Source organism: Pseudomonas sp. BF-B-15, assembly GCF_019946675.1.
GTDB classification, from domain to species: Bacteria; Pseudomonadota; Gammaproteobacteria; order Pseudomonadales; family Pseudomonadaceae; genus Aquipseudomonas; species Aquipseudomonas migulae.
In genome coordinates, this window is sequence record NZ_JAGYFZ010000030.1 from 1 (window position 1) to 57671 (window position 57671).

At 60.5% G+C, this 57671-nt stretch carries 52 protein-coding genes and 1 riboswitch (1 of these 53 running past the window's edge); of the genes, 16 read left to right on the top strand and 36 right to left on the bottom strand.

Annotated elements, in window-relative coordinates:
* Window positions 1-340 precede the first annotated feature (340 nt).
* The 8 genes from rpsA to mtnA form a co-directional block, all read right to left on the bottom strand.
* Window positions 341-2029, bottom strand: coding sequence for a 30S ribosomal protein S1 (gene rpsA / locus KGA97_RS12170; RefSeq protein WP_008031789.1), 1689 nt, complete (start codon window positions 2027-2029; stop codon window positions 341-343).
* Between the two features lie 119 nt (window positions 2030-2148).
* Window positions 2149-2838, bottom strand: coding sequence for a (d)CMP kinase (cmk, locus tag KGA97_RS12175; protein ID WP_008031791.1), 690 nt, complete (start codon window positions 2836-2838; stop codon window positions 2149-2151).
* Window positions 2835-5042: a bifunctional prephenate dehydrogenase/3-phosphoshikimate 1-carboxyvinyltransferase gene (locus KGA97_RS12180; RefSeq protein ID WP_230427588.1), complete on the bottom strand. Its 2208-nt coding sequence runs from the start codon at window positions 5040-5042 to the stop codon at window positions 2835-2837. The genes cmk and KGA97_RS12180 overlap by 4 nt, the downstream gene beginning before the upstream one ends.
* A gap of 28 nt (window positions 5043-5070) precedes the next feature.
* Complete coding sequence (hisC, locus tag KGA97_RS12185) at window positions 5071-6183, bottom strand: histidinol-phosphate transaminase (protein WP_223480843.1); 1113 nt, start codon at window positions 6181-6183, stop codon at window positions 5071-5073.
* Window positions 6184-6193: 10 nt separating this feature from the next.
* Window positions 6194-7288: a prephenate dehydratase gene (gene pheA / locus KGA97_RS12190; RefSeq protein ID WP_007899727.1), complete on the bottom strand. Its 1095-nt coding sequence runs from the start codon at window positions 7286-7288 to the stop codon at window positions 6194-6196.
* A complete protein-coding gene (gene serC / locus KGA97_RS12195; RefSeq protein ID WP_008042110.1) occupies window positions 7288-8373 on the bottom strand; it encodes a 3-phosphoserine/phosphohydroxythreonine transaminase in 1086 nt (361 codons plus the stop codon). Before serC ends, pheA begins: the two co-directional genes overlap by 1 nt.
* 252 nt (window positions 8374-8625) lie before the next feature.
* Window positions 8626-11280, bottom strand: coding sequence for a DNA gyrase subunit A (gyrA, locus tag KGA97_RS12200; protein WP_192226146.1), 2655 nt, complete (start codon window positions 11278-11280; stop codon window positions 8626-8628).
* A gap of 427 nt (window positions 11281-11707) precedes the next feature.
* Entirely contained in the window at window positions 11708-12784 is a 1077-nt protein-coding gene (mtnA, locus tag KGA97_RS12205; protein WP_008031801.1) for an S-methyl-5-thioribose-1-phosphate isomerase, read from the bottom strand.
* A 108-nt stretch (window positions 12785-12892) separates the two neighbouring features.
* Between mtnA and KGA97_RS12210 the strand changes: the two genes are divergently transcribed.
* The 5 genes from KGA97_RS12210 to KGA97_RS12230 all read left to right on the top strand — a co-directional run bounded on the left by KGA97_RS12210 (window position 12893) and on the right by KGA97_RS12230 (window position 17880).
* Window positions 12893-14227, top strand: a complete 1335-nt coding sequence (locus KGA97_RS12210) for a TRZ/ATZ family hydrolase (protein WP_192226144.1) — start codon at window positions 12893-12895, stop codon at window positions 14225-14227.
* 56 nt (window positions 14228-14283) lie between these two features.
* Window positions 14284-14982: a bifunctional 2-polyprenyl-6-hydroxyphenol methylase/3-demethylubiquinol 3-O-methyltransferase UbiG gene (gene ubiG, locus KGA97_RS12215; RefSeq protein WP_008031806.1), complete on the top strand. Its 699-nt coding sequence runs from the start codon at window positions 14284-14286 to the stop codon at window positions 14980-14982.
* Window positions 14983-14986: 4 nt separating this feature from the next.
* The gene (gene mupP / locus KGA97_RS12220; protein WP_008031808.1) at window positions 14987-15658 is read left to right on the top strand and encodes an N-acetylmuramic acid 6-phosphate phosphatase MupP; all 672 of its coding nucleotides are present in this window, start codon (window positions 14987-14989) and stop codon (window positions 15656-15658) included.
* Between the two features lie 177 nt (window positions 15659-15835).
* Window positions 15836-16576, top strand: a complete 741-nt coding sequence (locus KGA97_RS12225; RefSeq protein WP_008031809.1) for a YciK family oxidoreductase — start codon at window positions 15836-15838, stop codon at window positions 16574-16576.
* A 377-nt stretch (window positions 16577-16953) separates the two neighbouring features.
* Window positions 16954-17880: a GGDEF domain-containing protein gene (locus KGA97_RS12230; RefSeq protein ID WP_223480844.1), complete on the top strand. Its 927-nt coding sequence runs from the start codon at window positions 16954-16956 to the stop codon at window positions 17878-17880.
* Window positions 17881-17928: 48 nt separating this feature from the next.
* On the opposite strand, the gene KGA97_RS12235 is transcribed toward KGA97_RS12230, so the two are convergent.
* From KGA97_RS12235 to KGA97_RS12250, 4 genes are all read right to left on the bottom strand, one after another.
* On the bottom strand, window positions 17929-19803 hold the full coding sequence (locus tag KGA97_RS12235) for an MFS transporter (protein WP_008042106.1): 1875 nt from the start codon (window positions 19801-19803) through the stop codon (window positions 17929-17931).
* A gap of 86 nt (window positions 19804-19889) precedes the next feature.
* The gene (locus KGA97_RS12240) at window positions 19890-21038 is read right to left on the bottom strand and encodes a TDT family transporter (protein ID WP_223480845.1); all 1149 of its coding nucleotides are present in this window, start codon (window positions 21036-21038) and stop codon (window positions 19890-19892) included.
* Window positions 21039-21143: 105 nt separating this feature from the next.
* Entirely contained in the window at window positions 21144-21455 is a 312-nt protein-coding gene (locus tag KGA97_RS12245; RefSeq protein WP_207285335.1) for a cupin, read from the bottom strand.
* A gap of 34 nt (window positions 21456-21489) precedes the next feature.
* On the bottom strand, window positions 21490-22389 hold the full coding sequence (locus KGA97_RS12250; protein WP_207285336.1) for a LysR family transcriptional regulator: 900 nt from the start codon (window positions 22387-22389) through the stop codon (window positions 21490-21492).
* Between the two features lie 160 nt (window positions 22390-22549).
* Between KGA97_RS12250 and KGA97_RS12255 the strand changes: the two genes are divergently transcribed.
* Window positions 22550-23299, top strand: coding sequence for an SDR family NAD(P)-dependent oxidoreductase (locus KGA97_RS12255; protein ID WP_008043718.1), 750 nt, complete (start codon window positions 22550-22552; stop codon window positions 23297-23299).
* 45 nt (window positions 23300-23344) lie between these two features.
* On the opposite strand, the gene KGA97_RS12260 is transcribed toward KGA97_RS12255, so the two are convergent.
* Complete coding sequence (locus KGA97_RS12260; RefSeq protein ID WP_223480846.1) at window positions 23345-24541, bottom strand: MFS transporter; 1197 nt, start codon at window positions 24539-24541, stop codon at window positions 23345-23347.
* 91 nt (window positions 24542-24632) lie between these two features.
* Between KGA97_RS12260 and KGA97_RS12265 the strand changes: the two genes are divergently transcribed.
* Window positions 24633-25172: a TetR/AcrR family transcriptional regulator gene (locus tag KGA97_RS12265; protein ID WP_008031824.1), complete on the top strand. Its 540-nt coding sequence runs from the start codon at window positions 24633-24635 to the stop codon at window positions 25170-25172.
* Window positions 25173-25323: 151 nt separating this feature from the next.
* Window positions 25324-28794 (top strand): hybrid sensor histidine kinase/response regulator, encoded by a 3471-nt coding sequence (locus tag KGA97_RS12270; RefSeq protein WP_008031826.1) that lies wholly within the window; start codon window positions 25324-25326, stop codon window positions 28792-28794.
* A gap of 116 nt (window positions 28795-28910) precedes the next feature.
* Here KGA97_RS12270 and rmuC read toward each other — a convergent pair whose 3' ends face one another.
* Window positions 28911-30275 carry a DNA recombination protein RmuC gene (gene rmuC / locus KGA97_RS12275; protein WP_207285394.1) on the bottom strand — a complete coding sequence of 455 codons (1365 nt, stop codon included), beginning with the start codon at window positions 30273-30275 and terminating at the stop codon, window positions 28911-28913.
* Between the two features lie 175 nt (window positions 30276-30450).
* Entirely contained in the window at window positions 30451-30774 is a 324-nt protein-coding gene (locus tag KGA97_RS12280; protein ID WP_032832831.1) for a sel1 repeat family protein, read from the bottom strand.
* A 997-nt stretch (window positions 30775-31771) separates the two neighbouring features.
* Between KGA97_RS12280 and KGA97_RS12285 the strand changes: the two genes are divergently transcribed.
* The 3 genes from KGA97_RS12285 to KGA97_RS12295 all read left to right on the top strand — a co-directional run bounded on the left by KGA97_RS12285 (window position 31772) and on the right by KGA97_RS12295 (window position 35186).
* Window positions 31772-31996, top strand: a complete 225-nt coding sequence (locus KGA97_RS12285) for a hypothetical protein (RefSeq protein ID WP_008031832.1) — start codon at window positions 31772-31774, stop codon at window positions 31994-31996.
* Window positions 31997-33276: 1280 nt separating this feature from the next.
* Entirely contained in the window at window positions 33277-33759 is a 483-nt protein-coding gene (locus KGA97_RS12290) for a hypothetical protein (RefSeq protein WP_008033583.1), read from the top strand.
* Window positions 33760-33905: 146 nt separating this feature from the next.
* Window positions 33906-35186, top strand: coding sequence for an OmpP1/FadL family transporter (locus tag KGA97_RS12295; RefSeq protein ID WP_008039174.1), 1281 nt, complete (start codon window positions 33906-33908; stop codon window positions 35184-35186).
* 90 nt (window positions 35187-35276) lie between these two features.
* On the opposite strand, the gene KGA97_RS12300 is transcribed toward KGA97_RS12295, so the two are convergent.
* The 14 genes from KGA97_RS12300 to cobO form a co-directional block, all read right to left on the bottom strand.
* Window positions 35277-35825 carry a glutathione peroxidase gene (locus tag KGA97_RS12300; protein WP_404943247.1) on the bottom strand — a complete coding sequence of 183 codons (549 nt, stop codon included), beginning with the start codon at window positions 35823-35825 and terminating at the stop codon, window positions 35277-35279.
* 61 nt (window positions 35826-35886) lie between these two features.
* Window positions 35887-36009 carry a hypothetical protein gene (locus KGA97_RS29455; protein WP_008033574.1) on the bottom strand — a complete coding sequence of 41 codons (123 nt, stop codon included), beginning with the start codon at window positions 36007-36009 and terminating at the stop codon, window positions 35887-35889.
* Window positions 36006-37214: an MFS transporter gene (locus KGA97_RS12305; protein ID WP_223480847.1), complete on the bottom strand. Its 1209-nt coding sequence runs from the start codon at window positions 37212-37214 to the stop codon at window positions 36006-36008. Before KGA97_RS12305 ends, KGA97_RS29455 begins: the two co-directional genes overlap by 4 nt.
* Before the next feature lie 52 nt (window positions 37215-37266).
* Window positions 37267-37671, bottom strand: a complete 405-nt coding sequence (locus tag KGA97_RS12310) for a MarR family winged helix-turn-helix transcriptional regulator (RefSeq protein ID WP_008033571.1) — start codon at window positions 37669-37671, stop codon at window positions 37267-37269.
* Window positions 37672-37824: 153 nt separating this feature from the next.
* A complete protein-coding gene (locus KGA97_RS12315; protein WP_223480848.1) occupies window positions 37825-38559 on the bottom strand; it encodes an adenosylcobinamide-GDP ribazoletransferase in 735 nt (244 codons plus the stop codon).
* Window positions 38560-38561: 2 nt separating this feature from the next.
* Window positions 38562-39137 carry an alpha-ribazole phosphatase family protein gene (gene cobC, locus KGA97_RS12320; RefSeq protein WP_008039189.1) on the bottom strand — a complete coding sequence of 192 codons (576 nt, stop codon included), beginning with the start codon at window positions 39135-39137 and terminating at the stop codon, window positions 38562-38564.
* Entirely contained in the window at window positions 39134-40189 is a 1056-nt protein-coding gene (gene cobT / locus KGA97_RS12325; RefSeq protein ID WP_223480849.1) for a nicotinate-nucleotide--dimethylbenzimidazole phosphoribosyltransferase, read from the bottom strand. Before cobT ends, cobC begins: the two co-directional genes overlap by 4 nt.
* Complete coding sequence (gene cobU / locus KGA97_RS12330) at window positions 40186-40707, bottom strand: bifunctional adenosylcobinamide kinase/adenosylcobinamide-phosphate guanylyltransferase (protein ID WP_008033566.1); 522 nt, start codon at window positions 40705-40707, stop codon at window positions 40186-40188. Before cobU ends, cobT begins: the two co-directional genes overlap by 4 nt.
* 128 nt (window positions 40708-40835) lie before the next feature.
* Window positions 40836-42287, bottom strand: coding sequence for a cobyric acid synthase (locus KGA97_RS12335; protein ID WP_223480850.1), 1452 nt, complete (start codon window positions 42285-42287; stop codon window positions 40836-40838).
* The gene (cobD, locus tag KGA97_RS12340; RefSeq protein WP_008039193.1) at window positions 42284-43276 is read right to left on the bottom strand and encodes a threonine-phosphate decarboxylase CobD; all 993 of its coding nucleotides are present in this window, start codon (window positions 43274-43276) and stop codon (window positions 42284-42286) included. Before cobD ends, KGA97_RS12335 begins: the two co-directional genes overlap by 4 nt.
* Complete coding sequence (gene cbiB / locus KGA97_RS12345; RefSeq protein ID WP_223480851.1) at window positions 43269-44177, bottom strand: adenosylcobinamide-phosphate synthase CbiB; 909 nt, start codon at window positions 44175-44177, stop codon at window positions 43269-43271. The genes cobD and cbiB overlap by 8 nt, the downstream gene beginning before the upstream one ends.
* Window positions 44174-44824, bottom strand: a complete 651-nt coding sequence (gene bluB, locus KGA97_RS12350; protein WP_223436656.1) for a 5,6-dimethylbenzimidazole synthase — start codon at window positions 44822-44824, stop codon at window positions 44174-44176. Before bluB ends, cbiB begins: the two co-directional genes overlap by 4 nt.
* Window positions 44821-46203, bottom strand: coding sequence for a cobyrinate a,c-diamide synthase (locus KGA97_RS12355; protein ID WP_223480852.1), 1383 nt, complete (start codon window positions 46201-46203; stop codon window positions 44821-44823). Before KGA97_RS12355 ends, bluB begins: the two co-directional genes overlap by 4 nt.
* Entirely contained in the window at window positions 46200-46811 is a 612-nt protein-coding gene (cobO, locus tag KGA97_RS12360) for a cob(I)yrinic acid a,c-diamide adenosyltransferase (RefSeq protein WP_008033559.1), read from the bottom strand. The genes KGA97_RS12355 and cobO overlap by 4 nt, the downstream gene beginning before the upstream one ends.
* Window positions 46812-46891: 80 nt before the next feature.
* Window positions 46892-47127, bottom strand: a riboswitch (cobalamin riboswitch).
* Window positions 47128-47281: 154 nt separating this feature from the next.
* Between cobO and KGA97_RS12365 the strand changes: the two genes are divergently transcribed.
* Window positions 47282-47866, top strand: a complete 585-nt coding sequence (locus KGA97_RS12365) for a hypothetical protein (protein WP_008033558.1) — start codon at window positions 47282-47284, stop codon at window positions 47864-47866.
* A gap of 68 nt (window positions 47867-47934) precedes the next feature.
* On the top strand, window positions 47935-49248 hold the full coding sequence (locus KGA97_RS12370) for a PQQ-dependent sugar dehydrogenase (RefSeq protein ID WP_223480853.1): 1314 nt from the start codon (window positions 47935-47937) through the stop codon (window positions 49246-49248).
* Window positions 49249-49368: 120 nt separating this feature from the next.
* Here the strand turns inward: KGA97_RS12370 and KGA97_RS12375 are convergent, their stop codons facing one another.
* From KGA97_RS12375 to KGA97_RS12400, 6 genes are all read right to left on the bottom strand, one after another.
* Window positions 49369-50022 (bottom strand): O-methyltransferase, encoded by a 654-nt coding sequence (locus KGA97_RS12375; protein WP_223480854.1) that lies wholly within the window; start codon window positions 50020-50022, stop codon window positions 49369-49371.
* A gap of 15 nt (window positions 50023-50037) precedes the next feature.
* The gene (locus KGA97_RS12380; protein WP_008033547.1) at window positions 50038-50574 is read right to left on the bottom strand and encodes a C40 family peptidase; all 537 of its coding nucleotides are present in this window, start codon (window positions 50572-50574) and stop codon (window positions 50038-50040) included.
* 220 nt (window positions 50575-50794) lie between these two features.
* Window positions 50795-51421 (bottom strand): C40 family peptidase, encoded by a 627-nt coding sequence (locus tag KGA97_RS12385; RefSeq protein WP_008033546.1) that lies wholly within the window; start codon window positions 51419-51421, stop codon window positions 50795-50797.
* Between the two features lie 213 nt (window positions 51422-51634).
* Window positions 51635-52339, bottom strand: coding sequence for a DnaA regulatory inactivator Hda (gene hda / locus KGA97_RS12390; RefSeq protein ID WP_008033543.1), 705 nt, complete (start codon window positions 52337-52339; stop codon window positions 51635-51637).
* A 230-nt stretch (window positions 52340-52569) separates the two neighbouring features.
* Window positions 52570-53643 carry an AI-2E family transporter gene (locus KGA97_RS12395; RefSeq protein WP_008033540.1) on the bottom strand — a complete coding sequence of 358 codons (1074 nt, stop codon included), beginning with the start codon at window positions 53641-53643 and terminating at the stop codon, window positions 52570-52572.
* A 38-nt stretch (window positions 53644-53681) separates the two neighbouring features.
* Window positions 53682-54740: a DUF2066 domain-containing protein gene (locus KGA97_RS12400; RefSeq protein WP_223480855.1), complete on the bottom strand. Its 1059-nt coding sequence runs from the start codon at window positions 54738-54740 to the stop codon at window positions 53682-53684.
* A gap of 385 nt (window positions 54741-55125) precedes the next feature.
* Here KGA97_RS12400 and purM point away from each other — a divergent pair, with 385 nt between their 5' ends.
* The 3 genes from purM to KGA97_RS12415 are packed head-to-tail and all read left to right on the top strand — an operon-like array spanning window position 55126 to window position 57556.
* Complete coding sequence (gene purM / locus KGA97_RS12405; RefSeq protein WP_008033526.1) at window positions 55126-56184, top strand: phosphoribosylformylglycinamidine cyclo-ligase; 1059 nt, start codon at window positions 55126-55128, stop codon at window positions 56182-56184.
* Window positions 56184-56834, top strand: a complete 651-nt coding sequence (gene purN, locus KGA97_RS12410; protein ID WP_008039219.1) for a phosphoribosylglycinamide formyltransferase — start codon at window positions 56184-56186, stop codon at window positions 56832-56834. The genes purM and purN overlap by 1 nt, the downstream gene beginning before the upstream one ends.
* Window positions 56835-56842: 8 nt before the next feature.
* Window positions 56843-57556: a DUF3108 domain-containing protein gene (locus tag KGA97_RS12415; RefSeq protein WP_008039220.1), complete on the top strand. Its 714-nt coding sequence runs from the start codon at window positions 56843-56845 to the stop codon at window positions 57554-57556.
* 61 nt (window positions 57557-57617) lie between these two features.
* Here the strand turns inward: KGA97_RS12415 and KGA97_RS12420 are convergent, their stop codons facing one another.
* Window positions 57618-57671, bottom strand: the end of a protein-coding gene (locus KGA97_RS12420; RefSeq protein WP_223480856.1) for a hypothetical protein. 1116 nt of this gene lie beyond the right edge of the window; only the last 54 of its 1170 coding nucleotides appear in the window; its start codon lies beyond the right edge, outside the window — the gene reads right to left on this strand; it ends in the stop codon at window positions 57618-57620.

Consider the following 57671-nt stretch of genomic DNA (forward strand, 5'->3'; position numbering starts at 1 on the left):
CCCCGACCCCAACCCCGAACAATCGATCTCGATACCACTAACCCCACGTGAGGCGTGAGTCTTCGCATTAGTGGTACAACCCGCCAATGTCAGAACGGCTAGTGCGACAACGAGCTTGTTCATTCATTTCCTTATGCCGGGCGCCCTGCCCGACTGTCGTTCGCTTCTGACTAAAGACTAGCTGTAAATAAACGATTGATCCGATTAAAGAAAGAGACAGCTTTTGGGGGCTATTGGTTTCACGGGCGAACAATGTCGTGCGATATGGTTACTGCCCGCACCAAATCGCAGGCACAAAAAAGGGCGACCGAAGTCGCCCTTTTTAATGATCAAGCAGAACTTAGTTCTGTTTGGCCATTGCCTGGCGCAGCAGTGCCGCCATGGTGGTGTCAGCAGCAGCTTCACCTTCCGGAGCAGTTTTCAGGCTCTGGATGGCTTCTTTCTCTTCAGCATCGTCTTTCGATTTGATCGACAGCTGAATTACGCGGCTCTTACGATCAACGCTGATGATCTTGGCTTCTACTTCCTGGCCTTCTTTCAGAACGTTGCGCGCGTCTTCAACGCGGTCACGGCTGATTTCGGAGGCTTTCAGAGTCGCTTCGATATCGTCGGCCAGAGTGATGATGGCGCCTTTAGCGTCAACTTCTTTCACGATGCCTTTAACGATTGCGCCTTTGTCGTTCTCTTGAACGTACTCGGAGAACGGATCGCTTTCCAGTTGCTTGATACCCAGGGAGATACGCTCGCGCTCTGGGTCAACCGACAGGATAACGGTGTCCAGCTCGTCGCCCTTCTTGAAGCGGCGAACGGCTTCTTCGCCCACTTCGTTCCAGGAGATGTCGGACAGGTGAACCAGACCGTCGATGCCGCCGTCCAGACCAATGAAGATACCGAAATCGGTGATCGACTTGATGGTGCCGGAGATTTTATCGCCCTTGTTGAACTGGCCAGAGAAATCTTCCCATGGGTTAGATTTGCACTGCTTGATGCCGAGGGAGATACGACGACGCTCTTCGTCGATGTCCAGAACCATAACTTCCACTTCGTCGCCGACTTGTACGACTTTCGAAGGGTGGATGTTCTTGTTGGTCCAGTCCATTTCGGAAACGTGTACCAGACCTTCAACGCCTTCTTCCAGCTCAGCGAAGCAGCCGTAGTCGGTCAGGTTGGTTACACGAGCGGTAACGCGAGTGCTTTCTGGGTAACGGGCTTTGATAGCAACCCATGGATCTTCGCCCAGTTGCTTCAGGCCCAGGGAAACACGGTTGCGTTCGCGATCGTATTTCAGAACCTTAACGTCGATTTCGTCACCAACGTTGACGATCTCGGAAGGATGCTTGATGCGCTTCCAAGCCATGTCGGTGATGTGCAGCAGGCCGTCCACGCCACCCAGATCGACGAATGCGCCGTAATCGGTGAGGTTCTTGACGATACCTTTGACTTGCTGACCTTCCTGCAGGGATTCCAGCAGAGCTTCACGCTCGGCGGAGTTCTCGGCTTCGAGGACGCTGCGACGGGAAACGACAACGTTGTTGCGTTTCTGGTCGAGTTTGATGACCTTGAATTCCAGCTCTTTGCCTTCCAGGTGCGTGGTATCGCGCACAGGACGGACGTCAACCAGGGAACCTGGCAGGAACGCACGGATGCCGTTAACGTCGACAGTGAAGCCGCCTTTAACCTTACCGTTGATAACGCCCTTGACCACTTCCTCGGCTGCGAAGGCAGCTTCCAGAACAATCCAGCATTCAGCGCGCTTGGCTTTTTCACGGGACAGCTTGGTTTCACCAAAGCCGTCTTCAACCGAGTCCAGCGCAACGTGAACTTCGTCACCGACGTTGATAGTCAGGTCGCCAGCGTCGTTGTAGAACTGCTCAAGCGGGATGAGTGCTTCAGACTTCAGGCCAGCGTGAACGGTTACCCAGCGAGCTTGGTAATCGATATCAACGATAACACCGGTGATGATGGAGCCTGCCTGAAGGTTCAGGGTTTTTAGGCTTTCTTCAAAGAGTTCCGCAAAGCTTTCGCTCATTTTAATTCCTGTTGATGAGGGCGAAGAATACGCCCATCTCCACACCCCAGACGGTGTGGGTTAGTTTCATTTAAAAGAAGCGCCACAGGACTATGACTGGTCCCCTGCGGCCTTCTTGGTCACCCGGCGATATCGCGAATGGCGATCTCGCTCATGATGCGTTCCAGCACCTGGTCGATGGATAATTCCGTGGAATCCAGCTGTATGGCGTCAGCCGCCGGTTTGAGCGGGGCTACCGCTCGCTGGGTGTCACGCTCATCGCGTGCACGTATCTCATCTAGCAGACTCGACAGACTAACACCATCGACTTTGCCCTTCAACTGCAAGTATCGACGGCGCGCACGCTCCTCGGCACTGGCGGTGAGGAAAATCTTCAACGGTGCATCCGGAAAAACCACCGTACCCATGTCGCGACCATCGGCCACCAGGCCCGGCGCCTCCTGGAATGCACGCTGGCGCTGCAGCAGCGCCTCGCGCACTGCGGGCAACGCCGCGACCTGCGAGGCGCCGGAGCCGATGCTTTCGGTGCGAATCACATCGCTGACTTCATCACCCTCGAGAATGATGCGCTGCAACTGACCGTCGGTCGCCGCGATGAACTGCACATCCAGATGAGCGGCAAGTTTTTTCAGCAATTCTTCATTGGTGAGGTCGACACCGTGATTGTGCGCAGCGAAGGCCAGCAACCGATAAAGCGCACCGGAATCCAGCAGGTTCCAGCCCAGACGCTTGGCCAGGATGCCAGCTACCGTGCCCTTGCCGGAGCCGCTTGGCCCATCGATGGTGATGACCGGTGCGATGTTTTTCACGACTGAGCCTCTTGTGCAACACGGATACCGACCTGCGCGCACAGCGCCAGGAAGTTCGGGAACGACGTTGCGACGTTGGCACAGTCATGGATGCGAATAGGCGCAGTGGCACGCAGCGATGCCACGCTGAAAGCCATGGCAATCCGGTGATCGCCGTGACCATGCACTTCGCCGCCGCCGATCAGGCCGCCGTCGATGATGATGCCGTCCGGGGTCGGTTCGCATTTGACGCCCAGTGCCAGCAAGCCATCGGCCATGACCTGGATCCGGTCCGATTCCTTGACGCGCAATTCTTCGGCGCCACGCAGGATGGTGCGCCCTTCGGCACAGGCCGCCGCCACGAACAGCACAGGGAATTCGTCGATGGCCAATGGAACCAGCGCTTCGGGAATCTCGATACCTTTGAGTTTAGCTGCACGCACGCGCAGGTCCGCTACGGGTTCGCCGCCGACTTCACGCTGGTTTTCCAGGGTGATGTCAGCGCCCATCAGACGCAGAATGTCGATCACGCCGGTACGGGTCGGGTTGATGCCGACATGCTCGAGCACCAGTTCGGAACCTTCGGCAATGGACGCCGCCACCAGGAAGAACGCCGACGACGAAATATCGCCCGGCACTTCAATGTGGGTCGCGGTCAGCTTGTGCCCGGATTCGACCGACGCCGTAGCGCCATTGACGCTGACCGGGTAGCCGAAGCCGCGCAGCATGCGCTCGGTGTGGTCGCGCGTCGGTGCAGGCTCGGTGACGGTGGTTTTGCCATCAGCGTACAGGCCGGCCAACAGCAGGCAGGATTTAACCTGGGCACTGGCCATCGGCATGGTGTAAGTCAGGCCTTTGAGCTTGTTACCGCCACGAATGATCATCGGTGGACGACCTTCAGCGGCGGTCTCGATCACGGCGCCCATTTCACGCAGCGGATTGGCCACGCGATTCATCGGACGCTTGGACAGCGAGGCATCACCGGTCAAGGTGCTGTCGAAGTTCTGCGCGGCCAGCAGGCCGGACAGCAGACGCATCGAAGTGCCGGAGTTGCCCAGATAGATCGGGCCCGGCGCAGGCTTCAGGCCATGCAGGCCGACGCCGTGGATGGTCACGCGACCGTGGTGCGGACCTTCGATCACGACACCCATGTCGCGGAAGGCCTGCAAGGTCGCCAGAGCGTCTTCGCCCTCGAGGAAGCCTTCAACTTCGGTGACGCCTTCGGCCAGGGAGCCGAGCATGATCGAACGGTGGGAAATCGATTTATCGCCCGGTACACGAATCCGCCCAGTCAGGCGGCCACCAGGTTGTCCCAGGAAAATCAGGTCGTTGGAGTTCATAGCGTCCACATAAGCCCGGCGAGCCAGGATTTTACTGAAATGTTCGCGGGCAACCCGGGCGCGCGTGAACACGCCCAACAATTGGTGCCCATCCCCTGCATCGACCGCGTCGCGCAAGGCGTCGAGGTCGCTGCGAAATGTATCAAGCGTGCGCAGGACAGCTTCGCGGTTGGCGAGGAAGATGTCGTGCCACATGACCGGGTCACTTCCCGCGATTCTTGTGAAATCACGGAAACCGCCGGCAGCGTAACGGAAGATCTCAAGGTTTTCATTGCGCTTGGCCAACGAATCGACCAAACCGAACGCCAGCAAGTGCGGCAAATGGCTGGTCGCCGCCAACACTTCGTCGTGACGCTCGACCTGCATGTGCTCGACATCGGCGCCCAGCTCACGCCACAACCGGTCGACCACGGCCAGCGCCGCCGGATCGGTTTGGTCCAGCGGCGTCAGAATCACTTTATGGCGACGAAACAGTTCGGCATTCGAGGCTTCCACCCCGCTCTGCTCGGAACCGGCAATCGGATGGCCCGGCACGAAACGCGCCGGCATGCCGCCAAACGCCTCGGTCGCGGCGCGCACGACGTTGCCCTTGGCACTGCCGACATCCGTCAGAATCGCTTGCCCAAGGTCCATGCCGGCCAACCGGCCGAGCATCTTTTCCATGGCCAGGATCGGCACCGCGAGTTGAATCACGTCGGCGCCCTGGCAGGCAACGGCCAGGTCTTCTTCGCAGCGATCCACCACGCCCAACTCGACCGCGAGCTTGCGCGACTGCGGATCGAGATCGACGCCCACCACTTCGCGGCACAGGCCGCTTTCACGTAGCCCCTTGGCAAACGAACCGCCGATCAACCCCAGACCGACCACCACCAGGCGACCGATCATAGGTTCAGCAGATTGCAGAGCAGTGACATCAACCACGAGCCAGAACCTTGGTCAGCGCCTCAAGGAAGCGGCTGTTTTCCGCCGGCAGGCCGATGGTGATGCGCAAGTGGTTCGGCATGCCATAGTTGGCCACCGGACGCACGATCACGCCTTCGCGCAGCAAACCCTGGAAGACCGGCAAGGCAACACGGCCGAGATCGACGCAGATGAAGTTGCCCTTGGACGGGATCCAGCTCAGCCCCAGTTCGCGGAAACCCGCTTCCAGCTGCAGCATGCCGGCTTCGTTCAGGCGGCGACTTTCAGCCAGGTACTCGGCGTCCTGCAGCGCAGCGCACGCAGCGGCCAGGGCCAGGCTGTTGACGTTGAATGGCTGACGCACACGGTTCAGCACGTCGGCAACCACCGCCGTGGACAAGCCGTAACCAACGCGCAACGCGGCCAGGCCGTAGGCCTTGGAGAAGGTGCGCGAAACCAGCAGGTTCGGGTACGCCGCCAGGAAATCCAGGCCATCCGGCAAGTCGCTGCCTTCGGCGTATTCGATGTAGGCCTCGTCCAGCACCACCAGCACGTGCTCCGGCACATCCTGCAGGAACTCGTCCAGCGCTTCGGCGCCAAACCAGGTTCCGGTCGGGTTGTTCGGGTTGGCGATGAAGACCACACGGGTATCGGCATCGATCGCGGCCAGCATGGCCGACAGATCATGGCCCCAGTCTTTGGCCGGGATCACTTTGGCCGTCGCACCGACGGCCTGGGTGACGATCGGATAGACCGCGAACGCATGCTCACTGAACACCGCATTCAGGCCCGGCGCCAGATAGGCACGCGCGACCAGTTCCAGGATGTCGTTGGAACCGTTGCCCAGCGTCACCTGATTCAGTTCGACGCGGCACTGATCGGCCAGCAGGGTCTTGAGCGCAAAACCGTTGCCATCCGGATAACGGGTCAGCTCGGCCAATTCTTCGCGAATGGCCGCCAAAGCCTTTGGACTGGCGCCCAACGGGTTTTCGTTGCTCGCCAGTTTGACGATGCTGGCCGGATCGATGTCCAGCTCGCGCGCCAGTTCGCCCACGGGCTTGCCCGGAACGTAAGGCGACAGTTGTTGCACGCCCGGCTGTGCCAGAGCGAGGAAGTTGCCACTCATTTGCTACCCCTTAGAGAACGGCTTTCGGGTAGGAACCCAACACTTTAAGTGCCACTGCTTCCTGACTGATCTTTTCCAGCACACCTTTTACCAGCGGATCGCGGTGATGGCCGACGAAGTCGATGAAGAACACATAGGTCCATTTACCGCTACGCGAAGGACGTGTCTCGATGCGTGTCAGGTCGATGCCATTGTCGTGGAACGGCACCAGCAACTCGTGAAGCGCGCCCGGCTTGTTGCTCATGGAGACGATGATCGACGTCTTGTCGTCGCCGGTTGGCGGCACTTCCTGGCTGCCGATCATCAGGAATCGCGTGGAGTTGTCCGGGCGATCCTCGATTTTCTCGGCCAGACGGGTCAGCCCGTACAAGCCTGCGGCCATGTCGCCGGCAATCGCCGCCGAGTTCCACTCACCCTTGACCCGCTTCGCCGCTTCGGCGTTGCTGGAAACCGCGACGCGCTCGACGTTCGGGTAGTGTGCATCCAGCCACTTGCGGCACTGCGCCAGCGACTGGGCGTGGGAATAGATGCGGCTGATGCTGTCGGTCTTGGTGTTTTCACCGACCAACAGATGGTGGTGAATCCGCAACTCGACTTCGCCACAGATGACCATGTCGTGTTCGAGGAAGCTGTCGAGCGTGTGGTTGACCGCGCCCTCGGTGGAGTTTTCCACCGGGACCACGCCAAAGTTCACCGCACCGGCCGCCACTTCGCGGAACACTTCGTCGATGGCCGCCATCGGCTTGCTGATCACCGCGTGGCCGAAGTGCTTCATGGCCGCCGCTTGAGTGAAGGTGCCTTCAGGACCGAGGTAAGCCACTTTCAGCGGCTGCTCGAGGGCCAGGCACGAAGACATGATTTCGCGGAACAACCGCGCCATTTCTTCGTTGCCCAGCGGGCCCTGATTGCGCTCCATCACACGCTTGAGCACCTGAGCTTCACGCTCAGGACGATAGAACACCGGCACTTCGCCTTCGGCCAGCGAGGCCATCTTTACTCGCGCAACTTCCTGGGCGCAGCGTGCGCGCTCACTGATCAGCTCCAGGACTTTTTCGTCCAGGGCATCAATGCGCAGGCGCAGTGCCTTGAGTTCTTGCTCAGACATTAGCCGTGTTCCTTCTCGAACTCTGCCATGTACGAAACCAGTGCGTTGACCGCAACGATATCGACGGCGTTATAGATGGAGGCGCGCATGCCGCCCACGGATCGGTGACCCTTGAGGTTCAGCAGGCCACGCTCGTCGGCACCAGCCAGGAATGGCTTGTCCAGACGATCGTCAGCCAGGCGGAACGGCACGTTCATCCACGAACGATCGGACTTGTTGATCGGGTTGCTGTACAGGCCGCTGGCATCAATGAAGTCGTACAGCGTGCGCTGTTTCACTTCGTTGAGCTTGCCGATGGCTTCGACGCCGCCCTGCTCTTTCAGCCACTCGAACACCAGGCCAGACAGGTACCAGGCCAATGTTGGCGGGGTGTTGTACATCGAGCCGTTATCGGCCGCGACCTTGTAGTTGAGCATGGTCGGGCACAGGGAACGGGCGTGACCCAGCAGGTCTTCGCGAACGATGTTGACGACGATGCCGCTCGGGCCGATGTTTTTCTGGGCGCCGGCGTAGATCATGCCGAAACGCGAAACATCAATCGGGCGCGACAAGATGTCCGAAGACATGTCGGCGACCAGCGGAACGTCACCGGTTTCCGGGACCCAGTTGAATTCCAGACCACCAATGGTTTCGTTCGGCGCGTAGTGAACGTAGGCCGCGTCTTTCGACAGCTTCCATTCGTTCTGGCCGGGAATCGCGAAATAGTCGTAAGGCTTGGCGGTGGCGGCAACGTTGACGTGGCCGTAGCGCGACGCTTCTTCGATGGCTTTCTGCGACCAGATACCGGTGTCGATATAGTCGGCAGTGCCGCTTTCCGGCAGCAGGTTCAGAGGGATCTGAGCAAACTGCTGGCTGGCGCCACCTTGCAGGAACAGCACTTTATAGTTCGAGGGGATATTCAGCAGATCACGCAGATCCTGCTCGGCCTTGTTAGCGATGGACACGAACTCATCACTGCGATGGCTCATTTCCATGACCGACAGACCCTTGCCGTGCCAATCAAGGAGTTCACCCTGGGCGCGCTGCAGGACAGCTTCGGGAAGTGCCGCAGGACCGGCACAGAAGTTATAGGCTCTCTTGCTCACATCCAATCTCGCTCTGATTTGGTGGTAATCACGCAATAAATCACAACATCAATCGACACAGGGTCCCTGCCGAAGCAGAAAACCTGTGGGAGCGAGCCTGCTCGCGAATGCATCACCGCGGTGCTTCAGAGGTACCGCGGCGCCTGCATCGCGAGCAGGCTCGCTCCCACATGGGATGTCCCTGGATATCGAAATTTTCCGTTCGGACAAACAACAAGGGGGCGAATTTTCATCCGCCCCCTGTTTGTCCGCTTACTCTTGCGGTTCTTCGTCAGCGGCAGCATCGAGTTGCTGGTCTTCAACAACGTCGTCGATCACGACTTCGCCGTCGAACACCGCACCCTCTTCGCCTTCCAGCTCTTCGCCTTCGACTTCCGACGGTTCCTGCACCCGCTCCAGACCGACCAGCGTTTCATCGCTGGCCAGCTTGATCAGGGTCACGCCCTGGGTGTTACGACCCAGGCTGGAGACTTCGTCGACACGGGTACGAACCAACGTGCCCTGGTCGGAAATCAGCATGATTTCCTCGCCGTCGAGCACCTGAACCGCGCCGACCAGACGGCCGTTACGGTCGTTGCTGACCATGGCGATAACGCCCTGGCCGCCACGCTTGTACTCAGGGAACTCGGTGATCGCCGTACGCTTGCCGAAACCACGCGCCGAAGCGGTGAGGATCTGGCTGCCTTCTTCCGGGATCAGCATGGAAATCAGCTTCTGGCCTTCCGGCAGACGCATGCCGCGGACACCGCGAGCGGTACGGCCCATGGCACGAACGTCAGTTTCCTTGAAGCGAGTGACCTTGCCGCCGTCGGAGAACAGCATGACTTCGCGCTCGCCATCTGTAATGGCGGCAGAGATCAGTACGTCACCTTCGTCCAGCTCCAGCGCGATCAGACCGACGCTGCGTTGACGGCTGAAGGATTCCAGCGGGGTCTTCTTCACAGTGCCTTTGGCAGTCGCCATGAAGATGAAGTGACCTTCGGTGTATTCCTCGACCGGCAGCATAGTGGTGATGTATTCATCACTGTCCAGCGGCAGCAGGTTGACCAGCGGACGACCACGGGCAGCGCGGGACGCTTCCGGGATTTCATAGGTTTTCAGCCAGTACACCTTGCCCTTGCTGGAGAACAGCAGCAGCGTGGTGTGGCTGTTGGCGACCAGCAGGTGAGCGATGTAGTCCTCATCCTTGACGCCAGTCGCCGATTTGCCTTTACCGCCACGACGCTGGGCCTGGTACGCAGCCAATGGCTGGGTCTTGGCGTAGCCACCGTGGGAAATGGTCACGACGCGATCTTCTTCCGGGATCATGTCACCCAGGGTCAGGTCGAGACGGGCATCGAGAATTTCGGTGCGGCGCACGTCGCCGTATTCGGCGCGGATCACTTCCAGCTCTTCGCGGATCACTTCCATCAGGCGCGTGGCGCTGTTGAGGATGCGGATCAGCTCGCCGATCTGGTTGAGGATCTCTTGATACTCGGCCAGCAGTTTTTCGTGTTCCAGACCGGTCAGGCGGTGCAGACGCAGTTCCAGAATGGCTTGCGCCTGTTCCGGCGAAAGGAAGTACTTGCCTTCACGCAGACCGTATTGCGGATCCAGGGTCTCTGGACGGCAAGAGTCGGCACCGGCACGCTCAACCATCGCCACCACGGCGGAGGATTCCCAAGGCGTGCTGATCAGCGCTTCCTTGGCTTCCGACGGCGTTGGCGAGGCCTTGATCAACGCGATGACCGGGTCGATGTTCGACAGGGCAACCGCCTGGCCTTCGAGAATGTGGCCACGTTCGCGCGCCTTACGCAGCTCGAACACGGTGCGACGGGTAACGACTTCGCGACGGTGACGAACGAAGGCTTCCAGCAGGTCCTTGAGGTTCAGGATCCGCGGACGGCCGTCGATCAGCGCAACGATGTTGATACCGAATACCGCTTGCAGCTGGGTCTGGGCGTAGAGGTTGTTGAGGATCACCTCAGGCACTTCGCCGCGACGCAGCTCGATCACAACGCGCATGCCGTCCTTGTCGGACTCGTCGCGCAGTTCGGTGATGCCTTCGAGCTTCTTCTCTTTAACCAGCTCGGCGATCTTCTCGATCAGACGGGCCTTGTTCAGCTGGTAAGGGAGTTCGGTGATGACGATCTGCTGACGGCCACCGACCTTGTCGATGTCTTCGATGATCGAGCGGGCGCGCATGTAAATGCGGCCGCGACCGGTGCGGTAGGCTTCGATGATGCCGGCGCGACCGTTGATGATCGCGGCGGTCGGGAAGTCCGGACCGGGGATGTATTGCATCAGCTCATCGATGGTCAACTCAGGGTTGTCGATGAGCGCCAGGCAACCGTCGATGACTTCACCGAGGTTGTGCGGCGGGATGTTGGTCGCCATGCCCACGGCGATACCGCTGGAGCCGTTGACCAGCAGGTTGGGAATACGGGTCGGCATGACCGCCGGGATCATTTCGGTGCCGTCGTAGTTCGGCACCCAGTCCACGGTTTCTTTATGCAGGTCAGCCAGCAGCTCGTGCGCCAGCTTGGTCATGCGCACTTCGGTGTATCGCATGGCCGCGGCGTTGTCGCCGTCCACCGAACCGAAGTTGCCCTGACCGTCTACCAGCAGGTAGCGCAGCGAGAATGGCTGCGCCATCCGAACGATGGTGTCGTACACCGCGGTATCACCGTGCGGGTGATACTTACCGATCACGTCACCGACAACACGGGCAGATTTCTTGTACGGCTTGTTGAAGTCGTTGCCCAGCTCGCTCATCGCGAACAGCACGCGCCGGTGCACGGGCTTCAAGCCATCGCGCGCATCCGGCAGTGCCCGCCCGACAATTACGCTCATTGCGTAGTCGAGGTAGGACTGCTTCAGCTCGTCTTCGATATTGACCGGGAGGATTTCTTTGGCCAGTTCGCCCATGAGAAGCTCGATTCCTTTTTCTGGTGAAACCTCGTCACATCCATATGGGACGAACGAAGCTCGCCGCTGCAGGCTGAGTGCCATGCACCGACTTACGACAAATCAACGAGTTATGCCATGGATTTGCGCAGTAAAGACAACCCCGTGGGACTGCCTCGGAAAACGCCGGATGTTATCACAAGAGCCGCCACGCACCTATCCCCCAGATGCGCATGGAGTGTAGTTAGTTGACTGATGGCAGGCTTGAAGGGGACGAGAGGGGCTTAGAGCTGCTGCGAATGCAGAATTTGGGGCTGAATTACAGATGTTTATTGACTTTCAGACCCTAATCGCCAGCAGGCTGGCTCCCACATTTGATCCGTGTCGATCACAAACCCTGTGGGAGCCAGCCTGCTGGCGATGGCGTCCTTTCGAACGCCACGGCCAATCAATGCAACCGCTTGCGGCACATCAACTGCGCCATTTTCGCGGTGTCCGGGCGTTCGACGATGCCTTTTTCCGTGACGATCGCGTCAATCAAATCTGCCGGGGTGACGTCGAACACCGGATTGAACGCATCGACATCCGCCCCGACCCGCTTGCCGCCGACCTCCAGCAACTCGCGCCCGTCACGCTCTTCAATCGGAATGTCATCGCCGCTGGCCAGGTTCATGTCGATGGTCGAACTCGGCGCCACCACCATGAAGCGCACGCCGTGGTGCATGGCGTTGACCGCCAGCTGATAAGTGCCGATCTTGTTGGCCACGTCGCCATTGGCGGTGATCCGGTCGGCACCGACGATGACCCAGGTGATGCCTTTGGTCTTCATGATGTGAGCCGCAGCGGAGTCGGCATTGAGGGTCACGGGGATGCCCTCGTTGGCCAGCTCCCACGCCGTCAGTCGCGAACCTTGCAGCCAGGGACGGGTTTCGTCGGCATAAACACGCTCGACCATGCCCTCAATGAACGCCCCGCGAATGACGCCCAAAGCCGTACCAAAACCGCCAGTGGCCAGCGCGCCGGTATTGCAATGAGTCAGGATCGCCTGCGCATTGCCCTGATGCTTGCGGATCAGGTCCACACCCAGTTGCGCCATGGTCAGATTGGCTTCGCGATCACTTTCATGAATGGCGATGGCTTCCGCCTCCAGCGCCGCGAGAGGATCGGCATCGCCCTTGATACGATCAAGGCGGTCACGCATGCGACTCAGCGCCCAGAACAGGTTCACCGCCGTTGGACGGGAATCGGCCAGCAACGCGTAATCCTCTTCCCACGCGGCCTGCCAGTCACCGCCCTCGAGAATTCGGGCACGGGCTGAAAGCACCATGGCATAGGCGGCACTGATGCCAATCGCCGGCGCGCCGCGCACCACCATCGAGCGAATCGCCTCGGCCACGCCAGCCGCACTGGTGTAGGCAATCCAGGTTTCCTCGAACGGCAAAATACGCTGATCCAGCAGGTACAGGGCGCCATCACGCCAATCGATGGCCTTCACCTTCTCCGCAGCCAACAGTCGATCGCGCATCCTTCACCCCGCACTCATGAACAAAAGCCGCCGATTATAGCGATCCCCCCGCGAAGACGCTCGGGTATACTTCGCCATCCTTTACAAAAGCACTGGAACCGACCCTCGATGCCGAACACTGCCGCTGCGCTCGACCTGTTATTGCTGCCGACCTGGCTGGTACCCGTCGAACCCGCTGGCGTTGTCCTCAAAGAGCATGGCCTGGGCATCCGCGACGGGCGCATTGTGTTTATCGGCCCGCGGTCCGCCGCGCTGAAGCTTAACGCAACCGAAGTCCGCGAACTGCCGGGCATGCTGCTCAGCCCCGGCCTGATCAATGCTCACGGGCACGCGGCGATGACGCTGTTCCGCGGCCTGGCCGATGACCTGCCGCTGATGACCTGGCTGGAAAACCACATCTGGCCTGCCGAAGCCAAATGGGTCGATGAAGCTTTTGTACGCGATGGCACCGACATTGCCATCGCCGAACAGATAAAAGGTGGCATTACCTGCTTCTCTGACATGTATTTCTTCCCGAAGGTTGCCAGCGAACGTGTGCATAACAGCGGCATACGCGCGCAAATCGCGATTCCGATCCTCGATTTCCCGATCCCGGGCGCCGGCACGGCGGATGACGCCATTCGTCAGGGCGTCGAACTGTTCAACGATCTCAAGCACCACGAGCGCATCAAAGTCACCTTCGGCCCCCACGCGCCCTACACCTTGGGCGACGAAACCCTGGAGAAAATCCGGGTGATCGCCGAAGAACTGGACGCGCCGATTCACATGCACGTCCACGAAACTGCGTTCGAAGTACAGCAAGCCGTCGAGCAGCGTGGCGAGCGGCCGTTGGCCCGACTGGCACGCCTGGGCCTGCTGGGGCCGCGCTTCCAGGCCGTTCACATGACGCAGATCAGCGATGAAGACCTGGTGATGCTGGTAGAAAGCAACACCAATGTGATTCATTGCCCGGAGTCGAACCTGAAGCTGGCCAGCGGTTTCTGCCCGGTAGAACGTTTGTGGCAGGCGGGCGTCAATGTGGCTGTCGGCACCGACGGCGCGGCCAGCAACAACGACCTCGACCTGCTCGGCGAAACCCGCACCGCCGCGTTGCTGGCCAAAGCCGTCGCTGGTTCGGCCACCGCGCTGGACGCTCATCGCGCGCTGCGCATGGCCACGCTGAACGGCGCACGCGCCATGGGCATCGAGGCCGACGTCGGCTCGCTGGAAGTCGGCAAAGCGGCGGACATCGTCGCGTTCGACCTCTCGGGCCTGGCGCAACAACCGGTCTACGACCCGGTTTCGCAGCTTATATATGCCACCGGTCGCGACTGCGTGAAACACCTGTGGGTGGGTGGCAAGCAATTGCTCGACGACCGTCGCCTGACCCGCCTGGATGAAGAACAGCTGTGCGCCACCGCCAAGGCCTGGGGCCAGCGCATCAGCGGCCACACCGAATTGTAAGCACCCCGGACTCACCGCCGGGGCAACAGGATTTTTCAAGTTTTAGAGGATGAACCATGAGTAACGTCGACTACGCCGAAATCGCCAAATTCGAAGCCCTGGCCCATCGCTGGTGGGACCGCGAAAGCGAGTTCAAACCGCTGCACGACATCAACCCGCTGCGGGTCAACTGGATTGACGAACGGGTCAATCTGGCCGGCAAGAAAGTCCTCGACATCGGCTGCGGCGGCGGCATCCTCAGCGAAGCCATGGCGCAACGCGGTGCGACCGTGATGGGCATCGACATGGGCGAAGCGCCGCTGGCCGTCGCTCAACTGCACCAGCTTGAGTCGGGCGTGAACGTCGAATACCGGCAGATCACCGCCGAAGCCCTGGCTGAAGAAATGCCGGAACAGTTCGACGTGGTCACGTGCCTGGAAATGCTTGAGCACGTACCGGATCCCTCCTCAGTGATCCGCGCCTGCTTCAAAATGGTCAAGCCGGGCGGCCAGGTGTTCCTCTCCACGATCAACCGCAACCCGAAGGCGTACCTGTTCGCCATCGTCGGCGCCGAATACATCATGAAGCTGCTGCCTCGCGGCACGCATGATTTCAAGAAATTCATCCGCCCTTCCGAGCTGGGTGCCTGGAGCCGCATGGCGGGCCTGACCGTCAAGGACATCATCGGTTTGACGTACAACCCGCTGACCAAGCACTACAAACTGGCGGCCGACGTGGACGTCAACTACATGATCCAGACCCTGCGCGAGGAATAAGTCGATGCGTATCAGAGCAGTCCTTTTTGACATGGACGGCACGCTGCTCGACACCGCGCCGGACTTCATTGCGATCTGTCAGGCTATGCGCGCCGACCGCGGCTTGCCGCCGATGAACGACAAGCACATCCGCGACGAGATCTCCGGCGGCGCCAAGGCGATGGTCGCGGTGACGTTCAGCATGGACCCGGAATCGCCAGGCTTTGAAGAGCTGCGCCTGGAGTTCCTGGAGCGTTACCTCGTGGGCTGCGCGGTGCACAGCAAGCTGTTCGACGGCATGGGCGAGTTGCTGGCCGACATCGAGAAAGCCAACCTGATCTGGGGCGTGGTCACCAACAAGCCTCTGCGGTTTGCCGAGCCGATCATGCAGCAGCTCGGGCTGGCCGAGCGTTCGGCGCTGTTGATTTGCCCGGATCACGTGAAGAACAGCAAACCGGACCCGGAGCCGTTGATCCTCGCATGCAAGATGCTCGACCTCGATCCGGCCAGCGTGCTGTTTGTCGGTGATGACCTGCGCGATATCGAATCCGGTCGTGACGCCGGCACCAAGACCGCCGCCGTGACCTTTGGCTACATTCACCCGGACGATAACCCGCGGCATTGGGGTGCGGATGTGGTGGTCGATCATCCGCTGGAGTTGCGCAAGGTTTTGGATAGCGCCCTCTGTAGCTGCTGAACCGCCTTTGTAGGAGCCGGCTTGCTGGCGATGGCGATGATGAAATCGCCGAGCTGAACCGCCTTTGTAGGAGCCAGCTTGCTGGCGATGGCGATGCTGGAAACGCCATCGCCGGCAAGCCGGCTCCTACAGGACCGCGCAACGGTCGCGCGTATTCTGATTTGTTGAGGTTTCTTTATGTTTGATTATTCCGCCCGCCCTGAATTGCTCAAGGACCGGGTCATCCTGGTCACCGGCGCTGGTCGTGGTATCGGCGCTGCCGCCGCGAAAACCTACGCCGCCCACGGCGCCACCGTGCTGTTGCTGGGCAAGACCGAAGCCAACCTGACTCAGGTCTACGACGAAATCGAGGCCGCCGGTCATCCACAACCGGCGGTGATCCCGTTCAACCTGGAAACCGCCCTGCCCCATCAATACGATGAGTTGGCGGCGATGATCGAAACCGAGTTCGGCCACCTCGACGGCTTGCTGCACAACGCCTCGATCATTGGTCCGCGCACGCCGATCGAACAGCTCTCCGGCGAGAACTTCATGCGTGTCATGCAAGTCAACGTCAACGCGATGTTCATGCTCACCAGCACCCTGTTGCCGCTGCTCAAACTGTCGCAGGACGCTTCGGTGGTGTTCACCTCCAGCAGCGTCGGCCGCAAGGGTCGTGCGTATTGGGGCGCTTATGGCGTCTCCAAGTTCGCCACCGAAGGCTTGATGCAAACCCTGGCCGACGAAGTCGACACCGTCGCACCGGTGCGTTCCAACAGCATCAACCCCGGCGCCACCCGCACCAGCATGCGCGCCCAGGCTTATCCCGGCGAAAATCCACTGAACAACCCGACGCCCGAGGAGATCATGCCGGTCTACCTCTACCTGATGGGCCCGGACAGCACCGGCATCAACGGCCAGGCATTCAACGCGCAGTAACACCGTGCGTCGCTTTTATGCCGTGGCGAATTACCGTCACGGCACTTAAAAAGCCTCGCAACTGCAGCTGTTTTTAGTCAAATAAATGTCATGAAACGGGCCAGACAAAGCCAAAAACACTTTCAAGGCATTGATTTTCAACAGCTTTTATTCAAATGAACCGAATGGCATGACTTTCGCTCTATATCTGCTCAGACACGCCGAGTGAGTGAAAGCAGTCGGGCAGGCCTTCGAGTCGATAGGTTACTAATCTTCAGCAAAGCAGATTAGACTTGCGCCAAATGTCCTACGGGACTGATGGACCAGTATGACGCGCAGCCCAAAGCCGCTCTCACCCAGCCTGTAAGACAGCCTTACTGCTTAGGGGCGCACGCCATATGAAATCACCTTCCCAGACCAACGCAATTGACTTCGATAGCGCCAAATTGCAACGCCTGGGCTTTAGTCAGCAGCCCCCTCTTCTGGAGAGGCCGGTCAGCCTTGCGCAATTGCGCCAGCAACTGAGTTTGCAGCTGCAAACCAGTCTTGAGCCGCAACGCATTCTTGGGCTCTTCTACCGTGAAATTCAGCGTCTCGTACCGCTCGACGCCTTGAGCTACCAGCACAAGGCCAGCGACTTGCGCCTGGAATACGGCCAGCGCGGCCACCACTCGATCAGTTACACCCTCAGCCACGAAGGCGAGCAGCTGGGTGAACTGGTGTTCCGTCGCAATCAGCGTTTCAGCGAGCAGGAACTGGGCAACCTTGAATCACTGCTGTCCGCATTGCTGTACCCGATGCGCAACGCCCTGCTCTACCGCGCCGCCACCCAAAGCGCCTTGCGCGACCCTCTGACGGACACCGGCAACCGCATTGCCATGGACCAGACGCTGCAACGGGAAATCGACATGTCGCGTCGGCACCTGCAGCCCTTGTCGCTGTTGATGCTGGACATCGACCATTTCAAACAAATCAACGACACCCATGGCCACAGCGCTGGCGATGACGTGCTCAAGGGAGTCGCCGCCTCGATCAAAAGCCAGCTGCGCAACGTGGACATGGTGTTCCGCTTTGGTGGCGAGGAGTTTTTGATTCTGCTGTCCAACACCGGCCGGGAAGCCGCCGCCATGGTCGGCGAGCGCCTGCGACTCGCGGCGCAAGCCAAGGATTTTTCGGCTGATGGCAACCTGATCGAGCTGACCGTCAGTCTCGGCTGTTCGACCCTGTTGCCCGGCGAATCGGCCGAGAGCCTGTTGCGCCGGGCCGACAGCGCGCTTTATGTGGCCAAGCGCGAAGGACGCAACCGCTTGGCGATGGCGGGCTGACTCCCGCCAGCACGGGCTCGCGAAAGTAGCGGCCCGCATCGACAGGGATCAGCGGACAGCGCCGCGCAACTCTCCGACCATCCCTTGCAGCTTCGCCGGCTCCGCCGCTTCTACCGCCACCGCCGGCCCCGCCACCAGAGTCACCCGCGACCACAGCCGACGGAACAGGCCCTTGTCGGGATCGCGACTGAAGAAACTCCCCCACAACCCCTGCAATGCCAATGGAATCACTGGCACCGGCGTCTCTTCGAGAATCCGCGTCAACCCGCCCTTGAACTCGTTGATCTCGCCATCGGCGGTCAATTTTCCTTCAGGGAAGATGCACACCAGCTCACCGTCCTTCAGATATTGAGCAATACGCGTGAAGGCCTTTTCGTAAATCTGAATGTCTTCCTGACGTCCCGCGATCGGAATCGTCCCGGCCGTGCGGAAGATAAAGTTCAGCACCGGCAGGTTGTAGATCTTGTAATACATCACAAAGCGAATCGGCCGACGCACCGCGCCGCCAATCAGCAGCGCGTCGACAAAAGACACGTGGTTGCACACCAGCAACGCCGCGCCTTCATCCGGAATCAGCTCCAGATTGCGATGCTCCACGCGGTACATGGAATGGCTGAGCAGCCAGATCATGAAACGCATGCTGAACTCGGGGACGATCTTGAAGATGTAGGCGTTGACGCCGATGTTCAGCAGCGACACCACCAGGAACAGGTGCGGGATCGACAGCTTGGCCAGGCTCAGCAGCACGATCGAGACAATCGCCGAGACCACCATGAACAGCGCGTTGAGAATATTGTTGGCGGCAATCACCCGCGCCCGCTCGTTCTCCGGGGTGCGCGACTGGATCAGCGCGTACAGCGGCACGATGTAGAAACCACCGAAAACCCCGAGACCGAGAATGTCGATCAATACCAGCCAGGTGTGGCCAAAGCCAAGGATTTCGATCCAGCCATGGCCGTCGACACTCTCGGGAATTCCACCGGAATGCCACCACAGCAGCAATCCGAATACCGTCAGGCCAAACGAGCCGAACGGCACCAGACCGATCTCGACTTTGCGTCCGGACAGTCTTTCGCAGAGCAGCGAGCCGAGTGCGATACCCACCGAGAACACGGTAAGAATCAGCGTCACCACGGTTTCGTCGCCGTGCATCCACTCCTTGGCGTACGCCGGGATTTGCGTCAGGTAAATCGCCCCGACAAACCAGAACCATGAGTTGCCGACAATCGAGCGCGACACCGCCGGCGTTTGTCCCAGGCCCAGTTTCAAGGTGGCCCAGGATTGACTGAAGATGTTCCAGTTCAGACGCATTTCCGGCGATGAGGCCGCCGCCCGCGGAATGCTGCGACTGGCCAGGTAACCGAGCACGGCAATGCCGATGATCGCCGTGGACACGATGGGCGCGTAATGCGCGGAGGACATCATGATCCCGGCGCCGATGGTCCCGGCGAGGATGGCCAGGAAGGTGCCCATTTCCACCAGACCGTTGCCGCCCACCAGCTCCTCTTCATGCAAGGCCTGGGGCAGGATCGAGTATTTCACCGGCCCGAACAGCGCCGAGTGCGTGCCCATGGCGAACAGCGCCAGCAGCATCAGCGACAGGTGATCGAAGACAAACCCCACCGCGCCGACCGCCATGATGGCGATTTCCCCGAGCTTGATCAGACGGATCAGCGCATCCTTGGCGAACTTTTCGCCAAACTGCCCGGCCAACGCCGAAAACAGAAAGAACGGCAAGATGAACAACAGCGCACACAAATTGACCCAGATCGAGCGATCCCCCTCGATGGTCAATTTGTACAGAATGGCGAGGATCAACGATTGCTTGAAGACGTTGTCGTTGAACGCCCCGAGGGACTGGGTCACGAAAAACGGCAGGAAGCGCCGGGTGCGAAGCAAGGTGAACTGTGAGGGGTGACTCATCTTCCGTGTGCCCTGATGTTGTTAGAGAGTGGCGTGGATACTGTGATTGGAATGCCGCACGCCGATCCAGGCCACACATTACCCGGTTATTTGTTTAAACCTGCAATGCACGGCGAGACAAACAACTCCCCCCGCCACGCGCCTTGTACCGTGCGTTTGGCAACGATCAGCCACATCACCGCCAGCAACGCCACCAGCACACAGCCAAAGGCATTGAAAAACGCCAGGTTCAACGTGCTTCCCAGTTTCAACGTTGCCAGAGAATAGACGCCCAGCGGAAAGGTGAAACCCCACCAGCCAAGGTTGAACGGGATCCCGGCGCGCAGGTAACGCCCGGTGATCAGCAGCGCAATCAGCATCCACCACAAACCGAAGCCCCACAGCGTGATCCCCGCTACCAGCCCCAGCCCCGCCGCGATTTCACCCAGGCCGGCAAGCCCGTTGGCGGCGAAGATGGCCGGCGCGTCGGCGCCCAGCAGCAACATGCCCAGTGCCCCGGTGCCAATCGGGCCGAGCGCCAGCCAGCTCGACGCGGCCATGTTTTCGTGAGGCAGTTTGTGCAGCGCCATGCGCAGCATGAGAATTGTCAGAATGCTGAACGCCACCGGCAGGGAAAATGCCCAGAGCACATAGCTCGTCACCAACACCACCAGTTGCCCATGGGCCTCGGCCAAATGCGGCGCCAGCAACCCGCCACTGGCGGCCGCCACTTCCGCCGCCACCACTGGCAGCAGCCAAACGGCAGTCATCTGATCGATGCTGTGCTCCTGGCGGGTGAACATCATGTAGGGAATCAGCACACCGCAGGCCAGCGACATCGCCACGTCCAGCCACCACAGCAGCGCGGCCACATGGACGACACCTTCGCCCCAGCGCGACAGGCCAAACAGCAGGAAGCCATTGATGATGGTCGCCAACCCCATGGGAATCGTGCCGAAAAACATCGAGACCGTGGAGTGCCCGAAAATCCGCCGGGCCTCATCGAAGAACAGCACCCAGCGCGCCGCGTACAGCGCCGTGAACAAGATGAACAGACCGATATTGAACAGCCAAAGGGCTTCGGCGATCGCATGCAGACCCGGCGTCGCGCCAGGCAACTGGGCCAAGGCCAGCGCCAGAACGCCCGTGCCCATGGTCGCGGCGAACCAGTTCGGGGTGAACTGGCGGATGACCTCGCGCGGGTGCTGCAAATGACTGAAAGGTTTGTAAACGGGGGTGGCGTTGGGGCATGTCATAGCGAACTCCTGTCCTCTGTTGAGGTGGAGTTCAGGGTAGGTCCAAATCGAATATCTATATAACGGGTAATATCTCTAACTGTTATCTATTTTGTAGATATAGCATCAAACGCTGCCTTCCGATTCGATCACCAATATCCTCGCCACCCCCTGCGGATGCGCCACATGCTCGGTGCCCACCGAGGCGTAAAAGATATCGCCGACAGCCAACATCACCGCTTTCTCCTGGCCTGCTTCGCGATAGCGCATTTGCACCTGGCCATCGAGCACAACGAACACCTCCTCGCCATCATTCACATGCCACTTGTATGGCTGATCGGTCCAGTGCAGACGCGTGGTGATGCCGTTCATGTTGGCGATGTCCAGCGCTCCCCAGGCACGGTCAGCGGTGAAGGATTGGCTGCGAATGATCTTCATGGGCGGTCCGTCGAAAGAAATGGCGGTGCCAAGGCTAACCCAAACCGGCGAACAGCTGCGCCAGCCAATCGATAAATACCCGAACCCGGTTACTCAGGTGCCGGTTCGGCGGATACAACACGTGAAACGGATACCGGGGCGGGCGCCAGTCCTGAAGAATCGGCACCAGCTCGCCACGCTCGATGTGCGGTTGCACGGTGTAAGTGAACGTGTGGATCACCCCAAGACCCGCCAGCCCTGAGGCCAGATGGGCATTGCTCTCGTTGACACTGAAAGCTCCCTGCCCCCGAATCTCGAACTTTTCACCGTTGCGCTCGAATCGCGCCGGCATTACCCGCCCGGTACGCGCCGAGTGATAACTGACGATGCGATGATTTTTCTCAAGGTCTCGCGGGTCCATCGGAAAGCCAAAACGTTCGAGATAGCCGGGGGTGGCGCAAGTGGTCCATGACGACAGGCCCAGGGGTCGCGCAGCCATGGAGAGTTCGGTCAATGGCCCGCCGCGAATCACGCAATCGACGTTTTCGCTGATCAGGTCCACGGGCCGATCGCTGACACCCAACTCGACCTGGATGTCCGGGTATCGGGCATAGAAATCCGGCAATGCGGGGATGATCAGGATCGTCGCCACCGAGCCGCCGACATCGACGCGAATCCTGCCGCGCGGGTGGCCCTGGGCACTGGCGAAACTGTTGTCCAGATCGTCCAGCTCCACCATCAACTGCAAGGCGCGCTCGTAGTAAGCCATGCCATCCGCCGTCACCGTCAGCCGGCGCGTGGTGCGCTGTAACAGCCGCGCACCGAGGTGTTCTTCAAGCTCGGCCACCAGTTTGCTGACCGAGGTTTTTGGCATGTTCAGCGAGTCGGCGGCCCTGGTAAACGAACCGGCCTGCACGACGCGGGAGAAAACACGCATGGCCAACAGTTGATTCATGACAGACATCTCAAGGGACGAGCCTTGAGTATTGTCCACAACCATGTACAAACAAACCCGATTCAGGCGATTTTTCCGATGAATCTTCCGGCATAGAGTTTGTTCAACGGCGCACGACAGTGCCAGGAACTTCCTTAACGACTCAGCGGAGATTCACCTCATGAGCAACACACTCACAGGCAAGGTTGCACTGATCACTGGCGGCACCACCGGCATCGGCCTGGCATCGGCTCAAGCGTTCGTCGACCAAGGCGCCACGGTGTTCATCACCGGCCGCCGCCAGGCCGAGCTGGATGCGGCAGTCAGCAGCATCGGTCACAACGTCACCGGGATTCAGGGCGACGTCGCGAACCTTGCCGACCTGGACCGCATCTTCGACGTGATCAGGACCAAGGCCGGTACTCTGGACATCGTCTTTGCCAATGCGGGCGGTGGCGACATGTTGCCCCTCGGCGCGATTACCGAGGAACACTTCGACCGGATTTTCGGCGTCAACGTCAAAGGCCTGCTGTTCACCGTGCAGAAATCACTGCCGCTGCTCAAGGACGGCGGTTCGGTGATTCTCACCGCGTCCACGACCGCCACCAAAGGCACGGAAAACTTCAGCGTCTACAGCGCCAGCAAAGCGGCGGTGCGCAACTTTGCCCGCTCCTGGTTGCTGGATTTGAAAGCCCGCAGGATTCGCGTCAATGTCATCAGCCCCGGCCCGATTCACACGCCCGGCCTGACCGAACTTGCGCCAGCAGACCAGCAGCAGGGGTTGCTGGATTACCTCGCCAGCCAAGTGCCGATTGGCCGTCTTGGAACGCCATCGGAAGTGGGCAAAGCCGCGGTGTTCCTCGCCTCGGATGACAGCAGCTTCATCAATGGGATCGAGTTGTTCGTCGATGGCGGATTTGCACAGATTTGATCGCTGCACACAAAAACGCGGCGCCTTGAACGGCGCCGCGTTTTTTTATGGATGACCGGTCGCGCTGCACACTTCGGCAGGTCGCGGCCGCATCAACGCCAGCAACGCACCGACCGACAGGACAATCAGCACGGCACCATAACCATCGGTGGTCGCCACCAGGCCAAACGTGCGCGTCAGATTCCCCGCCAGCAACGACGGCAAGCAGAACGCCAGGTAACTGAGCACGTAATACGCCGACATCAACCCGGCCCGCTCATGGGGCTGCGCCAGCGGAACCAGACTGCGCACCGCGCCGAGGAAACCGGCGCCGAATCCGCAACCGGCCACCAGCGTGCCGAGGAAAAACAATGCCAGGCTGGCGCTGTGCACGCCCAGCAACAGCAACACGAGGCCGATGGGCAGTAACGTGCCGCCCAGCAATAGCCCTTTGGCAGCAGGCCGGTTGCGCAGGGTAAAGATCATCAGCGCGCCGGTCAGCGTCAATGCGGCGACTGCCGCTCCCCCCATCAGGTTCGAGGTGGAACCGGTGGCCGTGCGCAGCAACGAAGGGCCGAGCGAGGCATAAAAACCGCCGAGTGCCCAGGTCGCGATATTCAGCGGCAACACTCGCCACAAGGTCGAGCGAGCCTGGGTCGGCACATGCAGGGTCGGACGCAACGAGGCCCATGCCCCCGGTTGCGAACTGACGCTTTCCGGCAAGCGCCAGACATACAGCGCCTGCATCACAAACAGCGCGAACAACACCCAATAAGTGAGCTGCAGCGGCAGCGGTGCAAACTCGGCCAGCAAGCCGCACCCCACGGCGCCAACCGCCATACCAAGCAGCGGCGCGACACTGTTGATCAGCGGCCCCTGCTGGCGATCGGTGTCCAGCAGCGCGGCGCTCAATACGGCGGTGGCCATCCCGGTCGCGAACCCCTGAAGCACCCGCGCGCCGATCAACCACGCCACGCTGTCGGCATTGATAAACAGCAGCATCGCCAACAGGTTCAGCAGGACGGCGCTGAAAATGACCGGTTTGCGTCCCAGGTAGTCCGAGAGCGAACCGACCGTCAGCAGCGCCACCAGCAGACTGATGGCGTAGATGCCGAAAATCACGGTCAAGGTTGCTGCCGAGAAATGCAGCTGCTCCTGATACAAGTGATACAACGGCGTCGGCGCCGTGGAAGCGGCGAGAAAACTCAGTAAAGTGATCGCCAGAAACCACAGGGTTGAACGGCTGGAAACAGAACTCGACATGCGCACACTCCGCAAAAGCTAACTTTTTGCTTTTGCGGAGTGTGCTACTCGTCTGCGCTTAAAGCAAATTCTTTGTGTTAAGGTCCGCTCCATGGCTATTAAAGAAGGTTTACGCCCCGGCGGCCGCAGCGCCCGGGTGCAAGAGTCGATTCATTCGGCAGTCCGTGCGCTCCTCGAAGAACAGGACCGCTCCACCGTGACCGTCCCGCAAATCGCGGCTCGCGCGGGGGTTACGCCGTCGACCATCTATCGGCGCTGGGGCGATCTGTCGGCGCTGCTGGCGGATGTCGCCCTGGCGCGCATGCAACCCGACAGCGAGCCTGCCAACACCGGCAGCCTGCGCGGAGATGTGCAGGCCTGGGCCGAGCAGTATCTGGACGAGATGAGCTCCGAACCTGGCCGCAACATGCTGCGCGATGTGCAATCGAGCCCGACGCCGGGTCTGTGTGTGACGATCATTGGCGGGCAGTTGCAGATGATTCTGGATCGTTATCCGGATCAGCCGAAACCGGGTGTTGATCGGCTGATCAATCTGATGGCGGCGCCTACGGTGTTTCGCATTCTGTTTTCGCCGGCGCCGCTCGAGGTTGAGGAGTTGCATCGGTTGATCGAGATTGCGTTCAGTCAGTGATGACGCCTTCGCGGGCAAGCCTCGCTCCTACAAGAGCAACCCTGCGACACCCCGCCACTCCACGACCTTGGTCGACACTGACTAACGCGGACGGTCGTGCGAGACTGTCTGTCCGGGCTGTCGTCCCGTGTGTCTTTTGTCTGGAGTTTCCATGTCGCTGTCCAGCGGGCTGATCGCCGCCGTCGCCCTGGCCTATATGGCCATCATGTTCGCCATCGCCTTCTACGGTGACCGTCGCAGCGCGCCGCTGCCGCCGCGAGTGCGCGCCTGGGTGTACAGCCTGTCGCTGGCGGTCTATTGCACCAGTTGGACGTTCTTCGGCGCCGTCGGCCAGGCCGCCGAACAACTCTGGTCGTTCCTGCCGATCTACCTCGGGCCGATCCTGCTGCTGGTCTGCGCGCCGTGGGTCCTGCAAAAAATGGTGATGATCAGCAAGCAGGAGAACATCACCTCCATTGCCGACTTCATCGCCGCCCGATACGGCAAATCCCAGTCACTGGCGATTGTCGTGGCGCTGATCTGCCTGGTCGGCGTGCTGCCCTACATCGCGCTGCAACTCAAAGGCATCGTGCTCGGGGTGAACCTGTTGATCGGTGCCGGTGCCGACGCCATGGGCACCCGCGCCCAGGACACGGCGCTGATTGTGTCGCTGGTGCTGGCGTTGTTTACCATCGTCTTCGGTACGCGCAACCTCGACGCCACCGAACACCACCGTGGCATGGTGCTGGCGATTGCGTTCGAGTCCCTGGTCAAGCTGTTCGCGTTTCTCGCGGTGGGTGCGTTCGTGACCTACGGCTTGTACGACGGTTTCGACGACCTCTTCGACCAGGCCATGCTCGCGCCGCGCCTTGAAGCCTACTGGAAGGAAACCATCAACTGGCCATCGATGGTGGTGCAGACCGGCGTGGCGATGATGGCGATCATCTGCCTGCCCCGGCAGTTCCACGTGACCGTGGTGGAAAACATCGACCCGCAGGATTTGCGCCTGGCCAAGTGGGTGTTTCCGGCGTACCTCGCGTTGGCGGCATTGTTTGTCGTGCCGATTGCGTTGGCCGGCCAGATGCTGCTGCCAAGTTCAGTGTTGCCGGATTCCTTTGTGATCAGCCTGCCACTGGCCCAGGCCCATCCCGCACTGGCGATGCTGGCCTTTATCGGCGGTGCTTCGGCGGCGACCGGCATGGTGATTGTTGCCAGCGTGGCGCTGTCGACCATGGTCTCCAATGACATGCTGTTGCCGTGGCTGCTGCGTCGCAACAATGCCGAGCGACCGTTCGAAGTGTTCCGCCAGTGGATGCTCTCGGTGCGCCGCGTCAGCATCGTGGTGATTTTGCTGCTGGCGTACGTCAGCTATCGACTGCTGGGCTCGACCGCGAGCCTGGCGACCATCGGCCAGATCGCCTTTGCCGCCGTGACCCAACTGGCCCCGGCCATGCTTGGCGCGCTGTACTGGAAACAGGCCAACCGCCGTGGCGTGTTCGCCGGCCTCGCCGCCGGTACGTTCCTGTGGTTTTACACGCTGATTCTGCCGATTGCCGCGCACAGCCTCGGCGTGTCGTTGAGCACGTTCCCCGGGCTGGCGTGGTTGCACAGCAATCCGCTGAACCTGCCGCTCACTCCGCTGACCCAAGGCGTGGTGTTGTCGCTGGCGGCCAACTTCACACTGTTTGCCTGGGTGTCGGTGCTGTCACGCACAAGGGTTTCGGAGCACTGGCAGGCCGGGCGTTTCATCGGCCAGGAAATCAGTGCCCGCCCCAGCGCGCGCTCAATGCTGGCAGTGCAAATCGAAGATCTGCTGCAACTCGCGGCACGGTTTGTCGGTGAAGAACGCGCCCGTCAGAGTTTTATCCGTTTCGCCTATCGCCAAGGCAAAGGCTTCAACCCCAACCAGAACGCCGACAGCGAGTGGATCGCCCATACCGAACGTTTGCTGGCCGGTGTACTGGGTGCTTCTTCGACCCGGGCGGTGGTAAAAGCCGCCATCGAAGGGCGGGAAATGCAACTTGAGGACGTCGTGCGCATCGCCGACGAAGCCTCGGAAGTGCTGCAATTCAACCGTGCCTTGCTGCAAGGCGCGATCGAGAACATCACCCAGGGCATCAGCGTGGTCGACCAGTCGCTGCGGCTGGTGGCGTGGAACCGGCGTTATCTGGAACTGTTCAATTACCCGGATGGCTTGATCAGCGTCGGTCGACCGATTGCCGACATCATTCGCTACAACGCCGAGCGTGGTCTGTGCGGGCCGGGTGAAGCGGAAGTGCACGTCGCACGCCGATTGCACTGGATGCGTCAGGGCCGTGCCCACACCTCTGAAAGACTTTTCCCCAATGGCCGTGTGATTGAGTTGATCGGCAACCCGATGCCGGGCGGCGGTTTTGTCATGAGCTTCACCGACATCACCGCGTTCCGCGAAGCCGAGCAGGCGCTGACCGAAGCCAACGAAGGCCTGGAGCGACGGGTCACCGAGCGCACCCACGAGTTGTCGCAACTCAACGTGGCCCTGACCGAAGCCAAGGGCACCGCCGAGTCGGCCAACCAGTCGAAGACCCGCTTTCTCGCGGCGGTCAGCCACGACCTGATGCAACCGCTGAACGCCGCCCGACTGTTTTCTGCAGCCCTGTCCCATCAGGACGATGGCTTGTCCAGCGAAGCGCAGAAACTGGTTCATCACCTGGATTCATCACTGCGCTCGGCCGAAGACCTGATCAGCGATTTGCTGGACATTTCCCGCCTGGAAAACGGCAAGATCAACCCGGAGCCGAAACCGTTCGTGCTCAATGAGCTGTTCGATATTCTTGGCGCGGAATTCAAGGCGCTGGCCCGGGACCAGGGGCTCAAATTCCGCGTTCGCGGCAGTACGCTGCGGGTCGACAGTGACATCAAACTGTTGCGGCGGATCTTGCAGAACTTCCTGACCAACGCCTTTCGCTACGCCAAGGGGCCAGTGCTTTTAGGGGTTCGCCGGCACAAGGGTGAACTGTGCCTTGAGGTCTGGGACCGTGGTCCGGGGATCCCGGAAGACAAACTGAAAGTGATTTTCGAGGAGTTCAAACGCCTCGACAGCCACCAGACCCGTGCCGAGAAAGGCCTGGGCCTGGGCCTGGCGATTGCTGACGGGCTGTGTCGCGTTCTGGGCCACACCTTGCAAGTGCGTTCCTGGCCGGGGCGCGGCAGCGTGTTCAGCGTCAGCGTGCCGTTGGCTCAGGCGCAAATCGCGGCGCCGGCCAACGTCACCGAACTCAACGGCAAACTCCTGAGCGGTGCGCAGGTGCTGTGCATCGACAACGAGGACAGCATCCTTATAGGCATGAACAGTTTGCTGACCCGCTGGGGTTGTCAGGTCTGGACAGCGCGCAATCGCGACGAATGCGCGGCGTTGCTCAGCGATGGCGTACGTCCGCAATTGGCGCTGGTGGATTATCACCTGGACGACGGCGAGACCGGGACCGAGTTGATGGCGTGGCTGCGCACCCGTTTGGGCGAGCCGGTGCCCGGTGTGGTGATCAGCGCCGATGGGCATCCCGAGACGGTGGCGCAGGTGCATGCGGCGGGGTTGGATTACCTGGCCAAACCGGTGAAACCGGCGGCGTTGCGGGCGTTGTTGAGTCGGCATTTGCCGTTGTAGATCGGCAGGTTTTTAGTGATGTGGTGTTTTGACGGACGCCATCGCCGGCAAGCCGGCTCCTACAGTTGAGAACGCGGTTTACTGTAGGAGCTGGCTTGCCGGCGATGCTTTTGAGATTACTCGGGCAACTCGACCAGGCCATCAACATCCGTCATCGCCCGCTCCAACAGGTCCGCCGGCAGACTCTTGCTGGCCCGCGCGCCGAGCAACTTGAGCTGTTCGCTGCGGCTGACCAGGTTGCCACGGCCTTCCGTCAGCTTGTTGCGCGCTGAGCTGTAGGCCTTGTCCAGTTGCTGCAAGCGATTGCCGACTTCATCCAGGTCCTGAATGAACAACACGAACTTGTCGTACAGCCACCCTGCCCGCTCGGCGATTTCCCGGGCGTTCTGACTCTGCCGTTCCTGCTTCCACAGGCTGTCGATGACACGCAGGGTGGCCAGTAACGTGGTCGGGCTGACGATCACGATGTTGCGGTCGAACGCTTCCTGAAACAGCGTTGGCTCCGCCTGCAACGCCGCGGAAAACGCCGCTTCGATGGGCACGAACAGCAAGACGAAATCCAGGCTATGCAAGCCGTCGAGCCGTTTGTAATCCTTGCCGGCCAGACCTTTGACGTGGTTGCGCAGCGACAGCACGTGCTGCTTGATGGCGATCTGGCCGATGGCATCGTCTTCGGCCGCCACGTATTGCTGATAGGCCGTCAGGCTGACCTTGGAGTCGACCACCACCTGCTTGTCGCCAGGCAGATAAATGATCACGTCCGGCTGGAACCGCTCGCCATCCGGGCCCTTGAGATTGACCTGGGTCTGATACTCGCGGCCCTTCTCCAGACCGGCGTGCTCAAGCACCCGCTCGAGAATCAGCTCCCCCCAGTTACCCTGGGTCTTCTGCCCTTTCAAGGCGCGGGTCAGGTTGGTCGCTTCGTCGCTCAGGCGCAGGTTCAGCTGTTGCAGACGCTCCAGCTCCTTGGCCAGCGAAAAGCGTTCGCGCGCCTCGGCCTGATAGCTTTCCTCGACGCGTTTTTCAAACGACTGGATGCGCTCTTTCAACGGATCGAGCAACTGCCCCAAACGCTGCTGACTGGTTTCGGCGAAGCGCTGCTCGCGCTCGTCGAAGATCTTGCCGGCCAGCTCGGCGAACTGGGCACGCAGCTCGTCCCGCGAGCCTTGCAGGTCACTGAGACGCTGCTGATGGCTTTCCTGTTGCTCACGCAGCTCGGCATTCAGCGAGGCGGCTTGAGCGTCCAGGCGACGCAACTCAACGTCTTTGCCGGCGCGCTCAATGTTCCAGGCATGAGCGGCGTCGCGGGCGTCATCACGTTCGATCTGCAGCAGTTCGACTTCACGGCGCAAGGCGGCGAGGTCTGCCTGCTTGGTGGCGTTGGCCTGCCCCAGGTCAGCGATTTCGTCGCGAGCAGCTTCGAGCTGGGCATTCAGCCCGTCCTGTGCCAGGTTGGCCATGGCCAGACGCTCTTCCAGCAATGCAACCTCTGACTGCGAGGTGCTCGCACGGCGCTGAAGTTGCCAGGCCAATGCCAGCAACGGCAGTGCAGCACCCGCCAGACCGAGCAATATGCTGGTCAAGTCCATCGCCATAGCCATTCCTGCCCGTTCGATAAAGCTTGAAGGTTAACCAAGGTGTCAGGTCTTGGACAGCTCAGTCTTCGATCAGACCGAGTTCCTGTTGAGCGCGCCGATCCCCGGCTCGCGCGGCCTGACGCAAGAGGTCCTGGCCGATACGGCGGTCCCGGGCATTCCCGCACTCACGGCACATCAACTGACCGAGACGGCTCTGCGCGGCCACCACGCCTTCACGCGCCGGCTGCTTGAGCAAACGCCCGGCGAAATGTTTGACGTTGTGGTTTTCGCCCAGGCGCGGGCTGTCCAGCAGCCATTCGGCCACACGCATCGAAAAGCGCTTGGGTGGGGTGACGCTGGTAGGTGTCGAGGTTGCGGGAGCTGGTACTGAGCGAAACTTCATAAAGCACTGTGGGGCAGATCGGAAGGCGCGCCACTCTACTCTTTTTTTCTTACAGGTAAAGCCTAAAAAAACCCGGCACGCCCGTCCTAGAGCAAGCGCTCGGGACAATCCACAGAAGCTGTGGATAACTCAGTGGACAACCGCCCTTGAACTCTCGCAAAGCCCTGTGGAATGGGGCTCGCAGTCAAACTGACGATTTTTTCACCAGTAAAAAAAACCGATGTTTTTCATTGACTTAAATTTTGGTTACAGGCACCCACTACGTTTGAAGGGCAGATGACAGTGGGGTGACAGTCCGCGCAACTTATGTGCACAAGTACCTTCGAGGCAGTTATATCCATGCGCTTTTTCGGCGCATTTTCTCACCTGACTTGGGGATAAACCCTGGCGAACCCATGATCCAGACCGGTTTCGAACCGACGAACGTCGACGACCGATGGTCGGAATCTGTGCCATTACAGGGCGAAACCGGCGCTCTCTGGCTGTGGGTAAGCGCCAGTCCGCACACGAATGGCGGCATTCGGGAGATGTTTTTGACTAACACACTTCCTTTCTGCAATTCAATCCGTTAGTATCCGCGGCGTTAGTACCAAGCTGAAAGTCAATTCTGGTCGAACAAATCCTCCCGGTCAGCCTTCCCAAAGGAAGCCTCAACCGAACAAGCGGGATCGACCACCTCGATGGTTTCCAGGTAAACCTTGCGCCAACACAGCCTTTGAATCGAAAGCAAAGGGTGTTGCGAAGCTCACTTACTCTGACCGAACCAGCCTGCAAATTGATCAGGATCTTCACCCCGGGCCCAGAACCTTTGCCCTTGATGTGTTGCCTGCCCTCCTAAGTACCTACCTGCCAGCCCAAGCGCGCCAACTTAATCAGCGCTTCAAACTGGCTGCTTTGTTCCAGTCGGGTTCTTCGTTCGACCAATGGTGGTCGTCGTCACTGGAACGTTTTAATTTTGCACGGTTCTTATCCGTGTCGCTTGTAGGAACACCCATTAATGACTACTCAAATCCACACCCAGGATGCCATTCGCACCCTAACCAACGCTTTTGCACCAATGAACTGCCTGATCATGGCCGCTCGCAAAGGCTGCTTCAGTTTCACTCTGGTCAACGAACACGGCATCGCTCGTCACAGCGAACGCCTGTACCCCGATCAATACTCCAGCGCCGAGCCGCTGCAGGCCGTGATCGAGCGTACCCGTCAGGCACTGGTTGCCTGAGACGCCAGAAACGCTGAAAACCTCAAAAGCCTCGCCTTGAAAAGCGGGGCTTTTTATTGCCTGTTGTTTGTGTGTGGGCTTTGGTTGGGTTTTGGTGGTGAGTACATATCCGGTTCTTCGGTCACGGCTGACATTGGTTTCGCCCTTACGGCGAGTCACTTGGAAGAGCCCCAAGTAACCAAGGGCTCTTGCCCCTTTCGTTCGGTGCCTCGTCTAGGCTCGGCATGCCCTCGCTCCGGTCCTGCTCCGTGGGCCCGCCACCATCGGCCATCCCTGGCCGGGGGCGGCTAACCCGGCATCCATGCCGGGTTGCCCACTGCGCAGAACCTCCACTCGGCCTCTCGAGGGGGCGCTCAGATCAAAAGCGGAAGGCGAGCTAACGCTCGGCCTGATGAGTGGTGGAAATCAAAAGCGCACGCGATTCCCTGTAGGAGCCGGCTTGCCGGCGAAAAGCGTCTGGGCAACGCGTTCATTCAGACAGCCCGCGTTATCGTTGGCGTCCATCGCCAGCAAGCTGGCTCCTACAAGGGAAATGCAGATGTGTTTGGATAAATACGATCAACTGTAGGAGCCGGCTTGCTGGCGATGGCGGTGGGTCAGTCAACGCATTTATCGCCTGAAAGGACGCTATCGCCAGCAAGCCGGCTCCTACAGGGGATCGGTGTACATGTCCGGAAAGAGTGAACGCATCAGAGAAGGAGAACGCGGACAGCTGAGAGCCAGGTCGGCTTTCAGGCCGCCTCGGCGGCTGTAGCGGTAGTCGCCCCCTCGAGAGGCCGAGCGCAGGTTCTGCGCAGTGGGCAACCCGGCATGGATGCCGGGTTAGCCGCGCACGGCCAGGGATGGCCGATCGCGGCGGGCCCACGGAGCAGGACCGGAGCGAGGGCATGTCGAGCACTAGCGAGGCACCGAACGAAAGGGGCAAGAGCACTTTGGTTACTTTGGGGCTTTTCCAAAGTGACTCGCTGTAAAAGCGAAACCAATAGCAGCCGTTACCCCAAGAATGGATATGCACCCAAACAAAAGAACACCCGCCCCCCTAAAAAACGGGTCTTTTTATTGCCCGATATTTCCCTTTTCGCAGCCGCCGCGTAAGCACTAACCGATATAACGGTTATAACTGTCTGCCGGAAATATTTTAAAAACAGACCTTTACAGCGCGAATATGACACTACACTTCAACTCAAGCGGCTTGAACCGCTTACGGCGAGCCTGAGTCGATCCACCCGCTGCCAACGCTAAGTTCAGGACTCGCCGACCACTTCTTGTTCGAGGGTTTTATGGGTATCGCTGCCAGCGAACTGTGCCGTTATGTGATCCGTCCGACACTGATCTACCTGGGACGCCATAGCGCGACCGCCGAATCCCTGCTGCTGGGCATCGCCGCCAGTCAGTCAGCCCTTGGTTCCGCCCTGCATGACCGCCGTGGACACGGCTTGTACCGAATCGCCGAACCCCGCCACCAGGCACTCTGGGACCATTACCTGGCACTTGATCCGGAACGCGCGAGCCTGGTGCGCGGACTGGCCAGCCAGCATGCGTTCCTCAGCGGCCCGCACCTCGAATTGACCGTAAACCTGCGTTACGCCACAGCCATCGCCTGGCTGCTGGTCGAAGAACAGAACACCCCCCTCCCCGAAGCAGACGACTTGCTGGGAATGGCCCGAATCTGGCGCCAGACCTTCCAGCCTCAAGGACGCCTGAGAGATTTCACCTACGCCTGGCAAACCTGTGTATCACCATTGAATCAAGTCGCCTGCTGAACCCCTCGCTTAACAAGATCGCCCAACAGGTCGCGATTTTGGTCGGATTGTCCTACAAAACCGCTCTAAATCAAGCAATACAGCCTATAGCGCTGGGACGAAAATGTTGGTAATTTTCGCCCCGGTGATCACCAGGAGTTCTAATAATGAAAAAAGTAATGCTCAAAACCACCCTTAGCCTCGCCGTTGCCTTGGCATCCACCCAAATCTTCGCAAGTGGTTTTGCCCTCAACGAACAAAGCATCAGTGGGATGGGCACTGGTTTTGCCGGGCGATCTTCTGCTGCCGACGACGCATCCACCGTTTTTGGCAACCCTGCCGGTATGTCTCGCCTCAAGCGCGAACAAGTGACCGGTGGTGTTGCATTTATCGACGCGCACGCTGACATCAGCGATGCAAGCTCCCGCCCGAATAGTGGTACCAACAAAGGTGACATGGTCCCTTTCATGGGCGTACCCATGGGCTACTACGTAAAGCCAATCGATGACCAGTGGGCTGTCGGTTTCGGCGTCTACGCACCATTCGGCCTGGTGACCGACTACGAGAACGGCTTCGCCGGCAAATACTTCGGCAGCAAGAGCGAAGTCACGATCGTCACCCTGCAGCCAACTGTCAGCTACGCCTTCAACGACAAGGTGTCCATCGGTTTCGGTCCGACCATCAACCGCATCGACGGCAAGCTGGAATCGAACCTGTCGCTGAACCCGCAGGCAGCGGACGGTACCGTCAAGATCAAGGGTGACGACACCGCTATCGGCTACAACATCGGCATCATGGTTCAAGCCCTCGAAAGCACTCGCCTCGGCCTGACCTATCACTCGAAAGTGAAGTACAAGCTGGACGGTGACACCAAGGTCAACTACGGCGTACTCGCGGCGCTGGGCCAGAACCCGAACCAGAAGTTCGACGCTTCGCTGGACATCACCACGCCTGAGTCCGTGGACTTCTCGGTCACTCATCAGCTGGACGACAAGTGGACCCTCTACGCAGGCAGCACCTGGACTCGCTGGAGCCGCCTGAAAGAAATCACCGTCGAGAACGAAGGCGTTCCTGCCGCTCTGGCAGCGCGCGGCCTTCGCACGATCACTGAAGAGCAGAACTGGCACGACACCTGGGCTCACGCCATCGGTGCTTCCTATCAGTTGAACAAGCAATGGGTGCTGCGTACCGGTCTGTCCGTCGACCAGGCGCCGACCAACAACGAAAACCGTTCCCCGCGCATTCCGACTGGCGATCGCAAGATCTTCAGCCTGGGCGCTGGCTGGAGCCCGACCGACGACCTGACCATCGACGTAGCGTATTCGTACCTGCGCGAAGAGTCGGTCAAGGTCAACAACAGCAACGGTGCTCCTCGCAACCAGACCTACAACGCCAAGTATGAAAACTGGGCGAACGGTTTCGGCATTGGTGCGACCTACCGCTTCTGATGTGATTCACGGCGAGCCTGAACCCCTCGCCGCCTGAATCAAAAAAGCCCCGCGCTCTTTACAGAGGCGGGGCTTTTTAGTGGGCGTCGATCAGGGTTGTGAAGCCAGGGCTTTTTCCACGGCGGCGATGAATTCTGGATCGTCAGGTGTGGTGAGGCTGGAGAAGTTGGCGATCACCTTGCCTTTGCGATCGACCACATACTTGTAGAAATTCCACTTCGGCGCATCGCTTTGGGCGGCAAGCACCTGGAACAGATGAATCGCATCATCACCGCGAACCTTCTGCGTCTCGGTCATGGTGAAGGTCACGCCGTAATTCACGTAGCAAACCTTGGCGGTTTCCGCACCATCCTTGGATTCCTGCTTGAAGTCATTGGAAGGCACACCGATCACCTCCAGCCCTTGCCCCTTGTAACGCTGATTCAGCGCCTCCAGGCTTTTGAACTGCGGGGCGAAACCGCAAAAGCTCGCGGTGTTGACCACCACCAGCGGTTTGCCGGCGAAGCGCTGGCACAGGTCGATCGTTTCCTTGGCCCGCAGCTTGGGCAACGAGCCTTGCAAAAGCTCAGGGCACTCGTCGGCCGCTTGAGCCAATCCGGTAAACGCCATGAGTAACGCGGGAACGGCAAACCAGCGCATCAGCATGTCCATGCATCCTTGAAAAGTCGTCTGCATTGAACTTACTCGCCCTCACATCGTGCTAGCAAGCGCCCATGCCCAATTGCATCAACGCCAGCCCGCCCTGATGCCAGCCCCACCACGCCAGGGCCAGCAGCAACAGGCCGCCCGCTGCCACGGCGATTCGTGGCCAGAGGCTGTTCATGTCGTGCTCATCCGGGTTTGCAGGCGCGCCACCGGCCGCTCACGCACCGGCCAATTCAAGGCAGCCGCCAACAGGCTCAAAAGAATCGCTACTTGCCAGATCAAGTCATAACTCCCGGTTCGGTCATACACCACCCCGCCCAACCAGCCACCCAGGAACGATCCGAGCTGGTGGAACAGGAAAACGATCCCACCGAGCATGGACAGATTTCTTACACCGAACAAGGTCGCCACAGTGCCGTTGGTCAACGGCACCGTCGACAGCCACAGGAAGCCCATGGCCATGCCAAACAGATACGCCGTGGTTGTCGTCACCGGCGCCCACAGAAACAGGACAATCACCACGGCCCGCAGCACATACAGACCGGTGAGCAAACGCGGCTTGGACATCCGCCCGCCGAGCCAGCCCGCCGTGTAAGTACCGAAGATGTTGAACAACCCGATCAGCGCCAGCACCGTCGTGCCGACCGTGGCGGGCAAATGCTGATCCACCAGATACGCCGGCAAGTGCACACCGATGAACACCACCTGGAAACCGCAGACAAAAAAGCCGAACGACAGCAGCCAGAATCCCGAATGGGAACAGGCTTCGCGCAAGGCTTCGGAGAGGGTCTGCTCGTGACCGAGAACCGGCAACGGCTTGTCCTTGAGCATGCTCACCAACGGCACGATCAGCGCGACCAGCAGGCCCAGCGCCAGCAATGCCGCCGACCAGCCGAGCCAACCGATCAAACCCAGCGTGCCCGGTACCATCGCGAACTGGCCAAAAGAGCCGGCAGCACTGGCGATACCCATGCCCATGCTACGTTTCTCCGGGGGTACCACGCGGCCAACCACGCCCAGAATCACCGAAAATGAGGTGCCCGACAGCCCGATACCGATCAATAGGCCCGCGCTCAGCGACAGGGTTACTGCCGAATCGGACAAGCCCATGAACAGCAGGCCCATCGCGTAGAGCACGCCGCCGATCAGCACCACTTTCGCCGCGCCGAAGCGGTCGGCCAACGCGCCGGTAAAGGGCTGCGCCAGGCCCCAGATCAGGTTCTGCAAGGCGATGGCAAAGGCAAACGTCTCACGCCCCCAACCGAACTCGGCACTCATCGGCGCCAGAAACAGCCCGAAGCCGTGCCGCACGCCCAGAGACAACGCAAGGATCAGCGCACTCCCCACTAAAACCCAACCGCAAGTACGCCACATCGATGTCATTCTTATTCTCCGGTAGCGGGTATATACCCGCTTAAGATCGGAAAAACTGGCGTCAGGCCAGTTCGTCCAGCAGCTTCAGCAAAATTTCGCGTTTTTCGGCACCCAGACGATCAACCAGTCGCTGCTGCGCCGCCTCCCAGGCCGGCAAGGCCGCTTTCAGGCGTTCAGCACCGGCCTCGGTCAACCTGACGATGCGATTACGCATGTCTTCGCCCTCGACCAGCATGACCAGGCCGTCGCCTTCCAATACCCGCAGATTGCGCCCGAGGGTGCTGCGGTCCAGGCCCATGGCTTCCGCCAGGGTGGAAATACTCGGTTCATTCAGACGCTGCAGATTGCACAACAAAGAATACTGGGCAACGTTGATTCCGAAGCCGTCGAGAGCGCCGTCGTAGTGCCTGCTGACGCCACGGGCGGCGCGACGCAGGTTGATGCATAAACATTGGGAGTCGAGCATGGTGCGTGTATATACCCGCGGTTGAATGAATGCAAATTTTTGATACAAAACCCTGTAGGAGCGAGGCTTGCCCGCGAAGAACGATAACTCGGTTTTTCTGTTAGACCGCAGGGCACTCTTCGCGGGCAAGTCGGATCGCCGCACCGCTCGCTCCTACAGGAACAGTGCAAGGCCAATCAGTAAAACCACCTCCAGCAATTCCAGCAACGCCCCCGCCGTATCGCCCGTGGTCCCGCCCAATCGCCGCAGCATCACCTGCCGCAACCAGACAAACACCAGCGCCGCCAACATCAACGCCACGACACCGCTGAGCCCTGCAATCAGCACACAAGCCAATGCACTGACCGCCAGCACCTGCTTGCCGGCCAGACGCGGCAGATGATCGGCCAGCGCCTGCCCCAAGCCACCGGCCCGCACATACGGCGTGGTCAGGAACAACCCCAGCAACGCAGCACGGCCAATCAACGGAACGATGATCAGGAAAACGCTGTGCTGCTGCTCAATCAATGCCAGCAACGCCGCGAATTTCAGCAGCAACACCAATACCAGCGTGACCACCGCTATCGGACCGCTGCGCGGGTCCTTCATGATCGTCAGCGTTCGCTCGCGATCGCCAAAACCACCAAGCCACGCATCAGCGCTATCAGCCAGACCATCGAGGTGCAACGCACCGCTGAGCAACACCCAAGCCGTCAACAGCAACGCCGCGTGCAGCAACAACGGCGTGCCCGACAACGCCCAGTTCAACGCCCACAAGATCCCGCCGAACAGCAGCCCCACCAGCGGATAAAACAGCAGCGAGCGCCCCAATTCCTGCGGCGCCGGCATGCCCGGCAGACGAATCGGCAGGCTGCTCAGAAATTGCAGGGCGATCCAGAACGGCAACATGATCAGATCGCTTCCTTGAGAATGACGCCGGGTTCGACGTTCAACGAAAACAGCGAACCATGGCCCACTTCAACGTTGAGCAACTGCTCACGCGGCAACCCCCGCGCCTGCGCCAGCAACAAACGCATGACGCCGCCGTGGCTGATCAGCAACACACGCTCGCCCGCGCAGGCAGCCTGCAAACGCCCGACCGCGGCCAGTACTCGCGTCGAAAAATCCGCGACGCGCTCACCCTGCGGCGGCGTAAACGAATAGGGATCGGCCCAGAACAAACCCAACGCCTCGGCATCCGTTTCCATCAGCGCCGCTGCGCTCTGCCCTTCCCAGGCACCGAAATGCAGTTCTTGCAGATCTTTATCCAGCTGCACTGGCAAACCCAGTTGCGCCCCGAGTTCTTCGGCGAACCGCGCACAGCGTTGCAATGGCGAACTGACCAGACGATCCCATGGCCCCTGCGCGACCACCGCTGCGCGCATCTGCGCCCAGCCTGTGGCGGTCAGTGCATCGTCGAGGCTGCCGCGCAAACCGCCGCCCAGTTCGGTTTCGCCGTGACGCAACAGGTCCAGGCGCAAGGTCATGCCGGACGGTCCGCCACGGCGGCTTCGGCGAAGGTCGCCATTTGCCCGTGGAGGTCACACGCCAGGCGCAGCAACGGCACGGCCAACGCCGCGCCGCTGCCCTCGCCCAAACGCAGACCGAGGTCCAGCAAGGGTTCGGCGTTCAGGGTTTCCAGCACATGGCGATGACCCGGCTCGGCACCGCGATGACCGAACAACAGCCACTCGCGGCAATGCGGATTCAAGCGCACCGCCACCAATGCGGCGACGCTGCAAATGAACCCGTCCACCAGCACCGCGACGCCTTCCTGGGCACAGGCCAGATACGCGCCGACCAGTGCGGCGATTTCAAAACCACCGAGGTTGAACAGGGTTTGCAGTGCATCGCCACGCTGAGCGCTGTGCAAGGCCAAGGCACGTTCGATGACCTGAGCCTTATGACTGACACCTGCCGCATTGAGGCCGGTGCCCGGCCCGGTCAAGTGCACCACCGGACAATCCAGCAAGGCACAGGCCAACGCACTGGCCGCCGTGGTGTTGCCGATGCCCATCTCGCCGCCGATGAACAACTGCGCGCCCGCCGCAATGGCGCGCTGCACGCTGTCGCGACCGGCCTGCAAGGCGAGTTCACCCTGGGCTTGAGTCATGGCCGGGCCGTCGACAAAATTCGCGGTGCCGGCACCGATGTTCAAATGGCGCACACCCGGCAGGTTCAACGACGGCGTGACCGTGCCGAGGTCGACCACTTCGAGCGACGCGCCGAGTTGGCGCGCCAACACACTGATCGCCGCGCCACCGTTGACGAAGTTGTGCAGCATCTGCCCGGTGACTTCCTGGGGAAACGCCGACACACCTTCGACGACCACGCCATGGTCGCCGGCAAAAATCGCGATCCACAGCTGATCCAGGCTCGGCTTGACCTGCCCCTGCAATCCCGCCAACTGCACCGCCACCGACTCCAGCCGCCCGAGGGAACCGGCCGGTTTGGTCAGTTGCTGTTGCCGGGCTTCAGCCTGCTCGACGGCTTGGGCATCGATCGGCTTGCACGGGTTCAGCCACCAGGTTTGAGTCATAACGCAGTTCCTTTCAGAGTCAGGGGCAGGCCGGCGACGGTCAGGACGACTCGCTGACAGCGCTCGGCCAAAGCTTGATGCAGCCAACCGGCTTCATCGACGTAGCGGCGAGTCAATTCGCCCAGCGGTACGACACCCATTCCGGTCTCGTTGCTGACAAAAATGATTTCACCCGGCAGTTCGGCCAGGCAGTCCAGCAGGGCTTCGCGTTCGGCCGTCAGGCGCTCGGCGTCGTCGAGCATCAGCAGATTGGTCATCCACAGGGTCAGGCAATCCACCAGCAGGCAGCGCTCGGCACGGGCGGTTTCACGCAGGACGCGGGCCAGCTCAACCGGTTCTTCGATCAGCGCCCATTCGGCTGGACGACGGGCGCGGTGGTGGGCGACCCGCTCGCTCATTTCACCGTCCAAAGGTTGGCTGGTGGCGATGTAGGTCACCGGGAGCTGGCTGTCTGCTGCCAGTTTTTCGGCCAGGCGACTTTTGCCGGAACGGGCGCCGCCGAGGATCAGTTGCAGCATGGTTCATTCCTTACAATGTGCGGTGTGGTGGCGGGCCCTTTCGCGGGCAAGCCTCGCTCCTACAGGTACGCGCTGCTCTCGATCCCGTAGGAGCGAGGCTTGCCCGCGAAGGGGCCGGAACAGCCACCTCAAATCCCGCAGAGCTCACGCAACAGTCGGGTATCCAGATGCTTCTCCACCAGATCCGCCAGCCGCTCGATATCTCGCTCACGCAGCGCGTGGTAATCCACTTCCTGCACATCCTGCAAACCCGCCCAGCGCAACAACGCACTGCACGCCGCTGGCGATTCAAACAGGCCATGCAGGTAGGTGCCGAAAATCTGCCCGTCGCCACTTTGCGCGCCATCGCAACGGCCATCGTCCAGCTGCACGGCGGCATTTTCCAATGCCGGGCCGGTGGTGACGCCGGCATGAATTTCGTAGCCGCTGACCGGCGCATCTTCCAGCGCCAGACGCCCGCGCACATTGCGCAACTGCTTTTCTTCTTCCAGTTGCGTTTCGAACGCCAACAACCCCAAACCGGCGCTGGAGCCCGGCGCACCTTCAAGGCCCAACGGATCGTGCACCTGCTCGCCGAGCATCTGCAGGCCGCCGCAAATACCCAGGACTTTTCCGCCGTAGCGCAGATGGCGGGCGATAGCGGTTTCCCAGCCGTTGGCGCGCAGATACGCAAGGTCGCTGCGCACGCTTTTCGAGCCAGGAAGAATGATCAGGTCGGCGGGCGGAATCGCCTGGCCGGGGCCGATGAATTGCAGGTCGACTTGCGGGTGCAGGCGCAGCGGATCGAAGTCGGTGTGGTTGCTGATGCGCGGCAACACCGGCACCACCACTTTGAGCACTTGATCAGCCTTGTCGGTCTGGCGTTGATCGATGCCGTCCTCGGCTTCCAGATGCAGGTCCATCACGTACGGCAGAACGCCGATCACCGGTTTGCCGGTGCGTGCTTCCAGCCAGTCGAGGCCCGGTTGCAGCAAGGCAATATCGCCGCGAAAACGGTTGATGATGAAGCCTTTGACCCGTGCCTGCTCGCTTGGCGACAGCAGTTCCAGGGTGCCTACCAGATGCGCGAACACCCCGCCGCGATTGATGTCGGCGATCAATACAACTGGGCAATCCACTGCCTCGGCGAACCCCATGTTGGCGATGTCGCCGGCGCGCAGATTGATCTCGGCCGGTGAGCCTGCTCCTTCGACCATGACCACTGGATACGCCGCGCTCAGTCGCGCATGGGAGGCCAGCACCGCTTGCATGGCGATGGCTTTGTAGTCGTGATAGGCGACCGCGTTCATGGTCGTGACGGCGCGCCCATGGATGATCACCTGGGCACCGGTGTCGCTGTTGGGTTTGAGCAATACCGGGTTCATGTCGGTGTGCGGTTCGAGGTTGGCGGCCTGAGCCTGCACGGCTTGCGCGCGGCCGATCTCGCCACCGTCAGCAGTCACGGCGCTGTTGAGCGCCATGTTCTGCGGTTTGAACGGCACCACGCGCACACCCTGCCGCGTGACCCAGCGACACAACGCCGTCACCAGCGTGCTTTTACCGGCGTCCGACGTAGTGCCTTGCACCATCAGCGTAGTCATCGGCTTTCCTTGGCGTAATCTGTAAACGCTTGCGCGAGACGGGTCCAGTCGGCTTCTTCGCCGGGCAGGCCGAAACGCAGGCTGCTGTTGTGGGTGAACAACCGCAGCAGGATGCCGCGCCGGGCCATGAACTCATGCAACTCTTCGGCGCACTCGGTCACCAGCCATTGAAACAACGCGCAACCGCCCTGAGGTTTGAAGCCGTGTTCTTCAAGCAACAGCGCCAGCCGTTTGCTGGCTTCTTCGGTACGCAGACGTTGTCTGGCGTGGCCTTCGGCATCCTTCAGGCAGGCTTGCCCCAACACGCGGGTCGGCCCGCTGACGGCCCAGGGGCCGACTTGTTCGGCGAGCAACTTGAGCAACTTGCGCTCCGCCAGTACGAAGCCCAAGCGCACCCCGGCCAGACCAAAAAACTTGCCGAAGGAACGCAGCACGATCAAGCCCACCATATGGGCACATGGCGCCAGACTCAGTTGCGGCGTGTTGTCCATGAACGCTTCGTCGACCACCAGCCAGCCGCCGCGCTGCGCCAGCCTGGAATGCCAGTCGAGCAGACGGCTCGGGGTCAGGCTCAAACCCGTCGGATTGTTCGGATTGACCACCACCAGCACATCGAGACTGTCGAGGAAGAAGTCGACTTCCTGCTCCAGCACTTCACGCACGATGTAACCGTTGCGACGCCAGGCTTCGGCGTGCTCGGCGTAACACGGCGACAGCACGCCCACCTTGCCGTCCCGCCGCAAACGCGGCAGCAACTGGATCGCCATTTGCGAACCGGCCACCGGCAACACCTGCGCGGTGCCGTAATAATCACAGGCGGCCTGCTCCAGACCGTCATCGTTTTCCGGTAACCGTGCCCAGGCGCGCAACGGAATGTCCGGGACAGGAAACGGCCAGGGCGCGAGGCCGCTGGACAGGTCAAGCCAATCGGCTTCGGCGATACCGTATTCGAGCGCGGCCTTGCGCAACCGTCCACCGTGTTCAAGCATAGAATTCAGCTCCCACGCAGAGAATCAGCAGCCATAACCATACCCCGCGCTGGACCAATTGCCAGCCACGGTCAATGGAGTCGGCATCCGCCGGCACGCCTTCGCCCAGCTGCGGACGCTGATGCAACTCGCCGTGATAAATCGCCGCCCCGCCCAACTCGACACCCAGCGCACCGGCTCCCGCAGCCATCACCGGCCCGGCGTTCGGGCTGTCCCAGGTCGGGCCCTGGGTGCGCCAACATTTCAGTGCAAGTCGGGTTTTGCCCTGCAGCGCATAGGTCAACGCCACCAGCCGCGCCGGAATGTAGTTGAGCACGTCGTCGATTTTCGCCGCCGCCCAGCCAAACCGTTCGAAGCGTTCGTTGCGATAGCCCCACATCGCGTCCAGCGTATTGCTCAATCGGTAGAGCACCACGCCCGGCGCACCGGCCACGGCAAACCAGAACAGCGCAGCAAACACCGCGTCGCTGCCGTTCTCCAACACCGATTCGGTAGCGGCACGGGCGACTTCGGTTTGATCCAGTTCGCTGGTCTGGCGACTGACCAGATAGCCAACGCGTATGCGCGCCTCCTCCAGATCATCACTGCGCAGGGCCTTGGCGACCGGCTCGACGTGTTCACCGAGACTGCGCAGGCCGAGGGCGCAATAGAGCGCGAGAATCTCGACGACCCAGCCAACGTAAGGCGCCCAGGAAAACGCCGTGGCCAGCAAGGTCAGCGGCAACACCGCAATCACCCATGCCGTGACGCCGTGGCTGCGCCAGCCGCGCCCGCCACCATTGAAACGTTGCTCGATGCGGTCGGCAAAACGGCCGAACGCCACCAGCGGATGCCAGCGTTTGGGTTCACCCAGCAGCGCATCCAGCGCAACCGCGGCGACACTCAACAACGCCACACTCATTGACTCACTCCCCAATAATTTTCGTACAGCATTTCACTGAGCGGGCGCGCTTGCGCCCAGCCTTCGAGTACCAGCATCGGCGCCGGATAGAATTCCTTGACCGGGCCCAGGCAAAGAACAGCCATAGGCTTGGCCCCGGCGGGCAAACCCAGCAGGTCGGCCAGGGCTTGCGGCTCGAACAAAGAGACCCAGCCCATGCCGAGTCCTTCTGCACGGGACGCCAGCCACAGGTTCTGGATCGCGCAGGACAACGACGCCATGTCCATTTCCGGCAAGGTGCGACGGCCAAAGATGTGCCGCTCGCGATCGTCCATCAGCGCAGCGACCAGCACTTCGGCGCAGTCGTTGATGCCTTCGACTTTCAGCTTCATGAATTCATCGGTGCGCTCGCCGAGGGCTTCGGCGGTGCGCATGCGCTCCTCTTCCACCAGCAACTGGATCTTGCCGCGCAGGGCCCGGTCGCTGATGCGGATGAACCGCCAGGGCTGCATCAGGCCGACGCTTGGCGCCTGGTGCGCGGCGTCGAGCAGGCGCCGGAGCAACTCGGGTTCGACGGTGCCGCCGCTGAAGTGGCGCATGTCGCGGCGTTCGGCGATGGCTCGGTAGACCGCTTCGCGTTCGGCTTCCGAAAAGGCGTTGTCGGTCATGGCCTCATCGCTGGCAAGCCAGCTCCTACAGGGGTTAGGTGATCAACTGTAGGAGCTGGCTTGCCAGCGATGGCGGCCTCCCGGTCAGGCGCAAACAACGCGGCAATCGCAGTCGGATTCGACGGAAAATAAAAATGCACGTAAGAAGCGGTCATCCGCCCCTCACGATAAACCGCCTCCGCCCCACGCCCGCCATTCGGGCTCAGGCCACGAGCAATCGGCTCAAGCTCGGTGCTGGTCAGCGAGTGATGATAGGTATGCCCGCGCAGCGAACCTTCCGGCAAGTCAACCGCCTGCAACGCCAGCGCCGCCAATCGTTTCTGCATCACAGCATCACCAGTCAGCAAACCAACCAGCTCCGCCCGCGTGCCTTCGACATCGGTCAGCGAATCGAGCAAATACAACATGCCGCCACACTCGGCCAGCAAGGGTTTACCCGCCGCGTGATGAGCGCGAATGGCGTTGAGCATTTGAGTATTCCGAGACAGCGCCACATGGTGCAATTCCGGGTAGCCGCCCGGCAGATAGAGGCTGTCAGCCTCCGGCAATTGCGTGTCGCGGATCGGCGAGAAGAATGACAATTCGGCGCCCATGGCCCGAAGCAAATCCAGGCTCGCACCGTAGGTGAAAGCGAACGCCTCATCACGGGCCACGGCGATTCGGACACCGGCCAGCAACGGCTCTGCGGCGATCACTTCTGGAGCGGCGAATTCCACAGGCGGCGGCAGCGTAACGTCGCAGCTGTTGGCCAGCGATTCGGCCGCCGCGTCGAGGCGCAGGTCGAGGTCGTTCAGCTCGCTGGCTTGCACCAGACCAAGATGCCGACTCGGCAGCTCGATCCCGGTTTCCCGGGACAACGCGCCGTACCAGCGCAAACCTTCCGTCAGGCTGCCTTCGAGCAATTGCGCATGGCGCAAGGTGCCCACGCGGTTGGCCAGCACGCCGGCGAACGGCAAGTCCGGCTGATACTTCGCCAGCCCCAGCGCCAGCGCACCAAAGGTCTGCGCCATCGCCGTGCCGTCGATCACCCCGAGCACCGGCACACCAAAGTGCCGCGCCAGATCGGCGCTGGACGGCGTGCCGTCGAACAGGCCCATGACACCTTCGATCAGGATCAGGTCCGCTTCACCGGCGGCTTCCCACAACAGTCGACGACTTTCCTGCTCGCCGACCATCCACATGTCCAGTTGATACACCGGCGCACCGCTGGCGCGCTCGAGAATCATCGGGTCGAGAAAGTCCGGGCCGCATTTGAACACGCGCACCTTGCGCCCCTGATTGCGATGCAAACGGGCCAGCGCGGCGGTGACGGTGGTCTTGCCCTGACCGGAGGCCGGCGCGGCAATCAAGACCGCCGGGCAATGACGTGGTTGATTCACAGCTCGACGCCTTTTTGCGCTTTGATCCCGGCCTGGAAGGCGTGCTTGATGACGCCCATTTCAGTGACGGTGTCAGCCAGTTCGATCATTTCCGGCTTGGCGCCGCGACCCGTGACGACAACGTGTTGCATCGGCGGACGCGCCTGCAAGTCACTGAGCACCTGATCGAGGTCGAGGTAGCCGTGCTTGAGGGCGATGTTCAGTTCATCGAGCACCACCAGGCCAATCGACGGATCGCGCAACAGCTCGCGGGACACTTCCCACGCGGCTTCGGCGGCGGCGATGTCACGCTGGCGGTCCTGGGTTTCCCAGGTAAAGCCCTCGCCCATCACATGAAAACGCACCTGCTCCGGGAAGCGCCGGAAGAACAACTCTTCGCCCGTGCTGCTGCGCCCCTTGATGAACTGCACCACGCCGCACTGCATGCCGTGGCCCATCGAGCGGGCGAGCATGCCGAAAGCCGAGCTGCTTTTGCCCTTGCCGTTGCCGGTCAGCACCAGCAGCAGGCCGCATTCATTCGGGGAGTTGGCGATGCGTTCGTCGATCACGGCTTTTTTGCGCAGCATGCGCGCCAGATGGCGTTCGTCACGATCGGGAGTATCAGTCATGGGGGAGCTCTCCGTTGAGGCTGGATAACGGCGGGCAGGCACAAGAATAGACGGCAAGAAGCCTGGCATCGCCCACCGTGATGCCGCTGAATGGATCAGGCCGGTCTCCGGGCTCATGAGCGGCGTTTCGCCTGACTGCGCGCCTTCCCATATCGACATTCGACACAGTGGCTCAAGGCGCAGCCTTCACTCATTTACCGTTGCGGGGGCAGCGCCGGGATCGTGGTTGTTCATGAATTGAACGAGCGCACACACCGGCTTCCCTGTTTCACTCTGTCGACCGACGCCACAGAGCACCTGAAACAAGCCGCGAAGGTTAGAGGGTTGGGGGTGGAGCGTCAATTAAAGCCGGGAGACCGCCGGGCGAATAACTGCCGTCGATCAATAAAATGACGCCAATCTTGTGCCACACTCCAAGCAGTGATATCAAAGCGCCACAACCTGACAACACAATAACAAGGGTGAGCCACATGCAAGGCATGACCATCAGCAATCCGAAGCTGGAATTCCTGCGCCCGGTGCTGGAGCGCTGGTTTGACTGTATCGACCGCTACAACGCGGTGCGCGGCGATAACGACACGCCTTACTGGTACGACGAAAAAGCCAACCTCGGCTTGCTCTCGGCTGCCGCGTGGATGGCGGAAATGGTCACGCTGCAGAACACACCCACCCGCAAACAAAACGAGGAAGGCGAACGCAACGCCCGCGCCGACCTGTTCATCGCCAGCAGCGAAGAACGCGCCTACCTCCAGGCCACGCAACGCTGGCCACGGGTCAACAGCTTGAACCTGACGCAGGCCCTGGCCGATATCACCAGCGACGCCAAGCGCATCAGCTACGCCAGCGACCTGAAACTCGGCTGCCTGTTCGTCGCCCCGCAAAAGGCTCAGCACGGCGCCACACCGGAAGAACTCCAGGACATGGTCGACGACCTGCAAAAGGAACACAGCTGCGCGGTCGCCTGGTATTTCCCCTACGCCTACCGCAAGTTGCGCAACGAAGCGGGCAACTATCATCCCGGCATCGCCGTACTGTTCAAGGAAGCCCGCGGCTGACCGGTTGAACCATCGCGGGTTTGCACTTCTCTATTGATCAGGTCACTGCATTTATAGGGAAGATCAGCATGCACAAGCCCCTGCTCGTTCTCGTCATCGCCCTCACAGGAGGGCTCGCTGCCTGCAGCGAGACCTCCACCCTGCAAGTCTCCGACGGTACCGGCCCGTCCCCTCGACTGCCAGAACCGAACAAGACCCTGATCCCGACAGTCAACATCGCCCCGGCAATCGGCTGGCCGGACGGCGCGAAACCCACGGCGGCAGCGGGAACGCAAGTGGCGGCATTTGCTGAAAACCTCGATCACCCGCGCTGGCTGTACGTGCTGCCGAACGGTGACGTGCTCGTCGCCGAAACCAATGCGCCGCCCAAACCCGATGATGGCAAAGGCGTTAGAGGCTGGGTCATGAAGAAAGTCATGGGCCGCGCCGGTGCCGGCGTCCCAAGCCCGAACCGGATCACGTTGCTGCGCGACAAAGACCACGACGGCATCGCCGAAACTCGCACGGTGTTTCTGGAAAACCTTAATTCGCCCTTCGGCATGACCCTGGTCGGCAACGACCTGTATGTCGCCGACACGGACCGCTTGCTGCGATTTCACTACGAGGACGGCGCCACGACCCTCAAGTCGCCGCCGATCAAAGTGGTTGATCTGCCGGGCGGCACACTGAATCACCACTGGACCAAAAACGTGATCGCCAGCAAGGACGGCAGCAAGCTGTACGTCACGGTGGGTTCCAACAGCAACGTCGCCGAAAACGGCATGGATCAGGAAGAAGGTCGCGCGGCGATCTGGGAAGTGGATCGCGCCACCGGCAAGCATCGGATTTTCGCCTCGGGCTTGCGCAATCCCAACGGCATGGCCTGGGAACCGCGGAGCGGCGCGTTGTGGACGGCGGTCAACGAGCGGGATGAAATCGGCAGCGACCTGGTGCCGGACTACATCACCTCGGTCAAGGACGGCGGGTTCTATGGCTGGCCTTACAGCTACTACGGCCAGCACGTCGATATTCGCGTCGAGCCGCAAAACCCGGACCTGGTGGCTAAGGCCATTGCTCCGGACTACGCGGTCGGCCCGCATACCGCCTCACTGGGCCTGACGTTCGCTGAAGGCAACAGGCTGCCAGCGCAATTCAAGGAAGGCGTGTTCATTGGCCAGCATGGTTCATGGAACCGCAAGCCGCACAGTGGCTACAAAGTGATTTTCGTGCCGTTCAGTGCCGGCAAACCGAACGGAAGCCCGGTTGACGTGCTGACGGGCTTCCTCAATGACGAGGAAAAAGCCATGGGCCGGCCGGTGGGTGTGGTGATTGATCAGCAAGGTGATTTGCTGGTGGCGGATGATGTGGGGAATAAGGTGTGGCGGGTGTCGGCAACCCAGTAACTGCGCCACACACATACCCTGTAGGAGCAAGCTTGCTCGCGATAGCGGTGCATCAGGCAACATCAATTTTGGATGTACGGCCCTCATCGCGAGCAGGCTCGCTCCCACAGGGATCAGCGTTTACCGCTTGCGGCAGAGGGTTAAACCATCGCCCAGCGGCAACAACGACAGATCCACACGCGAGTCATCCTTCAAGGCGCGGTTGAGCGCCTGGATAGCACGAGTGTCTGCGCTTTCGGGATTCGACTCCAACACCCTTCCGCTCCACAGGGTGTTATCGAACACCGCCAGACCACCAACGCGCAGCAGACGCAACGCGTGCTCCAGGTAGGCCGGATAGTTGGCCTTGTCGGCATCAATGAAAATCAAATCGAATTGCCCTGGCTGATCCAGCCGAGCCAGGGTTTCCAGCGCGGGCGCCAGGCGCAGGTCAATTCGTTCGGCAACGCCCGCTTCCTTCCAGTAACGGAGCGCCGTGGCGTTGTAGTCGCCGGGGATATCACAGCAAATCAGCGAACCGTCATCCGGCAATGCCGCCGCCATGCACAACGCGCTGTAACCGGTGAAGGTGCCGACTTCCAGCAAACGCCTCGCGCCGGTGAGTTTCACCAGCAATGCGAGAAACTGCCCCTGCTCCGGCGCCACCTGCCAGCGCGCCATCGGCAGCGCCTGGGTTTCATCGCGCAAACGCTTGAGCAGCGGCGTTTCCCTCAGGGAAACGTCGAGCAGGTATTGATACAGGGAATCGTCGAGATTGAGTGTGCGGGCGGTCATGACGACCTCTGCGAACTAGGGGTTACGCGCCAAATGCTCGGGCTGCAGAACACGCTTGGCGCTCAGGTAAGCTTTCTGCCAATACGCTTTGGACAAGCTGTCGAGCTTCACCGTGCCGCCAGTGGCTGGCGCATGGACGAAACGGCCTTCGCCAACGTAGATCCCGGCATGGCTGACCTGGGAGCCGCCATTGGTGGCGAAGAAAACCAGGTCGCCGGTTTGCAGGCCTTCCTTGCCGACATTGGCTGCCTGCATGCTGATCATCTCGCGCGTGGTGCGTGGCAGGGATATGCCCGTCACGTCACGGTAGACATAACCGATCAGGCCACTGCAATCGAACCCGGAATCTGGCGTATTGCCGCCCCAGCGATAAGGCGTGCCCACGAGGCCCAAGGCGCGAAACAACACGTCTTCCGCCTCAGGCGAAAAGGGTTGCGCGGAGCCGAAGACAATGGGGGCGCGAACCACCGGCGCAGGTGGCGGTGTGCGGCTGGCGCAGGCACTGAGCAGCGCTGCGAAGAACATGAGTGCGAGGCGGGCCGACATCGTCATAAGCAGAACATCCTGATCTGGCTGCGGCTTTTTCCACCGCAAGGGCAGAAAAGAAAACCGCCTGCGCAGGACGCAGGCGGTTTGCCATCAATAATAGATCAGGATTCTAGCGGGTACGCGGCAAACTTCAAGTAAGACTTTAAGTTCGCCTTATAAACTGTCCGCCTACTCTGTTGCAGAGAGGCCGTTGCCGCCACTGATGTGGCGACAGGCTGGACAATTACTTGCGTGCCGTGACCACGGTCGGGGCCATCGCGAGTGCGCGCTTGGCTTCGATGAAGGTTTTGCTCCAGTAGCTGTCGCCCAGGCTATCGACCCGGACACCACCGCTTTTGCGGCTGCTGGAGTGGATGAACTGGTTGTCACCCAGGTAGATCCCGGCGTGACTGACACGACCGCGGCGACCATTGGTGGCGAAGAACAGCAGATCGCCCGGCTTGAGCGCGCTACGGGAAACCAGTGGCGCGTCAACGTTGATCATTTCGCGAGTGGAACGCGGCAGGTTCATACCGGCCTCTTCACGAAACAGGTAACCGATGAAGCCGCTGCAATCGAAGCCAGCCTCGGAGGTGCCGCCGAAACGGTAACGGGTACCGATCAGGGACATGCCACGCTCGAGGATGCTGTCGGCCAGAACCGGAAGCTGGTAGGACTTGCCGTCGGCGAAGTCTGCCAGTTCTTTATCGGTGGCCAGTTCTTCCTGGAAAAGAACGGAAGAAGATTGCGCGGTAACTGAATTTTTAACCTGCTGTTGTTGCTCTTGCTGGGACACTGGAGAGTGAGCAGCGCAACCGAACAACAGGGTGACGAGTGCGAGAGGCACGAGGGGTGCGAAGCGATTTAGCATGGGCACGACCGTGGCTGATAGTTGTAAAGAAGCCGAGACTATGCCCGCTATCAACCTCATTTGCAAATTCAATCGAACTTTATGTGACTTCTTGGTTTCGCGTTTACATCTAAGCGCTTAAGCCCCATTTAGACGCTCGCGCAGCCTGCCCCGTGCAGGAAAGCGGATTTTGTGGCGCCTGAAATATGCCGCAACCCCTGAAAAACCTGGGCCTTACCAGCCCAACGTTTCTTTCAGGAACGGAATGGTCAGCTTGCGTTGAGCTTGAAGGGAGGCCTGATCGAGACGCTCAAGCAGCTCGAACAGCGCGCTCATGCTGCGAGTACCGCGAGTCAAAATAAAATGCCCGACTTCGTCGGTCAGGTGCAGGCCGCGACGGGATGCACGCAGTTGCAAGGCACGCAATTTGTCTTCGTCGGACAGCGGACGCATCTGGAAGATCAGCGCCAGGGTCAGGCGGGATTTCAGGTCCGCCAGCTTTACCGGCAATTCGCGCGGCGAGGTCGATGCTGCAATCAGCAAACGCCGACCGCTGTCACGCAGGCGATTGAACAGATGGAACAACGCCTCTTCCCAATCCGCGCGCCCGGCAACCGCTTGCAAGTCGTCGAGGCAGACCAGTTCGTATTGTTCGAGGTTGTCGAGGATTTCGATACCGCGATCCAGCAGCTCGGCCAACGGCAAGTACACCGCTGGCTCCCCCAACTGTTCAAAGCGCAGACAGGCCGCCTGCAGCAGATGCGTACGCCCTACCCCGTCCTTGCCCCAGAGATAAATCAGGCTTTCGGTCCAGCCGGCGTCGGCTTCGCAAAGCCGCTCGACATAGCCGAGTGCAGCGGCATTGGCGCCTGGGTAGTAATTGATAAAGGTAGCGTCATCACGCAGACGCACACCTAGGGGCAGCTGAATCGGTTTCATGCTGACTGAACAGTTCCAAAGGAACCGTTAGTGGCCTCTGTGTAAAGTTTGCGAAGTTTATACCCGTGACGCTGACCGCACAATGCGACAGACCATAAGCAAAATCAAAGGTTTGCGTTATCGCACCGGTTTTATGACTGTTTCTTTGGCGGCGCATGTGACAGCCACGCAAGGGATACGGGCCAGCCTGGCACTGAACCAGGCCGCCCGCGACGGGCCATCAGCGAACCTTACAGCTCAGGTTCATCGACGCCACTGTAGATATCAGAATCTTTATACAAATCATGCACATGGCGCACCAGCACCATGATCACCGCCGCCACCGGGAGCGCCAGCAGCACGCCGGTAAAACCGAACAGTTCACCGCCGGCCAAAATCGCAAAGATCACCGCCACCGGATGCAGGCCGATCCGGTCGCCCACCAGCAACGGCGTCAGCACCATGCCTTCCAGCGCCTGGCCGACCATGAACACCGCAACGATGCCAATCATCGGGTACAGGTCGCCACCAAACTGGAACAGGCCGGCAATCAACGCCGCGCCAATCCCGATGACAAACCCCATGTACGGCACAATCGCCGCCAGACCGGCGATCATCCCGATCAGCAACCCCAGCTCGAGCCCTACCAGCATCAGGCCCGCCGAATAGATCACACCCAGCGCCACCATGACCAGCAGTTGCCCGCGTACGAACGCCCCCAGCACTTCATGGCATTCGCCGGCCAGAATCACGACGCGCTCTTCACGAGCGCGGGGCAACAGGCTGCGGATCTTGGCCATCATCACGTCCCAGTCCCGCAGCAGGTAAAAGCTCACCACCGGGATCAGCACCAGATTGGCCAGCCAACCGATCAACGCAAGGCCGGAAGCGGTCGCCTGACTCAACACCATGCCGACAATGTCGGTGGTCTGGCCCATGTGCTCGCTGATTGCCGCCTTGAGTTTGTCGAATTTCCAGAAACCATCCGATAACCCGAACTTCGATTGCGCCCACGGCAATGCAGTGTGCTGCAACCAGTCGAGCATCTGTGGCGCCAGCTCATACAAGCGAAACAACTGCTTGGCGAGCATCGGCACCAGCACCAGCAACAACGTGGTGAAAATCAAAGAGAACAACGCGAACACCGCCACCACGCCCCAGGTCCGCGAGAGCCCGGCCTTTTCCAGGCGATCCACCAGCGGGTCGAACAAGTAGGCCAACAACAGCGCCACCAGGAACGGCGTCAGAATCGGATGCAACAGCCAGATAAACGCGCAGAGCAGAACCACTCCACCCAACCAGAACCAACGCCGCGTATCGGCCATGTACCACTCCATATGCATCTATATAAAGAAAGAAAACCTTACCAACGGAAACGCAGTTGCGGCACCGGTGCAGGCGTTGGCGCAATAGCGGGCGCCGAACCCTGGACCACCGGCTGGACAGCCGCCGTCGGAGCCGGTGCCTCACCCGCCGGAACCTCCTGCAACTTCGCCAGCGACAACTGCGAGCGCAACTGCTCGGCGCTGCCATTGACCCGGTAGAGAATACGGTTCCCGTCAACACTTTGCAGACGCGCGCCAAACGGCTCAAGCAAACGCCCGAGCGTTGCGTAGTGCTCCAGGTTCATGCCCTGCACTTCCAGCAATTGCTCACCCGAAGTACCTGGCTTGACCACAAACCGTGGCGCCAGACGCTGACTGACCGCCAGCAGCACCGCGTCAGCCACAGCGGCCTGATCCGCGCCCTGCACGCTGCCCGCCTCCTTCTGATCGCCCAGCCACAAATGCCATTTGGCCTGCCACTGACCGCCCTCTTCCCGGGCATGCACCGCCAGCAAGGCATCGGCGTTGTAACGCTCCGATGCACCGCGCAGTGGCGCTGCATCCGTACCTTCCAGATTCGGTGCAGTGGCGACCAATTGTTCACTCAAGTCCGCCAATGGCAGACGCAGCGGCAGACCACGATGTTGTGCGGCACGACGCAGCGGCGCAGCAGCGGCCTGACCATCACCGACCAGGCTCGAACCTTCTGCGGAATCATTCAACCACCAACCGAGGATCGACGGCCGGTTTGCCCCCCACAGCGACAGCCCGGCACGGCGCAACGCCTGTTCGGTCGAGGCCGGGTCGAAATCGACTTTCAGCACTTCCGGCGGGCCGGCGTCGAAGCCGTATTGGCTGATGATCTGCTGCGGGTCCTTGCGGACGGCCGCCAACCCCGGACTTTGCGCCGCCTTGGGGTCTCCGGTCAGGCGCAATACCAGCGTGTCGAGCGCACGCTGGGTGGCTTGATCGCGCTCTTCAGGCGCCTGACTGGTGACTGGCTCGCGCACCTGATAAAGGCCTTTTACGGTTTCGGCATGACTCGCCAGGCTGACCAGGGACAAACAACCCACAAACAATGATCTGAAAAAACGCATGGAGGATTCCTGACGACAAGAGCGGCTGGAACTGACCGCATGAAGACAATCGAGCAAGGCTGTGACCATCGCCCGACGCAAAACATTCACACGTCCCGGTTAAGTTTTTCGCACTGCCATAACGATAGACGGTTAATCGCGATACCTTATACAGCCAAGCGGGAGACGACCAACACGGGCAATTACGGTTTTTTTGTATCGATATGCCCCTGCTGTCGGCCTGAGGATGGCCGCTGCCCCTCAAGCCTGATAAAATCGCGCGCCTTCGCAGACCGGCAACAGCCGGGCAGTGTCGGAATAGCGCGCATGGCACTTGCCTTCGTCTGTTCCGACAGTCCCACTGGACCCGGTCGTTACCCCTGAATCCCCCCTAAAGGCCTGGATCATGAGCAAGCAACCCTCCCTGAGCTACAAGGACGCCGGTGTAGACATCGACGCCGGTGAAGCATTGGTCGAACGCATCAAGAGCGTCGCCAAGCGCACTGCGCGCCCGGAAGTCATGGGCGGCCTGGGCGGTTTCGGCGCCCTCTGCGAAATCCCGGCCGGCTACAAGCAGCCTGTGCTGGTTTCCGGCACCGACGGCGTCGGCACCAAGCTGCGCCTGGCGCTGAACCTGAACAAACACGACAGCATCGGCATCGACCTGGTGGCCATGTGCGTGAACGACCTGGTCGTCTGCGGCGCCGAGCCGTTGTTCTTCCTCGACTACTACGCCACCGGCAAACTCAACGTCGAAACCGCGACCCAGGTCGTGACCGGTATCGGCGCAGGCTGCGAACTGTCCGGCTGCTCCCTGGTCGGCGGCGAAACCGCTGAAATGCCTGGCATGTACGAAGGCGAAGACTACGACCTGGCCGGTTTCTGCGTCGGCGTCGTGGAAAAATCCGAAATCATCGACGGTTCGAAAGTCGCTGCCGGCGATGCCCTGCTCGCCCTGCCGTCTTCCGGCCCGCACTCCAACGGCTACTCGCTGATCCGCAAGATCATCGAAGTCTCCGGTGCCGACATCGAAAACATCCAGCTCGACGGCAAACCGCTGACCGACCTGCTGATGGCCCCGACCCGCATCTACGTGAAGCCGCTGTTGAAGCTGATCAAGGAAACCGGCGCGGTCAAAGCCATGGCCCACATCACCGGTGGCGGCCTGCTGGACAACATCCCGCGTGTACTGCCAAAAGGCGCTCAAGCGGTAGTTGACGTGGCGAGCTGGAACCGCCCTGCCGTGTTCGACTGGCTGCAAGAGAAAGGCAACGTCGACGAAAACGAAATGCACCGCGTACTGAACTGCGGCGTCGGCATGGTGATCTGCGTGGCTCAAGAGCACGTTGAAACCGCGCTGAACGTTCTGCGTGAAGCTGGCGAGCAGCCTTGGGTCATTGGTCAGATCGCCACCGCTGCCGAAGGCGCGGCCCAGGTAGAACTAAAGAACCTCAAGGCTCATTAATGTCCGTCACCTGTGATGTGGTGGTGCTGCTGTCCGGCACCGGCAGTAACTTGCAGGCCTTGATCGACAGCACGCGGACCGGCGACAGCCCGGTCCGCATCGCTGCGGTGATATCCAACCGCGCCGACGCCTACGGCCTGCAACGCGCCAGGGACGCGGGTATCGACACCCGCTCCCTGGATCACAAGGCTTTCGAAGGCCGCGAAGCCTTCGATGCCGCGCTGATCGAACTGATCGACGCTTTCAATCCCAAACTCGTGGTCCTGGCCGGTTTCATGCGCATCCTCAGCGCTGATTTCGTGCGCCACTACGCGGGTCGCCTGCTCAACATCCATCCCTCGCTGCTGCCCAAATACAAAGGGTTACACACTCATCAGCGCGCGCTGGAGGCCGGCGATACTGAACACGGCTGTTCCGTGCACTTTGTCACCGAGGAACTCGATGGCGGACCACTGGTCGTACAGGCAGTAATACCGGTAGAGTTGCACGATTCGCCGCAGAGTCTGGCGCAGCGAGTTCATACCCAGGAACACCTGATCTACCCGATGGCCGTACGCTGGTTTGCAGAAGGTCGCTTATCACTCGGTGAACAAGGTGCTTTACTGGATGGCAAGTTACTCGCGGCCAGTGGCCACTTGATTCGAACCTAGGAGATTTTATGCGTCGCGCCCTGCTCTTCGCTTGCGCTCTGCTTGCCCTGCCTTTCGCGCAGGCTGCGGAACTTCAACCCTTCTCCGCCAGCTACACCGCCGACTGGAAGCAGCTGCCCATGAGCGGCACCGCCGAGCGCAGCCTGACCAAGGAAGCCAACGGCGTCTGGAAGCTCAGCTTCAAGGCATCGATGATGATTGCCAGCCTGACCGAAGAAAGCACCCTGACCCTGGACAAGGACACCCTGCTGCCACAGTCCTACCACTTTGAGCGCGGTGGCCTGGGCAAAGCCAAGAAGGCTGACCTGGATTTCGACTGGACCACCAAAATGGTCACCGGCACCGATCGCGGCGACGCGGTCAAGATCCCGCTCAACCGCGGCATGGTCGACAAATCCACTTACCAGTTGGCCCTGCAGCATGACGTGGCCGCCGGCAAGAAAAGCATGAGCTATCAGGTGGTCGATGATGGTGAAGTCGATACTTATGACTTCCGCGTGCTGGGTTCGGAAAAAGTCGACACCAAGGCTGGCCAGATCGACGCGATCAAGGTCGAGCGCGTGCGCGACCCGACACAAAGCAAGCGCATCACCGTGCTGTGGTTCGCCAAGGATTGGGATTACCTGCTGGTTCGCCTGCAACAGGTCGAAACCGACGGCAAGGAGTACAACATCATGCTCCTCGACGGCAAGGTCAACGGCAAGGCTGTCAAAGGCAGCTGATCCGGATTGATACGAAAAAGCCCCGCCAATGCGGGGCTTTTTTTTGCCCACTCGGGGCTAATCAGGTGATCAATCCGTAAAGCCAGGATGATGTAAGACGATCGTTAAACGCAGC

Bases quoted from the DNA above. Each gene is read 5' to 3' on its own strand.
- hda (WP_008033543.1), bottom strand. From the start codon at position 52,339: ATGAAACCGATTCAGCTGCCCCTAGGTGTGCGTCTGCGTGATGACGCT.
- KGA97_RS12245 (WP_207285335.1), bottom strand. From the start codon at position 21,455: ATGAAGATCATTCGCAGCCAATCCTTCACCGCTGACCGTGCCTGGGGA.
- KGA97_RS12375 (WP_223480854.1), bottom strand. From the start codon at position 50,022: ATGACCGCCCGCACACTCAATCTCGACGATTCCCTGTATCAATACCTG.
- KGA97_RS12240 (WP_223480845.1), bottom strand. From the start codon at position 21,038: ATGACATGCCCCAACGCCACCCCCGTTTACAAACCTTTCAGTCATTTG.
- cobO (WP_008033559.1), bottom strand. From the start codon at position 46,811: ATGACTGATACTCCCGATCGTGACGAACGCCATCTGGCGCGCATGCTG.
- cobC (WP_008039189.1), bottom strand. From the start codon at position 39,137: ATGACCTTGCGCCTGGACCTGTTGCGTCACGGCGAAACCGAACTGGGC.
- cbiB (WP_223480851.1), bottom strand. From the start codon at position 44,177: ATGAGTGTGGCGTTGTTGAGTGTCGCCGCGGTTGCGCTGGATGCGCTG.
- KGA97_RS12230 (WP_223480844.1), top strand. From the start codon at position 16,954: ATGAAATCACCTTCCCAGACCAACGCAATTGACTTCGATAGCGCCAAA.
- KGA97_RS12290 (WP_008033583.1), top strand. From the start codon at position 33,277: ATGGGTATCGCTGCCAGCGAACTGTGCCGTTATGTGATCCGTCCGACA.
- KGA97_RS12260 (WP_223480846.1), bottom strand. From the start codon at position 24,541: ATGTCGAGTTCTGTTTCCAGCCGTTCAACCCTGTGGTTTCTGGCGATC.
- KGA97_RS12255 (WP_008043718.1), top strand. From the start codon at position 22,550: ATGAGCAACACACTCACAGGCAAGGTTGCACTGATCACTGGCGGCACC.
- KGA97_RS29455 (WP_008033574.1), bottom strand. From the start codon at position 36,009: ATGAACAGCCTCTGGCCACGAATCGCCGTGGCAGCGGGCGGCCTGTTG.
- KGA97_RS12270 (WP_008031826.1), top strand. From the start codon at position 25,324: ATGTCGCTGTCCAGCGGGCTGATCGCCGCCGTCGCCCTGGCCTATATG.
- cobD (WP_008039193.1), bottom strand. From the start codon at position 43,276: ATGCTTGAACACGGTGGACGGTTGCGCAAGGCCGCGCTCGAATACGGT.
- KGA97_RS12250 (WP_207285336.1), bottom strand. From the start codon at position 22,389: ATGAATCAACTGTTGGCCATGCGTGTTTTCTCCCGCGTCGTGCAGGCC.
- KGA97_RS12265 (WP_008031824.1), top strand. From the start codon at position 24,633: ATGGCTATTAAAGAAGGTTTACGCCCCGGCGGCCGCAGCGCCCGGGTG.
- bluB (WP_223436656.1), bottom strand. From the start codon at position 44,824: ATGACCGACAACGCCTTTTCGGAAGCCGAACGCGAAGCGGTCTACCGA.
- KGA97_RS12225 (WP_008031809.1), top strand. From the start codon at position 15,836: ATGTTTGATTATTCCGCCCGCCCTGAATTGCTCAAGGACCGGGTCATC.
- KGA97_RS12400 (WP_223480855.1), bottom strand. From the start codon at position 54,740: ATGCGTTTTTTCAGATCATTGTTTGTGGGTTGTTTGTCCCTGGTCAGC.
- KGA97_RS12180 (WP_230427588.1), bottom strand. From the start codon at position 5,042: ATGATCGGTCGCCTGGTGGTGGTCGGTCTGGGGTTGATCGGCGGTTCG.
- KGA97_RS12385 (WP_008033546.1), bottom strand. From the start codon at position 51,421: ATGCTAAATCGCTTCGCACCCCTCGTGCCTCTCGCACTCGTCACCCTG.
- KGA97_RS12415 (WP_008039220.1), top strand. From the start codon at position 56,843: ATGCGTCGCGCCCTGCTCTTCGCTTGCGCTCTGCTTGCCCTGCCTTTC.
- cobT (WP_223480849.1), bottom strand. From the start codon at position 40,189: ATGACTCAAACCTGGTGGCTGAACCCGTGCAAGCCGATCGATGCCCAA.
- ubiG (WP_008031806.1), top strand. From the start codon at position 14,284: ATGAGTAACGTCGACTACGCCGAAATCGCCAAATTCGAAGCCCTGGCC.
- hisC (WP_223480843.1), bottom strand. From the start codon at position 6,183: ATGAGTGGCAACTTCCTCGCTCTGGCACAGCCGGGCGTGCAACAACTG.
- pheA (WP_007899727.1), bottom strand. From the start codon at position 7,288: ATGTCTGAGCAAGAACTCAAGGCACTGCGCCTGCGCATTGATGCCCTG.
- KGA97_RS12310 (WP_008033571.1), bottom strand. From the start codon at position 37,671: ATGCTCGACTCCCAATGTTTATGCATCAACCTGCGTCGCGCCGCCCGT.
- cobU (WP_008033566.1), bottom strand. From the start codon at position 40,707: ATGCTGCAACTGATCCTCGGCGGCGCCCGTTCCGGCAAAAGTCGCCTG.
- KGA97_RS12300 (WP_404943247.1), bottom strand. From the start codon at position 35,825: ATGCGCTGGTTTGCCGTTCCCGCGTTACTCATGGCGTTTACCGGATTG.
- KGA97_RS12235 (WP_008042106.1), bottom strand. From the start codon at position 19,803: ATGAGTCACCCCTCACAGTTCACCTTGCTTCGCACCCGGCGCTTCCTG.
- KGA97_RS12305 (WP_223480847.1), bottom strand. From the start codon at position 37,214: ATGACATCGATGTGGCGTACTTGCGGTTGGGTTTTAGTGGGGAGTGCG.
- KGA97_RS12285 (WP_008031832.1), top strand. From the start codon at position 31,772: ATGACTACTCAAATCCACACCCAGGATGCCATTCGCACCCTAACCAAC.
- KGA97_RS12295 (WP_008039174.1), top strand. From the start codon at position 33,906: ATGAAAAAAGTAATGCTCAAAACCACCCTTAGCCTCGCCGTTGCCTTG.
- KGA97_RS12335 (WP_223480850.1), bottom strand. From the start codon at position 42,287: ATGACTACGCTGATGGTGCAAGGCACTACGTCGGACGCCGGTAAAAGC.
- KGA97_RS12365 (WP_008033558.1), top strand. From the start codon at position 47,282: ATGCAAGGCATGACCATCAGCAATCCGAAGCTGGAATTCCTGCGCCCG.
- purM (WP_008033526.1), top strand. From the start codon at position 55,126: ATGAGCAAGCAACCCTCCCTGAGCTACAAGGACGCCGGTGTAGACATC.
- KGA97_RS12210 (WP_192226144.1), top strand. From the start codon at position 12,893: ATGCCGAACACTGCCGCTGCGCTCGACCTGTTATTGCTGCCGACCTGG.
- gyrA (WP_192226146.1), bottom strand. From the start codon at position 11,280: ATGGGCGAACTGGCCAAAGAAATCCTCCCGGTCAATATCGAAGACGAG.
- KGA97_RS12370 (WP_223480853.1), top strand. From the start codon at position 47,935: ATGCACAAGCCCCTGCTCGTTCTCGTCATCGCCCTCACAGGAGGGCTC.
- KGA97_RS12395 (WP_008033540.1), bottom strand. From the start codon at position 53,643: ATGGCCGATACGCGGCGTTGGTTCTGGTTGGGTGGAGTGGTTCTGCTC.
- KGA97_RS12380 (WP_008033547.1), bottom strand. From the start codon at position 50,574: ATGACGATGTCGGCCCGCCTCGCACTCATGTTCTTCGCAGCGCTGCTC.
- mtnA (WP_008031801.1), bottom strand. From the start codon at position 12,784: ATGCGCGATCGACTGTTGGCTGCGGAGAAGGTGAAGGCCATCGATTGG.
- rpsA (WP_008031789.1), bottom strand. From the start codon at position 2,029: ATGAGCGAAAGCTTTGCGGAACTCTTTGAAGAAAGCCTAAAAACCCTG.
- KGA97_RS12280 (WP_032832831.1), bottom strand. From the start codon at position 30,774: ATGAAGTTTCGCTCAGTACCAGCTCCCGCAACCTCGACACCTACCAGC.
- KGA97_RS12315 (WP_223480848.1), bottom strand. From the start codon at position 38,559: ATGTTGCCGTTCTGGATCGCCCTGCAATTTCTGAGCAGCCTGCCGATT.
- purN (WP_008039219.1), top strand. From the start codon at position 56,184: ATGTCCGTCACCTGTGATGTGGTGGTGCTGCTGTCCGGCACCGGCAGT.
- mupP (WP_008031808.1), top strand. From the start codon at position 14,987: ATGCGTATCAGAGCAGTCCTTTTTGACATGGACGGCACGCTGCTCGAC.